At 52.5% G+C, this 57,671-nt stretch carries 51 protein-coding genes, 1 tRNA gene and 3 pseudogenes (2 of these 55 cut by a window edge); 27 read left to right on the top strand and 28 right to left on the bottom strand.

All coding sequences use genetic code 11. From position 1 onward, the window contains the following. The 4 genes from hppD to QT230_RS13255 form a co-directional block, all read left to right on the top strand. Window positions 1-663: the 3' portion of a 4-hydroxyphenylpyruvate dioxygenase gene (gene hppD, locus QT230_RS13270; protein ID WP_308322346.1), read on the top strand. It extends 444 nt beyond the left edge of the window; the window shows 663 of its 1,107 coding nt (coding positions 445-1,107); its start codon lies off the left edge, out of view; it ends in the stop codon at window positions 661-663. 14 nt (window positions 664-677) lie between these two features. Further along, window positions 678-1,070: a Rieske 2Fe-2S domain-containing protein gene (locus QT230_RS13265; protein WP_308322345.1), complete on the top strand. Its 393-nt coding sequence runs from the start codon at window positions 678-680 to the stop codon at window positions 1,068-1,070. Window positions 1,071-1,872: 802 nt separating this feature from the next. Further along, window positions 1,873-3,120 carry an acetyl-CoA carboxylase biotin carboxylase subunit family protein gene (locus QT230_RS13260; protein ID WP_374694466.1) on the top strand — a complete coding sequence of 416 codons (1,248 nt, stop codon included), beginning with the start codon at window positions 1,873-1,875 and terminating at the stop codon, window positions 3,118-3,120. Between the two features lie 208 nt (window positions 3,121-3,328). Further along, complete coding sequence (locus QT230_RS13255; protein WP_308322341.1) at window positions 3,329-3,901, top strand: exopolysaccharide biosynthesis protein; 573 nt, start codon at window positions 3,329-3,331, stop codon at window positions 3,899-3,901. Window positions 3,902-4,140: 239 nt separating this feature from the next. On the opposite strand, the gene QT230_RS13250 is transcribed toward QT230_RS13255, so the two are convergent. The 4 genes from QT230_RS13250 to QT230_RS13235 all read right to left on the bottom strand — a co-directional run bounded on the left by QT230_RS13250 (window position 4,141) and on the right by QT230_RS13235 (window position 8,781). Further along, complete coding sequence (locus QT230_RS13250; protein ID WP_308322340.1) at window positions 4,141-6,129, bottom strand: pyridoxamine 5'-phosphate oxidase family protein; 1,989 nt, start codon at window positions 6,127-6,129, stop codon at window positions 4,141-4,143. Window positions 6,130-6,186: 57 nt separating this feature from the next. Further along, window positions 6,187-6,822 (bottom strand): glutathione S-transferase, encoded by a 636-nt coding sequence (locus QT230_RS13245; protein ID WP_308322339.1) that lies wholly within the window; start codon window positions 6,820-6,822, stop codon window positions 6,187-6,189. A 136-nt stretch (window positions 6,823-6,958) separates the two neighbouring features. Next, complete coding sequence (locus tag QT230_RS13240; RefSeq protein WP_308322337.1) at window positions 6,959-7,867, bottom strand: LysR family transcriptional regulator; 909 nt, start codon at window positions 7,865-7,867, stop codon at window positions 6,959-6,961. 2 nt (window positions 7,868-7,869) lie between these two features. Next, the gene (locus QT230_RS13235) at window positions 7,870-8,781 is read right to left on the bottom strand and encodes a LysR substrate-binding domain-containing protein (RefSeq protein WP_308322336.1); all 912 of its coding nucleotides are present in this window, start codon (window positions 8,779-8,781) and stop codon (window positions 7,870-7,872) included. Between the two features lie 293 nt (window positions 8,782-9,074). On the opposite strand from QT230_RS13235, the gene QT230_RS13230 reads away from it, so the two are divergent. From QT230_RS13230 to QT230_RS13220, 3 genes are all read left to right on the top strand, one after another. After that, window positions 9,075-9,929 (top strand): sensor domain-containing diguanylate cyclase, encoded by an 855-nt coding sequence (locus tag QT230_RS13230; protein WP_308322335.1) that lies wholly within the window; start codon window positions 9,075-9,077, stop codon window positions 9,927-9,929. Between the two features lie 333 nt (window positions 9,930-10,262). Next, window positions 10,263-10,703 carry a GNAT family N-acetyltransferase gene (locus QT230_RS13225; protein WP_308322334.1) on the top strand — a complete coding sequence of 147 codons (441 nt, stop codon included), beginning with the start codon at window positions 10,263-10,265 and terminating at the stop codon, window positions 10,701-10,703. A gap of 90 nt (window positions 10,704-10,793) precedes the next feature. Beyond that, window positions 10,794-11,225 carry an acetyltransferase gene (locus QT230_RS13220; protein WP_308322333.1) on the top strand — a complete coding sequence of 144 codons (432 nt, stop codon included), beginning with the start codon at window positions 10,794-10,796 and terminating at the stop codon, window positions 11,223-11,225. A gap of 162 nt (window positions 11,226-11,387) precedes the next feature. Here QT230_RS13220 and QT230_RS13215 read toward each other — a convergent pair whose 3' ends face one another. From QT230_RS13215 to QT230_RS13200, 4 genes are read right to left on the bottom strand one after another with little or no spacing between them, the layout of a single operon-like run. After that, complete coding sequence (locus QT230_RS13215; protein WP_308322332.1) at window positions 11,388-12,878, bottom strand: tripartite tricarboxylate transporter permease; 1,491 nt, start codon at window positions 12,876-12,878, stop codon at window positions 11,388-11,390. A 15-nt stretch (window positions 12,879-12,893) separates the two neighbouring features. Beyond that, complete coding sequence (locus tag QT230_RS13210) at window positions 12,894-13,343, bottom strand: tripartite tricarboxylate transporter TctB family protein (protein WP_308322331.1); 450 nt, start codon at window positions 13,341-13,343, stop codon at window positions 12,894-12,896. A gap of 28 nt (window positions 13,344-13,371) precedes the next feature. Continuing rightward, window positions 13,372-14,334: a tripartite tricarboxylate transporter substrate binding protein gene (locus tag QT230_RS13205; RefSeq protein WP_308322330.1), complete on the bottom strand. Its 963-nt coding sequence runs from the start codon at window positions 14,332-14,334 to the stop codon at window positions 13,372-13,374. A gap of 56 nt (window positions 14,335-14,390) precedes the next feature. Further along, window positions 14,391-15,149 carry a GntR family transcriptional regulator gene (locus tag QT230_RS13200; protein ID WP_308322329.1) on the bottom strand — a complete coding sequence of 253 codons (759 nt, stop codon included), beginning with the start codon at window positions 15,147-15,149 and terminating at the stop codon, window positions 14,391-14,393. Between the two features lie 148 nt (window positions 15,150-15,297). Between QT230_RS13200 and QT230_RS13195 the strand changes: the two genes are divergently transcribed. Continuing rightward, complete coding sequence (locus QT230_RS13195) at window positions 15,298-16,113, top strand: amidohydrolase family protein (protein ID WP_308322328.1); 816 nt, start codon at window positions 15,298-15,300, stop codon at window positions 16,111-16,113. Between the two features lie 268 nt (window positions 16,114-16,381). Continuing rightward, complete coding sequence (locus QT230_RS13190) at window positions 16,382-18,004, top strand: BCCT family transporter (protein WP_308322327.1); 1,623 nt, start codon at window positions 16,382-16,384, stop codon at window positions 18,002-18,004. 121 nt (window positions 18,005-18,125) lie between these two features. Here the strand turns inward: QT230_RS13190 and gloA are convergent, their stop codons facing one another. The 3 genes from gloA to QT230_RS13175 form a co-directional block, all read right to left on the bottom strand. After that, window positions 18,126-18,659, bottom strand: coding sequence for a lactoylglutathione lyase (gene gloA / locus QT230_RS13185; protein ID WP_308322326.1), 534 nt, complete (start codon window positions 18,657-18,659; stop codon window positions 18,126-18,128). Window positions 18,660-18,779: 120 nt separating this feature from the next. Beyond that, window positions 18,780-20,363, bottom strand: a complete 1,584-nt coding sequence (locus tag QT230_RS13180; protein WP_308322324.1) for a GMC family oxidoreductase — start codon at window positions 20,361-20,363, stop codon at window positions 18,780-18,782. Between the two features lie 47 nt (window positions 20,364-20,410). After that, window positions 20,411-20,977: a twin-arginine translocation signal domain-containing protein gene (locus QT230_RS13175; RefSeq protein ID WP_308322323.1), complete on the bottom strand. Its 567-nt coding sequence runs from the start codon at window positions 20,975-20,977 to the stop codon at window positions 20,411-20,413. A gap of 250 nt (window positions 20,978-21,227) precedes the next feature. On the opposite strand from QT230_RS13175, the gene QT230_RS13170 reads away from it, so the two are divergent. After that, a complete protein-coding gene (locus QT230_RS13170) occupies window positions 21,228-21,512 on the top strand; it encodes a ribbon-helix-helix domain-containing protein (RefSeq protein WP_308322321.1) in 285 nt (94 codons plus the stop codon). Between the two features lie 107 nt (window positions 21,513-21,619). Beyond that, window positions 21,620-21,756, top strand: a pseudogene (locus tag QT230_RS13165) (IS30 family transposase); the annotation flags it as partial. 2 nt (window positions 21,757-21,758) lie between these two features. Here QT230_RS13165 and QT230_RS13160 read toward each other — a convergent pair. Continuing rightward, entirely contained in the window at window positions 21,759-22,823 is a 1,065-nt protein-coding gene (locus tag QT230_RS13160; protein ID WP_308322319.1) for a hypothetical protein, read from the bottom strand. On the opposite strand from QT230_RS13160, the gene uraD reads away from it, so the two are divergent. The 3 genes and pseudogenes from uraD to aceF form a co-directional block, all read left to right on the top strand. Continuing rightward, complete coding sequence (uraD, locus tag QT230_RS13155; RefSeq protein WP_308322317.1) at window positions 22,813-23,346, top strand: 2-oxo-4-hydroxy-4-carboxy-5-ureidoimidazoline decarboxylase; 534 nt, start codon at window positions 22,813-22,815, stop codon at window positions 23,344-23,346. The two genes, QT230_RS13160 and uraD, sit on opposite strands and share 11 nt — an antisense overlap. A 104-nt stretch (window positions 23,347-23,450) precedes the next feature. Beyond that, a complete protein-coding gene (gene aceE / locus QT230_RS13150) occupies window positions 23,451-26,123 on the top strand; it encodes a pyruvate dehydrogenase (acetyl-transferring), homodimeric type (protein WP_308322316.1) in 2,673 nt (890 codons plus the stop codon). Window positions 26,124-26,196: 73 nt separating this feature from the next. Then, a pseudogene (aceF, locus tag QT230_RS13145) lies at window positions 26,197-27,549 on the top strand (dihydrolipoyllysine-residue acetyltransferase); the annotation flags it as partial. A gap of 141 nt (window positions 27,550-27,690) precedes the next feature. Here the strand turns inward: aceF and QT230_RS13140 are convergent. The 9 genes from QT230_RS13140 to uraH (QT230_RS13100) all read right to left on the bottom strand — a co-directional run bounded on the left by QT230_RS13140 (window position 27,691) and on the right by uraH (QT230_RS13100) (window position 37,657). After that, window positions 27,691-28,407 (bottom strand): GntR family transcriptional regulator, encoded by a 717-nt coding sequence (locus QT230_RS13140; RefSeq protein ID WP_308322313.1) that lies wholly within the window; start codon window positions 28,405-28,407, stop codon window positions 27,691-27,693. 208 nt (window positions 28,408-28,615) lie between these two features. Next, window positions 28,616-29,938, bottom strand: coding sequence for a glycerate kinase (locus QT230_RS13135; protein WP_308322311.1), 1,323 nt, complete (start codon window positions 29,936-29,938; stop codon window positions 28,616-28,618). Between the two features lie 203 nt (window positions 29,939-30,141). After that, entirely contained in the window at window positions 30,142-31,026 is an 885-nt protein-coding gene (locus tag QT230_RS13130; RefSeq protein ID WP_308322309.1) for a 2-hydroxy-3-oxopropionate reductase, read from the bottom strand. Between the two features lie 103 nt (window positions 31,027-31,129). Next, window positions 31,130-31,906, bottom strand: coding sequence for a hydroxypyruvate isomerase (gene hyi / locus QT230_RS13125; protein WP_308322307.1), 777 nt, complete (start codon window positions 31,904-31,906; stop codon window positions 31,130-31,132). A gap of 74 nt (window positions 31,907-31,980) precedes the next feature. Then, window positions 31,981-33,768, bottom strand: a complete 1,788-nt coding sequence (gcl, locus tag QT230_RS13120) for a glyoxylate carboligase (RefSeq protein ID WP_308322306.1) — start codon at window positions 33,766-33,768, stop codon at window positions 31,981-31,983. Between the two features lie 294 nt (window positions 33,769-34,062). Further along, window positions 34,063-34,839 carry an IclR family transcriptional regulator gene (locus QT230_RS13115; RefSeq protein WP_308322305.1) on the bottom strand — a complete coding sequence of 259 codons (777 nt, stop codon included), beginning with the start codon at window positions 34,837-34,839 and terminating at the stop codon, window positions 34,063-34,065. Window positions 34,840-34,942: 103 nt separating this feature from the next. Beyond that, window positions 34,943-35,866, bottom strand: coding sequence for an allantoinase PuuE (gene puuE / locus QT230_RS13110; RefSeq protein ID WP_308322304.1), 924 nt, complete (start codon window positions 35,864-35,866; stop codon window positions 34,943-34,945). 155 nt (window positions 35,867-36,021) lie between these two features. Beyond that, the gene (locus QT230_RS13105) at window positions 36,022-37,230 is read right to left on the bottom strand and encodes a urate hydroxylase PuuD (protein ID WP_308322302.1); all 1,209 of its coding nucleotides are present in this window, start codon (window positions 37,228-37,230) and stop codon (window positions 36,022-36,024) included. 73 nt (window positions 37,231-37,303) lie between these two features. After that, the gene (uraH, locus tag QT230_RS13100; RefSeq protein ID WP_308322301.1) at window positions 37,304-37,657 is read right to left on the bottom strand and encodes a hydroxyisourate hydrolase; all 354 of its coding nucleotides are present in this window, start codon (window positions 37,655-37,657) and stop codon (window positions 37,304-37,306) included. A gap of 488 nt (window positions 37,658-38,145) precedes the next feature. Between uraH (QT230_RS13100) and QT230_RS13095 the strand changes: the two genes are divergently transcribed. Together QT230_RS13095 and QT230_RS13090 are read left to right on the top strand one after the other, a co-directional pair. Then, on the top strand, window positions 38,146-39,603 hold the full coding sequence (locus QT230_RS13095) for a nucleobase:cation symporter-2 family protein (protein ID WP_308322299.1): 1,458 nt from the start codon (window positions 38,146-38,148) through the stop codon (window positions 39,601-39,603). 196 nt (window positions 39,604-39,799) lie between these two features. Continuing rightward, on the top strand, window positions 39,800-40,318 hold the full coding sequence (locus QT230_RS13090) for an AmiS/UreI family transporter (RefSeq protein ID WP_308322298.1): 519 nt from the start codon (window positions 39,800-39,802) through the stop codon (window positions 40,316-40,318). A 129-nt stretch (window positions 40,319-40,447) separates the two neighbouring features. Here the strand turns inward: QT230_RS13090 and uraH (QT230_RS13085) are convergent, their stop codons facing one another. Next, entirely contained in the window at window positions 40,448-40,858 is a 411-nt protein-coding gene (gene uraH / locus QT230_RS13085; protein WP_308322296.1) for a hydroxyisourate hydrolase, read from the bottom strand. 82 nt (window positions 40,859-40,940) lie between these two features. Then, complete coding sequence (locus tag QT230_RS13080; RefSeq protein WP_308322295.1) at window positions 40,941-41,432, bottom strand: heme-binding protein; 492 nt, start codon at window positions 41,430-41,432, stop codon at window positions 40,941-40,943. Window positions 41,433-41,567: 135 nt separating this feature from the next. Between QT230_RS13080 and QT230_RS13075 the strand changes: the two genes are divergently transcribed. Continuing rightward, the gene (locus tag QT230_RS13075; protein ID WP_308322293.1) at window positions 41,568-42,239 is read left to right on the top strand and encodes a heavy metal response regulator transcription factor; all 672 of its coding nucleotides are present in this window, start codon (window positions 41,568-41,570) and stop codon (window positions 42,237-42,239) included. Then, on the top strand, window positions 42,239-43,603 hold the full coding sequence (locus QT230_RS13070) for a heavy metal sensor histidine kinase (protein WP_308322292.1): 1,365 nt from the start codon (window positions 42,239-42,241) through the stop codon (window positions 43,601-43,603). The genes QT230_RS13075 and QT230_RS13070 overlap by 1 nt, the downstream gene beginning before the upstream one ends. Before the next feature lie 39 nt (window positions 43,604-43,642). Here QT230_RS13070 and QT230_RS13065 read toward each other — a convergent pair. Next, window positions 43,643-43,973, bottom strand: a pseudogene (locus tag QT230_RS13065) (hypothetical protein); the annotation flags it as partial. A gap of 153 nt (window positions 43,974-44,126) precedes the next feature. On the opposite strand from QT230_RS13065, the gene QT230_RS13060 reads away from it, so the two are divergent. After that, window positions 44,127-46,292: a TonB-dependent siderophore receptor gene (locus tag QT230_RS13060; RefSeq protein ID WP_308322291.1), complete on the top strand. Its 2,166-nt coding sequence runs from the start codon at window positions 44,127-44,129 to the stop codon at window positions 46,290-46,292. Window positions 46,293-46,577: 285 nt separating this feature from the next. On the opposite strand, the gene QT230_RS13055 is transcribed toward QT230_RS13060, so the two are convergent. Then, window positions 46,578-47,006: a transcriptional regulator gene (locus QT230_RS13055; RefSeq protein WP_308322290.1), complete on the bottom strand. Its 429-nt coding sequence runs from the start codon at window positions 47,004-47,006 to the stop codon at window positions 46,578-46,580. A gap of 4 nt (window positions 47,007-47,010) precedes the next feature. Further along, the gene (locus tag QT230_RS13050) at window positions 47,011-47,298 is read right to left on the bottom strand and encodes a type II toxin-antitoxin system HigB family toxin (protein ID WP_308322289.1); all 288 of its coding nucleotides are present in this window, start codon (window positions 47,296-47,298) and stop codon (window positions 47,011-47,013) included. A gap of 271 nt (window positions 47,299-47,569) precedes the next feature. Here QT230_RS13050 and QT230_RS13045 point away from each other — a divergent pair, with 271 nt between their 5' ends. The 3 genes from QT230_RS13045 to QT230_RS13035 all read left to right on the top strand — a co-directional run bounded on the left by QT230_RS13045 (window position 47,570) and on the right by QT230_RS13035 (window position 51,068). Continuing rightward, window positions 47,570-47,890, top strand: a complete 321-nt coding sequence (locus QT230_RS13045) for a hypothetical protein (protein WP_308322288.1) — start codon at window positions 47,570-47,572, stop codon at window positions 47,888-47,890. Window positions 47,891-48,574: 684 nt separating this feature from the next. After that, window positions 48,575-49,261, top strand: coding sequence for a hypothetical protein (locus tag QT230_RS13040; protein ID WP_308322287.1), 687 nt, complete (start codon window positions 48,575-48,577; stop codon window positions 49,259-49,261). Between the two features lie 67 nt (window positions 49,262-49,328). Continuing rightward, a complete protein-coding gene (locus tag QT230_RS13035; protein WP_308322286.1) occupies window positions 49,329-51,068 on the top strand; it encodes an AIPR family protein in 1,740 nt (579 codons plus the stop codon). A 174-nt stretch (window positions 51,069-51,242) separates the two neighbouring features. On the opposite strand, the gene QT230_RS13030 is transcribed toward QT230_RS13035, so the two are convergent. Continuing rightward, window positions 51,243-51,319 (bottom strand) — tRNA-Arg (locus QT230_RS13030). 143 nt (window positions 51,320-51,462) lie between these two features. Between QT230_RS13030 and QT230_RS13025 the strand changes: the two genes are divergently transcribed. Together QT230_RS13025 and QT230_RS13020 are read left to right on the top strand one after the other, a co-directional pair. Then, on the top strand, window positions 51,463-52,458 hold the full coding sequence (locus QT230_RS13025) for a TRAP transporter substrate-binding protein (protein WP_308322285.1): 996 nt from the start codon (window positions 51,463-51,465) through the stop codon (window positions 52,456-52,458). A 28-nt stretch (window positions 52,459-52,486) separates the two neighbouring features. Continuing rightward, window positions 52,487-53,452 (top strand): LysR family transcriptional regulator, encoded by a 966-nt coding sequence (locus QT230_RS13020; RefSeq protein WP_308322284.1) that lies wholly within the window; start codon window positions 52,487-52,489, stop codon window positions 53,450-53,452. A 14-nt stretch (window positions 53,453-53,466) separates the two neighbouring features. Here the strand turns inward: QT230_RS13020 and QT230_RS13015 are convergent, their stop codons facing one another. Beyond that, window positions 53,467-54,858 carry an FAD-binding oxidoreductase gene (locus tag QT230_RS13015; protein ID WP_308322283.1) on the bottom strand — a complete coding sequence of 464 codons (1,392 nt, stop codon included), beginning with the start codon at window positions 54,856-54,858 and terminating at the stop codon, window positions 53,467-53,469. A gap of 290 nt (window positions 54,859-55,148) precedes the next feature. Between QT230_RS13015 and QT230_RS13010 the strand changes: the two genes are divergently transcribed. The 3 genes in view from QT230_RS13010 to QT230_RS13000 are tightly spaced (each overlapping or abutting the next) and all read left to right on the top strand, a layout consistent with a single transcriptional unit that may run on beyond the window. Beyond that, window positions 55,149-56,186 (top strand): TRAP transporter substrate-binding protein, encoded by a 1,038-nt coding sequence (locus QT230_RS13010; protein ID WP_308322282.1) that lies wholly within the window; start codon window positions 55,149-55,151, stop codon window positions 56,184-56,186. Continuing rightward, entirely contained in the window at window positions 56,187-56,711 is a 525-nt protein-coding gene (locus tag QT230_RS13005) for a TRAP transporter small permease (RefSeq protein ID WP_308322281.1), read from the top strand. Beyond that, window positions 56,708-57,671, top strand: the 5' portion of a protein-coding gene (locus QT230_RS13000) for a TRAP transporter large permease (RefSeq protein WP_308322279.1). 299 nt of this gene lie beyond the right edge of the window; only the first 964 of its 1,263 coding nucleotides appear in the window; its start codon is at window positions 56,708-56,710; its stop codon lies beyond the right edge, outside the window. The genes QT230_RS13005 and QT230_RS13000 overlap by 4 nt, the downstream gene beginning before the upstream one ends.

Here is a 57,671-nt window from a genome sequence, read left to right as displayed (position 1 = left end):
TTTGAGTGGTTCGATGAGGCAGACCCTAATCCTAAAGGGTCTGGTTTTTACTATCTTGACCACCTCACTCATAACGTTATTCGCGGCAATATGGACACGTGGTATAAGTTTTACCACGACACCTTTAACTTCCGCGAAATACGCTACTTTGATATCACCGGTAAAATGACAGGCCTTACCAGCCGTGCATTGACTTCTCCCGATGGTAAAATTCGCATACCCATTAACGAAAGTGCCGATGATCACAGCCAGATCGAAGAGTACTTGCGCGAATATAACGGCGAAGGCATTCAGCATATCGCCATTGCAACGAACGATATCTACTCCGGCACTGACTTAATCGCTGATACGGGGCTCGAATTTATGCCTGGCCCGCCGGGCATCTATTACGAAAAGTCGTTAGAGCGTGTTAAAGACCACCAGGAGCCTCTCGATAAACTGCGTAGCCGTGGCATTTTGATTGACGGCGAAGGTGTCGTGGGCGGCGGCGAAACCCGAATTTTGCTACAAATTTTCTCAAAAACGGTCATTGGGCCTATCTTCTTCGAGTTTATCCAGCGTAAAGGCGATGATGGTTTTGGAGAGGGCAATTTTAAAGCACTTTTCGAGTCCATCGAAGAGGATCAAATTAACCGCGGCGTGTTGCACAGTACCGCTGAATAGTAAAAGGGCACACCGTGCATGACGCTTGGCGTAACTATGAAAATGCCCCCCAAGAGGGGGCTATTATTTGCCCTTCCAGCGCTATACCAGAAGGCAAAGCACGCTGCATGGAAATAATGAGCAGCAATGGATCTTTCCCAGTCATTGCAGCACGTATAAATGGCACGATTTATTGCTACGTCAATGCCTGTCCTCACCAATATTTACCTTTAAACTATCGATCGGACAGTATCGTTTCATCAGATGGGCACCGTTTTCTATGCAGTGCGCATGGGGCAGCGTTTGACATTAAAACGGGAGACTGCTTAACAGGCGGCTGTGATAAACTTGACGCCATACCTGTATTTGAAGATCTAGCAGGCAACTTATGTGTCACCATAGAAAACCTTAAAAACATTCACCAATAAGTTATAACTTACCCTCATATCTCTAGCTAAACATCTGACAATCTTAATAGAGGCGAATAAAAAATCCACAACTATCTCAGCCGAATATCGAGCAGGGTGAAGCGTTACCGCCTCAGGATGCTGTCGAACCCCACCTTTTGGGGGATGGGTTTCAAAACTGCCACAAACGGCACACAGATTAGCTTGCCATTCATCATATGATGGTTTTGCAAAAGGGCTCATGGGTAGACACCTCTTGTTATAGCACTTTCGCCAACCGCTATATCAGTTTGTTGGGTTTAGCACCTGCTTACATCGAAACTCAAAGATGTCAACCCTGCAAACCAAACATAGCGACGTTAATGAGCAAGTGCAATAAATGAAGCCAGTGAGTTTATTGCGATAGATAAAAAGCTGTTAATGGATTCATTTAACCTAAATATATAAGTAAGCAGCTTAATGATAGTTCTTCTCCCGCTCTACGAATAAACTATATGAGGAAACACTGCTTTTACTTCCGATTAGTGGAGGCAATAATTAATCCACAAGCAATAGCAAAACTTCTACAGTTATTCAACAGTAATTCTACAGTTTAATTGCCATTTGTAACCGCATCGACTAGTTTAGTTACACGGGTGCGCAAAAACTTTTCTACTGGTGGTTGGCCCAAACGCTCCTGAACAAAATGACTACGACTTAGCTCACTTGGTGCGCTCCGACCTCTACGTAGTTAATTTGGGTCAACCGGCAAGGAGGACATTGAATGTCGATTACATCAGAAAAGCAATTACCCGAAGCAGTCGCGGCCTGGCGCGATCCGGAAATGGACTCGGTCAAAGGCACCGAGACCCCCAAAGATCCGAACAAAGGTTATATCGCCCTGCTCGGCTGGAGCGTCAACGCGATCAAGGCAGCGCAAAAATTTGACCGCCGCTACATCGTGGTTGCTCCGGAGTGGGCCGCTGATTTCTGTACGGCGAACAACATTCCTTTCATGCCATGGGACTTTATCCGCTTGAACGACCGATCCATTGAGATCGCCGTACAGCTGAAAGAAGAAGGCGTGGATGTCGCCATCCCGCTGTTCGAAGAAACCGTTGAGTGGTCCGGTGCGATCAACTCCGTTCTCCTCGACAGCCCGCGCATGTACGGACAGTCCATTCTTTTCCGCGACAAAGCCCTGATGAAGCGCCGCGCACAGCTTGGCGGCATTCGCGTCGGGATTTTTGAAGAAGCCCACGAAAAAGAAGACATCGTTCGCTTCATGAAGCGCGTCAACCAAACGCTGCTCAAACTTGATGGCGACCCGGACGACCCGATTCACGTCAAGGCATTCGACAAAGCCGGTTGCCTCGGTCACCGCATGATCCGCACGGTCGAAGAAATCGACCATATTCCGGACGAAGAATACCCACTGCTGATGGAAAGCCACCTGAGCGGCTGGGAGTTTGCCGTTGAAGCCTGGATCCATGATGGCAAAATTCAGTTCCTGAATATTTCGGAATACGTGACGCTGGGCTATTCGGTCTTCGTACCCGCCACGGCAGAACTTGAGAGCTGGCGCAACGCGATTACCAAGCAGATCGAACTGTTGGTCAAAACGTTCGATATCAAATTCGGTTTGATTCACCCCGAATACTTCGTCACGGCGGATGGTGAGATGTACTTTGGCGAGGTTGCCTACCGCCCACCCGGCTTTAAAGCGTTTGAGCTGATCGAAAAAGCCTATGGTTTTAACGCCTATCAAGCGTCAATGCTGGTGTTCGATCCGAAAAGCACGAAAGAGGAAGTCGCCGCCTTCTTCCCCCGCGAAGTGGTCGATGCGAAAGGCTACGCCGGTTGCTTTGGGGTTTATCCTCGCCGTCGTGTGGTTAGCAAGCTGGAAATGCCCAAAGAAACGATTGAGCACCCTTACTTCGAGTCGCATGAACTTGTGGCGCCAACGGAAGAGACGGTGCCTGACCGCTCGGCCTTCGGTACTCACTGGGGCTTACTCTTCTTCTTCGGTGACGACCCCATCGTTATGCGCGATCTGTTGAAAGCGCAAGAGGATCTGGATTTCTACGTCTAGAGGTTCATGAGCGTAATACGCTGCACTGTGGGCGCGTCTATCAGTATCTGGGGGCCTCAACCCCCTAAGCTAATAGACGCGCCCTTTTATTTGTCAGTACGTAATCTGCCAGCCTGATGGGCTTAGCGATCCTGGCGCAGACTGGGTTCGACCCGCCACAGAGCATAGCCCTGTGGCGCTAAATGGCAGCAGGGGATGGAGGAATCCGTTGCAAAAGCTTGAACAGCTCCTTGATCGAGTTGGCGATCTGGCACATCAAAACGAACGCGTCTCTATCGAGATGGTCATCGATTCTATCGGCAGCCGTTCTTTTGGGCCGCTATTGATGCTGATCGGTATCACGCTATTTTCACCGCTTAGCGGCATACCTGGCATGTCGTTCTTTATGGGGTCGTTCGTATTGTTAGTAGCCGTACAAATGCTGATCGGTCGCAAAAACTTATGGTTGCCCCACTTCATCCTCAACCGCTCGATTGAGCATAGTAAACTCCAAAAAGCACTCGCTTGGCTTAGTAAGCCTGCGCGGGGCATAGACCGAATTCTTAAACCAAGATTAACCTTCCTAGTGCATAGGGGCGGCAGCTATGCAATTGCCGCGCTGTGTGTCGTCGTCGGCTTTTTTATGCCGTTTATGGAACTGGTGCCTTTCTCTTCGTCAGCCGCCGGGCTGTCTTTACTGATACTAGGACTTTCGCTGATGGCCCATGACGGGTTACTCGCCCTATTGGCGATTATTATCTTCAGCGCCACCTTCTCGCTTATCGCCGTCAACTTACTGTGATGAGCAGGCCCTTATCTCTGTTTCTTACCCCTGTTTTTTACCTCTGTTTTTTACAGAAAGACTATCGTTAATCAGCTGCGTGATCGACGTTACGCCACGATATACGAAAAATCTGACGTCATTTCTCGCGTCTCCGCAAACTGCCTAGCCGAAACAGATCCGGCCAGAACATCCTGCTCGGTGGCGGTGCCTACCCAGGAACCGTCTAATCGAGAACCTTCTAATCGATTGAGGCGCAATTAACCGTTGGGCAGCGTAATGGCTATCCTCCCCGAGTGCGCCGCTGGGCGGGCGCTGCACAGCAGGATTTTACCCTCTGGCGCTGATATTCCATCTGGGTAGGAAACCTCCCCCTGCGCCAGCGTGCAGGCGCACTCGCCACAGCTGCCGCTGCGGCATCCATAGGCAGGCTGAAGCCCAGCTTTCTCGGCGGTTTCTAACAGGCTTTCGCCCGGCTGCCAGTGGGTGGCGACGTTTGAATTGGCAAAGCTAACTTCTACCGCCTGTTCTGCGGCGGGCACTGTAAACGCTTGTGCCAGCGCTGAAGGGCCAAACGCTTCCGTGTGTATCTGCGCGGCTGATAGCCCGAGCTCTAACGCCTCCTGATGGTAGCGCTGAACAAAAGCTGCGGGGCCACACAGGTAGAGCTGCACCTCGGCAAGCGCCTGCTCGCTGAAGACCTGTTCACTAAGAACACGTGCCAGCGACACCCGACCAGCCATCCACTCTTTTCGAGCAGTCGCAGCACCCGTTACGTGGCGCCGTAAACGCAGCCCCCTCCGCTCAAGGTCGAGCAGTTCCTCACCGAAAGGCGCCTCAGCCATAGCGCGAACGCTCTGAACTAACGTCACCGGGCCACGGCCTGCAGCGGTTAACTCATGGGCCAGGCTGACTAACGGCGTAATACCGATGCCGCCGCCCAGTAGCACCCAGTGGGCGCGCTCCCCCCCGCTGGCCGCCGCTGTAAACGAACCCGTTGGTTGGCTGACGGCTAGCTCTGAGCCCACCTTCAACGCCTTGTGCAAGTAACGCGAGCCTTCGCCGTCTGCCTTGATACTGATGCGGTAGCTCTTTTCGCGGCGACTGCCGGATAGCGTATAGCTGCGCACCAGCGACGTGCCATCCAGACGCGGCACACGCAGCGTGATGAACTGCCCAGCTTCAAAAGGAGCCAGCGCTATGCCCTGCTGACAACTCTGCAAGTAGAAAGAGCGAATCTCGGGTGTCTCCTCCACCACGGCGGTCACCTGAACACGCTGTAGAGCGGAAGGCGCAAGCGCCTGCCAGGGCCCATGGGGTTCAGCCTCAACGGCTACTGCACCTGCATGACTACGCCAGCGCAAGGCCCCCGGTCGCCACACGATATGCCGCGGCGTTAAACACCAGTAGCGTTCAGCGCCGGGATAACGCGCCCCAGCGCTCTCCTCGTCCACCAGCCGCGCTTCACCGGAGAGGTGCAGCACATCGCCGCTGACAAAATCAGGTATTACCAATGCAGCGCGACCGCTGGCCAGCACGTTGCCCAGGGTGTTGAAGAACTGATTGCCTGCAAAATCAGGCAGGATCAGATCAGCCCCCTGGCGGCGAATAAACCCAGCTTGCCCACCGCGATGGGAGGCGTCCACCTGCACACCCTGGTCGGTACGCGCATAACTGCCCACAAAAGCCGTTAACGCCCGATCAATATGCGCCAGCAACGGCTCTGGCAACTGATCGAGGGTCGCATCGCGCAGGGTTAGCACGGGGCCCGGCTGGGGCTGCACCGACCTCATTGCCGACCAGTCATGAATGTACTGCGGGCAGTTGCCGAAGGCGTGAACGACTTCTAGCTGCCATTGACCTGCTGAACCCCGCAACACGCCATTGACCCGATTACGCCGGCGCGTGGGTAGCTCGATACCCAGCAGCCCCAGGCTAGCACCGCTGGTAAGCAGCGGTATAAGGGGGTCATCTGCAGGCGGCGTTACGGCGAGATCAAGCCGTGTTTCGTCAGAAGCCTGAACGAACCCCGGCGCCCCCTCCAGCAGCGTGATCCACGGCCAGCCGTCACTGTCCTCCGCGGCCGCAGCCACAAACGGCAGTTGAGGAAAAAAGTGCTGCAGCTGAGGCGTTAGAAAGGGCCGCATCACCTTGCTGCCAATCTGCGCCATCTGTTGCTCCACCCCGACCACGCGCTGTAGGGCAAGCTCGCCCGCGTGCCACGGGCTGATAGTGACGGCGTTTTCCACTCTCGACTCCTGGCGGGCAGATCGCCCGCTCCGTGTTAAGGCGTTGTGTCAGTCAGCTCAGTTCACCAGGCCTACTTGGGTAACCGCCATAGGCACAAAGCCTGCCAGCGCTTCGATACGCTGCAGCCATGCACGGATATGCGGGTAGGGTTCCAGCGACACATTGCCTTCGGGGGCGTGAGCGATATAGCTGTAGAGCGAAACCTCCGCCAGCGTGGCCTGCTCTCCCGCCAGGAAGGGCTGATCAGCCAAGTGAGCATCGATAATTTCAAACAGCGCGTGAGCATCGGCAATCAGCGGTTCAGGTTCGAACGGAGCATTAAAGACCGTCACCAAGCGCGCCTTCATAGCGGAGTTCGCCAAAGGCCCTGCCGCCACGGAAAGCCAGCGCTGCACCTGGGCTTGAATCAGCGGATCGTCCGGCAGCCAGCGGCCAGCGCCCTGCCCAGAACCATAGCGGCGCTCCAGATAGACCAGAATGGCATTGGAATCCGCCAGGATTACCCCCTGATCATCGAGCACCGGCACCTGTGCGAAGGCGTTCAAATTCAGGAAAGGCGGCGCTTTGTGCTCGCCCGCAGCGAGATCGACTTCAATAAAAGTGGCGGGCAAGCCAAGCAGCGAAAGCATCAGCTCGATACGGTGGCAATGACCGGAAAGCGGGTGGCGATAAACCTTGATAGCGTTGGACATGGGTTGGCTCCCTGAATTAGCTGTTTAAGGACCGGCGAACGTCAAAGCCGTTTAGTGACGTTGCCTATCCTGAGCGAAAACAAGAAGCGCAAGAATAGTGATTTTGAACAACAGAAAATTGCGCTGAATGAAATAATCAGTCGGCTAACTGCTGCCGCAGCCAGGGGGTCGCGAGTTCCAAAAATGCCATAACGCTGGCAGGTGCCCGTATGCCAAGGGCGTAGGTCAACGCCAGGGAGTGCGCCGCTGGCCAGAGTGATTCAGCGACAGGTTCGAGCAGCCCCTGCTGGCAAGCCCGGCGCGCCTCTAGCTGATAGCAGCATACGATACCCGCCCCCTCAATGGCGGCCCGCAGCGCGGCACTAGATGTGCTAATGGTCAGCCTCGGTTCAAAGCGCAGGGATTGGCCTCCAGCCAACCGCCAAACGGGCGCCAGCCCCTCCTGTGAGCAGTGAATAAGCGCGTGGCGGGCCAGGCTACTCAGGCTATCCGGCCGCCCTGCCTTATTTAGATAGCGGGGGCTGGCAAATAAGCCAATGCGCAAATCGCCCAGCTGCCTGGCGTAAACGGCGGCAGGCAGTGGCCCGCGCATCAGGTGAAGGTGCGGCGGTGCTTGCGTTCCAACTCGATGGGGGTGCTCATCGGCCAGCAGGCAGACCTTCAATACGGGGTGCTGCGCTTGCAACCGCAGCAACAGCGGCAGCAGGAGGGGTTCTATCAACGTCTGGGGCGCCTGCAAGCGTAGCGTGCCGTTAAGCTCGCGGTGCTCCTGACGCGCGCTGGTTTCGGCGTCGGTTACCGCGTGGATCAGCGGGGCGGCGTGTTCGCGCAAACGCTCGCCCGCCGCCGTCAATGTACTCCCCCTGGCCGAGGTAGTGATCAATGCGACACCCAGGCGCTGCTCCTGAGCTCGCAGCAGGCGATGGAGCTTGGGCGCTGACACGCTACTCGCTTCAGCCGCAGCTTGCACGCTGCCGTGCCTGGCGACGGCAGATAGCGCCATTATGGCCTCAAAGTGCAGCGGCGATTCAGGGGAGAGCGCCATGGTCAGCTGCGGTAGGCGAGCGCCGGGTCGGCACGCAGCCGCTCGGCAAGAAAATCAACGAAGGTGCGCACGCTGGCAGCGCGCCCACGGCCTGCCGTTACCCAAATATTGATAGGAATGGCCACTGGCTCGAAGCGCGTTAACACTCGCTGTACCCTACCTTCAGCTTCACTGGCAGCCACCTGGTAAGACAATAGCCGCGTAAGCCCGGCACCCGCCTCGGCCGCCGTTAACGCCGCGTGAATAGCGCTGATGCGCAGCCGTGGCGAGGGCGTTACCTCAATGCGCTTGCCCTCCTCCTCAAACCACCAGTGGCCACTCAAGTTGCCGCCTTCAGCTACCACCGTGGGCAGCGTTTCCAGTTCAAGGGGATGTGTTGGTTCACCGTATTGGGCTAACCACTCGGGGCTGGCGCAAACCACTTGGCGCACTTCACCAACCGGCACGGTCAAGTGTTGGCAATCCTCAGGCACATGCCCGATGCGCACCGCCACATCGACGCCCTCCTCCTGCAGGTTAACCGGCCGATCGATCAATTCGGCGCGCACCTGCACCTCCGGGTATTGATCCAGATAAGCGACGATTTGCGGGGTAACGAAGTACTCACCAAACAGCACCGGCGCGGTCACGTTTAAAAGACCACGTGGGGTGAGATAGCTACCGGACGCGGCGGCCTCGGCCTCGGAAAGCTGCGCAAGCACCTGCTGAGCATCCTCCAGATAACGACGCCCCGCCTCCGTCACGTGTACCTGCCGCGTAGTGCGCTGTAACAACGCAACGCCCAGGCGTGCTTCAAGCGCCGCCACCGCCCGAGTCACCCGAGGAGGCGACAGTTCAAGCTGCCGCGCGGCAACCGAAAAACTCTCTAGCTGAGCCACCGCCGCAAACACACGCATCTCTTCGAATCTATCCAAGGCAGCTCCAGGAGTAGTTATAAAAATAGCTATAAGAATAGTTATGAGAATAGCTATAGGGAGCACTAACGATATTCTACACAGCCGCTAAGAGGTTACATATCGTAGAGCTTTATCATGCTTTAGTTTGAGCTAGAACGTTGAAAAGGAGCGCATACAGACATCAGCTCACTTAGGCCGCCTATGCTAGGCTAAACGAATCAACAAGATTGTTCAGCACGTCATCTCAGGTGCTTTTGGCTAACAGGGTTCCCAGCGTTTTCAGTGTGTTTATTACCGGATGACTCCCGCCTATGGCCGTTGACCTGCAAGCGCTCTACCCTAAGCTGATTCACCTGATGCTGGACACCGTCTTCGTGGTCGATGTAGACGACCAAATCCTCTTTGTGAGCGATGCCTGTGAGTCACTGCTCGGTTATGTATCCTGCGAGTTGATTGGCACCCAGATCACCCAGTACATGCATCCTGACGATTTAGCAGCCACTCGGGACTCCATTGTCCGCGTAATGGACGGCAAGCCCCACGTCGATTTCCGCAACCGCTACATCCGCAAGGACGGTGGTATCGTGCATATCCTGTGGTCTGCCCGCTGGTACGAGGACGAGGGCGTACGGATCGGTGTCGCGCGAAACGTCACGGCGCTTATGCAGGCCGAGGAGGAATTACGCTATCTCGCCCACCATGATCCACTGACAAAACTGCCCAACCGAGCGCTATTCTATAATCGGCTGATTTCTGGCCTGAGTGTGGCCCATCGCTACCAGAGCAACCTGGCGTTGCTGTTTCTGGACATTAATGACTTTAAAGACATCAATGATGTTCATGGGCATGCTGCAGGTGACCGAGTACTCTGCACGGTGGCACGACGGCTGGAAGGCTGTGTACGAGAAGCAGACACGGTGGCCCGGATGGGCGGAGATGAATTCACGGTTCTATTGACGGATATCAAGTCGGCAAATGCCGTTGCGGAAAAGGTAGCGCAAATAATGATGGTTATCAGCGCGCCGCTGGGCCCTGAATTTGGCGATGTGCACATGCCATCCTGCAGTATCGGTGTGGCCTGTTACCCCGCAGATGGAAAAGACGCCGATTCCCTGCTAAGCCACGCCGATAGCCATATGTATCAGATCAAAAGACACAGCCGTTAAGGTAGCCAGCTTGCGGAAAACCACTATTGATCCGCAGCCCACTTAAGCAGCCTGTGCTAGTCTAAATTAATGGGAAAATAATCAGGTATACGAACGAATATGACAAAGCATCGATGTTGGGTGTAAATGCCGCTAACGCCCCTTAGCTGAAGTGCCGAATAATGCAGCAGGCGCGCGAAATTTTGATATACAGCCTATTTTAAATTACAAACCATTAATATCAATGACTTAGATCATATTTCGCAGACTGCATTTGTCGGATGAACGTGCCGCCAAGTTCATCCAATCATAAGATGGGCAGTCTAATACCTGTTGGGCATGCAGAGATTCACTATGGATATTCGCCAGGTTGAGCAGAAAGAAATTGGAGGCGTTCTAGACCTGATCGATGAATATGATCGACCTCGTTCGCCAAGGCCATCGGATGAAGACATGCGCAGCATTTACAACGCTATACTGGAAAGCGGCGGGTGTGTAGTCGGTGCTTTTTCCACCAGGGATATGGTCGGCACTTGTACCGTAAACGTTTGCGCAAACCTGAGTTGGTGTGGCCGCCCATACGCGATCATAGAAAACGTAATTGTTTCCAAGAGTCACCGAAATCAGGGTATAGGAAAAGCTGTCCTTGAGTATGCAATGGAATTCGCACAGCAAGCTGGTTGCTATAAAGCGGCGCTCATGACTGGCTCCAAAGACCCTGCAACCCATAGTTTCTACGAGTCAGCAGGCTTTAGCGCGAGCAAGCAAGGATATCAGGTACGGTTCAATGCTTAACAAAGCCATCAAATATGCTCCCTGCGATCGCCGGACCTCGTTTCACTCGGCCGTTTATTCCGGGCGTTAAACTTTCAATTGGGTTTAGTGATGAATATTGAGATCGTAGAAAAAGCAGATCACCTTAAGCTGATAGAAATCTGGGAGGCATCGGTCAGAGCAACCCACGACTTCTTAGCTGAAGATTATCTACAAGAATTAAAGCCGTTAATTCTGAAGCAGTACTTTGACGCTGTTGATTTAAGGTGCGCTAAAAACAGCAATGGTGAAATACAGGGATTCTGCGGCGTGCATGACGGTAATATTGAAATGTTGTTTATTTCACCTGATGTTCGCGGAAAAGGCATTGGTGCAATGTTGGCGGCCCCTGCTCTCAAAGAGCAGGGGGCGACAAAAGTCGATGTAAACGAACAAAATGAGCAGGCGCTAGGTTTTTACCAGCATATTGGTTTTAAAGTGACGGGGCGCTCCCCAGTCGATGGGCAGGGTAAAGCCTATCCGCTGTTGCATATGGCGTTATAAAAATTTAACAAGGCCAGCCAAGGCAACGTCTTTTTCGCTGCGGCTTCACTACAAAGCCGCGCATTCTGGCGGCTTTAAAGCGCTATATCAGTGACACCTAAAAGACCGTTCTTGGCCGATACCGGCATTCACACCGGAATGCCGCCTGACTGCTATCCACCATTAACCCTGACGACCTTTCCTTAGCTTTTTCCAAACCTGTGAAAATACGACCAACAACAGTAGCGCGATAATTCCCTGCGAGATAGGTCGAACGAATAGGGAGCTCACGTCGTCTTGAGAGAGCAGCATTGCCAAGCGTAGATTTTGTTCCGCCATTGGCCCTAACAGCACTCCCAGCACTACGGGAGCAAGGGGGAAGGCGAGGCGATGGAGTAGATAGCCGAGCAGCCCAAAGCCTAACATGACATACAGATCCGTCATGTTGCCTTTGACGGTATACACCCCCACCGCCATTAGCACCAAGGTTGTGGGAACCAACAGGGCGGTCGGCATACGCAACACCTGGGCGAACAGGCGGGTAGCGACCATGCCGCCCAGTAGCAGAAGTAGCATCGCTGTTAGCAGCATCTGCCACATAAAGCCGAAGACCACATCAGGCGACTTCGTAAACAGTTGTGGTCCGGGCTGGAGTCCATGAATCATCAGCGCACCGAGTACCAGTGCAGCGACTAAATTACCCGGAATCCCTAGCGTTAAGGAAGGAATCATCGCCGAAGCATTGTCGGCACTGTTGCCTGATTCCGCTGCGGCAACCCCCACCGGGTTGCCAGTACCGAAAGAGTCAGGGTTAGCGGACTTGCGCTTCGCTTCGTTATAACTCAGCAAGGCTGCTAGGTTACCGCCAGCACCTGGCAAAATGCCCACACTGACGCCTATCAGCGATGAGCGCGTCCAAGTGCGCCAGTGCTGACGTATCAATGTCAGTGCATTCCCAGTCGCATCGACTTTGAAGCTACCTTCATCGTAGTAGGTGGCGTTGCGTTTCTCGGCCATTTCCAGCACTGGCGGAATCGCGTAGAGGCCAATCAGCACAATGATCAGGTCGAACCCACCGCTGAGGTAGAGCGATCCGAAAGTGTAACGCTCCATGCCGCTGATGGTGTCGACCCCCACCAGTCCGATGATAATGCCAAACAGAGCGCTGAGCATGCCCTTGCTGATATCACTGCCCACCAACACGGCGATGCTTACCAGACCAAACACGGCCACCCAAAAATACTCGGTGGGCCCAAAAGCGAGGGTGACCTGTGCCAACAGAGGAGCTAGCGTCATTAGCGCTATGGCGCTGACAATTCCCCCAACGGCTGACGACCAGCACGCCGTCTTGAGGGCCAGCCCGCCCTGCCCGTTGCGTGTCATGGGGTAACCATCGAAGGTCGTCGCGATGGCCGCTGGCGTTCCCGGGATTTTTAGTAAGATGGCCGGAATGGCGCCACCGTACATCGAGCCATTGTAGATACCTGCTACCAACCCTAAAGCGATCACAGGATCAAAGCCATAGGTCAGGGGAAGCATAAGAGCGATGGCCATCACCGGATTGAGCCCCGGTAGGGCGCCGATCAAAATGCCCACCAGCGTACCCACTAACAGACTGACCAGGGAGCCAAGCTGCAGGACTACGGGGAGAGCGTTGAACAGGGAATCAAACATAGCGTGTCACCCTATTTAGGAAACCAGGAAAAATTCGACGGGCAAGGGCCGTTTCAGCACGATCGCAAACAGCCCATATAACAGGATGATGAAGCCCACCGTAATACCTAGAACCACGCTGGGGCGCCTTTCACCGAGCACCAGCGCCAGTAGCATGATGAACAGCGTGCTAGTGGAGTAGAAACCCACCGTTGGCATGGCCAGGTAATAGATCAGGCAACAGGCGACTGTCGCCATAAACCGTCCAGGGTGATCAATTAAGGGGGTCGCGATACTGCTCGATTCACTTGCTCCCAGCGTCTGCCTAACGCCTTTAAAGATTAAAGGAAGTGAGAAAAGGCACATCAGCATGCCTACCCCCATAGGTACGTAAGCTGCGCCGGCATCAAAGCCATTCCCCACCCAGACCACCGTACAGCCGAGGATGAGGAAGGCGACGCCAGAGATAATATCTCTGAAGTTCATGAGCAAATTACCGTCCAGTCAGCATGGATTAGTTTTTCTTAAGACCAAGCTTGTCGAGTGTCTCGCCAATCGCTTCGGTTTCCAGTTGCAGACGCTCACGAAGCGTTTCACCACGGACAAGGTTGAGTGTTTCACCTTGAGCAGCCAGGAACGCTTGGAACTCGGGATGCTCTACAGCCCTTTCGACGGCGTCGGCGATGACATTAACGCGGTGCTCATCCATGCCCTCAGGTGCCAGCATCATGCGCCACAATACGGTTTCCAGCTCAGGATGGCCGAGTGCCGTAAGGCCTGATGCTTGAGGGAGGGCCTCGTTATCGTCGGCGGAGGTCACGAGCAGACACTTGGCCTTGCCGTCCTCTACATAGGGGAGCACCGGCGTGATAGAGCCACCGTAGATGTCCACATGCCCCCCAAGGAAGTTTTGCAGCGTCTCACCGGCGCCGCCGAACGGAATGGGGCGTGCTTCAATATCCGTGGCTTCGAAAATACGCTCTGCCGCCAAGCGCATGGTTCCTCCAACACCGTCGTTACCATAGGTGTACTGACCGGGGCTGCTCTGTAGCTCCGCAAGGAACTCCTCACCCGTTTCAGCTGGGAAGTCTGGGGCTACACACATGGTGTAGGCACTCTGAGAAGTGCTGGTGATGGGGGTCAATGTTTCGTACGAGTACTGAACACGCTGCATGTGCGGCACGGTGGTAATAGGGCTATTCCAGGTAGAGAGCAGTGTGTAGCCATCGGGCCTGGCACGGGCAATCTGGTTCACCCCAATAGCGCCACCTCCCCCGGCGACATTCAGCACAGCCAGTGACGCTCCCAACTCCTCCTGAAGGTACTGGTTAAGCATGCGTGCCACGTTGTCAGTGCCGCCGCCAGCGGGTGCCGGTACGATAATTTCAATGGGGCGATCCGGATAGTCGTCAGCCATGACAAGCATAGCGGTCAACGCTGACAGTGCAACAACAGACGTAAGCTGTAATGTTTTCATTGTTAGATACCTTTCTTTGGAAGTGCAGGGTGTTAAGGCGTGCATCAGGAGTGATCTCATGCGGGTTGATCGCCGAGGGTGACACGGTAGCGGAACCGCTCAGGCCGTCCGTGTACGCGGCGAAACTCGATGACTCTGCCTGCGGGATTGCGGGCAATGCGCTGGATGACAGCGACCGGTGCTTCTGGCGCTAGTTCCAATTGCTTGGCACTGATCTCGGTAGCAATCCCGAACGAAAGCTCGTCTGTGGCCGACGAGATTAAAATCCCGAATTTCTCCAGAAATACGGGATATAACAAAGGGCCCACCGCTTTTAGATTTAGCGACAAGAGCTCTTCGAAATCGGGCAGGCGTAGGTAAACCTCTTCAAACAGCATCGGTTCGCCTGACCAGAGGCGAACGCGCTCCAGTTTTATGCAATGTCTGGCCGAGTCTGCCCCAAAGGCTTTCTGTACCTCAGGAGGAAGGGGGACTTCCTGGCAGTTAAGAATTCGGCTTTCTGGAATGACGGGGATATCGGAGTCGTCCACGTCATGAACATGGAAGAAGCGAAACAGGTCGGCTCGGAAAGCAGGTTGCTTAACGAAAGTGCCAGTGCCGCGCCGACGATCCAACAGCCCCTCATCGACCAACTGCTTCAGAGCCATCCGCATGGTGGCCAAAGCAACGCCATACTCTTCGGCCAAACGGTTCTCCGAGGGAATCATGTCGCCTGGTTTCCACTCCCCATTGGCGATCCTTGACCCTAATTGATCGCGGAGTTTGGCATACAGAGGTAATCTTCCGTCCGTATCAGCAGTGAATCTGGATTGCATAGGGTCACCCAATGGTTATCTTTGATTTCTTGAGGTCATTGAAGACCCGTGTATACTTCTAGTCAACCAGTTCTCTAGAGAACTAGACTTATGTATAACAAGCTAGCCGATGCGAAATCTCCAGGTATAACGTTATGAGGTGCCAAAAGTGAAAGCAGGTTTTGATTGTCATGCTCATGTTTACGGGCCTGTTAACAACGTCCAAGGGTCAAACTACAGCCCCGCCCGTCCTGCGCCGCTTGTGGATTGGCAAGAACATCTCGTCAGCTGCCAATTAAGCGGTGGCGTATTGGTGCAACCGAGCTTTCTGGGCAATGACAATCGGCAACTGCTTGAAATTCTTTCCAAGCTGGATCACTCATATCGTGGCGTCGTTCAGCTAGCCAAGGAGACAACGCTTAAGGAAATAGCCGCGCTTGATGCTGCTGGTATTGTGGGGGTGAGGTGGAATCTCATCGAGGGGCGAAGCGAATTGCCCAACCTCAAGGATCCTCAATGGATAGACTTTCTGGATCATCTTAAAGCCATGGACTGGCATCTTGAGCTGCACCTGGAAGGCAACCGGCTGCCTGAAATTTTTCCAGCGTTACATGAGCATGGCGTGAAGTTAGTCATCGATCATATTGGCCTACCCGTTGAGGCCGTGCCAATGCAAGACCCAGGCTGTCGTCTGATACTTGAGGCCGGGCAGGCAGAACGAACCTGGGTGAAGCTCTCGGCCCCCTATCGCTCACCGGTGGCCGACCTAAAGCCGCATGTTCAAGCTCTATTACATCATCTTGGGCGCGATAAATTGGTGTGGGGCAGCGACTGGCCGTGGACGCGGCATGAGGATAAACATACTTACCGCGATACTTACGGTTGGCTCAATCACTGGATTAGCGATGCTGATGATCGCCAGCACATTCTTGATACGAGCCCTCGCTCCTTGTTTCGGCTAGGTTCTTTGTATAGCAAGCGCTAAAGAAAGCTGAAATAGCGCTATATTCGTAGCAGAAAACCGCAGCTGCCAACTGCTACTCTCCTTTTTCCATTACGTCCTCGCCCTACTCCATTCAGGGCTCAGTCAGGCATTGGCCGAGCTGCAGTGTATCCCTGCCCGCTAAGGCTGCCCCTAAAGATTTGCATTCAATTTGTCTGCGCCCAGCTTGGCGTAATCGGCCTATAACTCCTACGTTGTTATAGAAGCTGTTTAAAGACGGGACGTGAAAAAAACAACGGGAGACGTAACGATGGATGCACTTGCGCGCAAGCTGGGCCTCAAGACGGATCCCACCATATTTTTCACCTCTGCTGGGATTATGATCCTTTTTTTAGTGGCGCTGTTGATTGCGCCGGGCCCCATAGGCGAAGCCTTCGGGGCGGGGCGGCAATGGATCGTTACTAACCTTGGCTGGTTTTTTATTTTCGGGGTAACAAGCTGGGTAGCGTTTCTGCTGTGGGTGGCGATTAGCCGTTTTGGGTCGATTCGACTGGGGGGCAATGATGCCAAACCGGCGTATACCAACGCCTCCTGGTTCGCCATGCTATTCGCTGGCGGTATCGGCACGGTGTTGATGTTCTGGGGGGTCGCCGAGCCGATTTCCCACTTTGCAGCTCCCCCGCGGCCAGATGTGGAGCCCTTCTCTGTAGACGCCGCTGACGATGCTATGAGCTTTTCGATCTACCACCTGGGGCTGCATACCTGGGCGATTTTCGCTATGCCGGGGCTGGCGTTTGCGTACTTTATCTATCGTTACAAACTGCCGATGCGTTTTAGCTCGGTATTCTTCCCATTTTTAGGCGATCGCATTTACGGCCCCATCGGCAAAACCCTGGATATCTTTGCCATTCTCGGCACCCTGTTTGGCGTGGCGGTTTCTATCGGTTTGGGCACCCAACAAATCAATGCGGGTCTAACAGAGCTGTTTGGTGTTCCGGATGCCGTCATAACGAAGGTGCTGATCATCGCCGTACTGACCACCGTCGCCGTGGGATCTATCGTGGCGGGGCTGGATTCAGGCGTGAAACTGCTCTCCAATATCAATATCGGCATGGCTGTTGGCCTGCTGTTTTTCGTGCTGTTTACCGGCTCTACCGTTTTCCTTTTACGCGCCGTTGTCGAAACCTTTGGGCTGTATATTACCAATCTGCTGCCCATGGCTTTCTGGAATGACACCCTGGCACGCTACTCCAGCGAAGGAGGCGCCTGGGGGTGGCAAGGTAGTTGGACGGTGTTCTACTGGGCCTGGACCGTCACTTGGTCACCGTTCATCGGCATCTTTGTAGCGCGGATTTCTCGCGGTCGCACCATTCGCGAGTTTGTGCTGGGCGTGCTGTTCGCCCCTTCCATTTTTACCCTGATCTGGTTTGCGATCTTCGGCTGGTCGGCGATGGAAATTGACGGCATTGGAGCCGGTGCCCGGGCAGCCATGGGCGAGCAAGCCGGTACCATATCCGCAGCCGTCGCCGAAAGCATTCCGCTCGCCATGTTTGCGTTTTTTGAGAACTTCCCCGCCGCTACCTTGATTCAGGGCCTGGCGGTGGTGATCGTCGCCATCTTCTTTGCCACCTCATCAGACTCCGCCTCGCTGGTCGTCGATATGCTGTGTACCGGAAGCGAAGACCCCGGCCCATGGCACCAGCGGGTATTCTGGGGTGTCTCTGAGGGCATGTTGGCCGCCATGCTGATCGTGCTAGCAGGCGAGGCCGGGCTTACCGCACTACAGGAGGTCATCACCGTTATCGGCCTGCCGATGTTTATTTTGGTGTTTATCATGATGTTCGCACTGTACCGCGGCCTCTCCCAAGAGGAGCTCGGTGAAGTGCAGGTAGGCCGCCCACCCAAACAGGAAGAGCTAAGGCCGGGAGACTAGATGAAAAAAAACAGGGGCCTGCGAGAAATCGCAGGCCCCTGTTTTCATTTTCAGCTGGAGCATTAGGCAGTTTGAGCCTGTGACAAGCTGGACAAACGGGGTCGTATGGTATGGCTATCTATTAATCACCAAGCTCTGCTAATAGATCTGCCTGGATCACTTCAATCCAGTAACCATCCGCGTCTTTCACAAAAATAACGTTTTTCATTTTTCCTTGGTCTGAGCGCTTAATAAAGGTGACGTTGTTTGTATCAAACCATTTTTCTGCAACCTCCAGGTTCGGCACACTGAAGCAGATATGGCCGAAACCTTGAGGCTCAGCGTTACCATCATGGTAGTTAAAATCTTCCTGCTGCTCGGTTCCCCAGTTATGGGTTAGCTCAAGTAGCCCACGCTGTTGAAAGGTCCATACGGTGCGCTCGCCCTTGTCCTCAGGGACTGCCTCATCACCTTGTAGATTGGCCAGAAAATAAAGCGAAAACTGCATCTCTTCAAAATCGAGCCGCCTCAGCAATTGCATGCCAAATACCCGCGAATAAAACGCAAGTGCTATGTCAGGATTTCTTGTGCGTAGCATCGTATGGTTAAGACAAAAGCCTGCTGAGTCGGCAGTTGGAGACTCTACACTGGGATGTTTTTCGCCCTTCAAATCCATAAATCACTCCTTTTAATCATAAATATAACGGCAGTGCTAAGTAGCTATACGCAGCAACCAAGTACTACAACCAAGCACTACAACCAAGTACTACAACCAAGTACTACAACTACAAACCAATCAAATCACGCCGTCTTTCATCAGTTGCCCAATATGCTCCGCCTGACGGATGGCCAGCGAGACGATAGTTAATGTTGGGTTCTCTGCTGCTGAGGTCGTGAACTGGCTGCCGTCAGAAATAAATAAGTTCGGAATTTCATGCGCGCGACCATAACCATCGCAGACACCGTCATCAGGGTTTTTACTCATTCGACAGGTGCCAAGATTGTGAGTCGAGGGGTAGGGCGGCACCTCATAAATGTCTTTTGCCCCTACTGAGCGGTAGAGCTCAGCACCTTGGCGATAGCCATGGTCACGCATAGCGATATCATTGAGGTGATCGTCATAGTGCACATTGGCGACGGGAAGACCAAAGTGATCCTTAACGTCATCATTTAGCGTTATTCTATTCGTTGCTTGGGGCAAGTCTTCACCTACTATCCACATACCAGCCATATGATCATACTGATCTAACGCGCCTGCAAATCGCGGCCCCCAGGCGCCCGGATCAAGAAAAGCGGCCATAAAGGGCAGACCCAGCGAAACAGTTTCCATTTCGTAGCCGCCGACAAATCCCCTAGAAGGGTCGTGACGCGCTTCGTCAGCGATGATGCCCGCCATGGTAGTCCCCTTGTACATATGCACAGGCTCTTCGAACGTGGCATATACTGATCCGGTGGTGTGACGCATATAGTTTCGCCCCACTTGATCGGAGCCGTTAGCCAGTCCATTTGGGAACATATTGCTTGCCGAGTTAAGCAGTAGTCGAGGGGTTTCAATTGAATTCCCTGCAACGGCTACCATGCGTGCTTTTTGGCGTTGTTCATTACCGTCAGCATCAAAGTACACGACTTCAGTTACTTTGCCCGTGTCGTCGTGCTCTATACGCGTAACGTGACTTTCAGGGCGTAATTCAAGGTGCCCGGTTGCGATTCCTTCAGGTAACTCGGTATACAGCGTTGACCATTTAGCACCCATTTTACAGCCTTGGAAACAAAACCCTCGTTGCTGACATGCCGCCCGCCCATCACGATTTTCACTATTAATCGCCATATGGCCTGTATTACAGGAGTACCCCAAATTCTTAGCGCCAGCGTTCATAACCTTAAAGTTATTGTTGCCAGGAAGACCTTTATTATCGTTCGTACGAGTGACCCCCATGCGTCGCTCGGCCTTATCATAGTATGGGGCAAGTTCATCATAGCTTACCGGCCAGTCGAGTAAGTTCGCCCCTGGTATCTCTCCATAGGTGCTTAACGCGGCAAATTCATGCGGCTGAATACGTAAGCTGGCACCCGCCCAATGTACGGTGGTACCGCCTACTGATTTTACGATCCAAGCGGGCAGGTTTGGAAAATCACGGGCTATACGCCAACTCCCTGAGGTTGTGCGATTATCTAGCCAGGAAAGCTGTGAAAAAGCAGCCCACTCATCGGCTAAAAAATCGGCGCGGGTATGCAGAGCACCTGCTTCCAAAACCACTACATCAATACCTTGTTGAGCTAACTCATTGGCCAGAGTGCCTCCGCCAGCTCCCGAACCAATGACCACAGCCACGCTGTTGTCGTCATAAGAAAACGTTTGTTGCTTGTCTGTCATGGTCATCTGGGTGTCTCCGAAAAATTATTATTGTTGTGCTGCTTTGGCATTTTCTAGCCGGCCGCCTCATTCGGTAAGTAGCCACCTTCAGGCTTTTGAGGCTCGGGTAGCCAGGTCAGGTTGCTGAAACCATTGTGGAGGTAGCCGACATCACCTTCGGTTCCGCCATAACCGAAATGGGCATATGCCAAAGGGTTGTCGTAAAGTGATACGACGGCATCAGACCGGATTGCCTGGAAAAAGGGGGTGTTGGACATCAACGTTAGCTGTTCTAGCTGCTTAGCTTTGTCGAGAGCTAACCAGTCACCTTCGGAGCCATCGTTTAGAGCGTTGATTCCATCATGCAATAGCTTGTGAAACTCGCTATTTGCGGATTTTTTATCCAAGCTTTCTACAACATGGGCATAGACAGCATCTTCCAGATCAGGGTGAGGAAAAATGTGTTTCACTGCCGCAAGCAAGACGTCACCCTGCCGAGTGCTTAAAGAATCAAGCGGCATTGCCCAACTGGTTGACGGTGCAAGTAGAGCGATAGGCCCACTGGTGAAAGCCAGGGTGCCTGCCAGTACGCCACCGCTTCCTTTAAGGAAAACGCGACGCGAGATAGCGGTTGAACTCATCGCTAGTTTCTCCTGTGTGCCTGGCAGTTAATTAACCTCCAGGCATTAATTATTGTTGTGGTTTGGATGCTTAATGTGCGCGAGCATCTGACTTTGATACTAAACTCATTCTAAGAACGGTGGGTAACAGTGGATTACTACGTCGACTATGGTCTAGTGTGAATGGAAAGCGTATGCACACAACGAAGGGTATTCTTGTTAGTACTTTAATAGGTCAGCATGGCTTCGCCTAAGCTAATGGAGATTTGATATGTGTCATATTTACGCTTCAACCAATCCAGAGCGCTATGAATGCGTAACAAAATCTGTGCGCTTAGAGGGCAAAGTCACCAGCGTCAGATTAGAAAATGAGTTTTGGGAAGTGCTAGACCAGCTCGCTTATGATCAGCATCTCTCGACAGGACAGTTTATTTCCAAGCTCTATAACGAAGTTTTGTTATCAAAAGGAGAGGTGACTAATCTGACATCACTATTAAGAGTGGCTTGTATTGTGCATCTTCAGCTCTGCGCTAAACCTGCCGCGCGATTTGCTTAATTCAGCCTCATCGTGAAAGCAACTAGCGCCCAACGGCTCCTTTCCGTCCATTAAATCGATGGGGAGTGGTGAATTCTCGCCCCTAGCCCCCTGACCGAGCGAAATGAACGGATCTCTTCGCTCATAGCCAGGAAGAGCTAGATGCTATTGCCTTCGAGCGGAGCATCCTCCCTCAAAACGCTTTGTCTTTAAATGTCCGATAGAAGTGATAAGCGAACTGATGGCTAAGCATTTAGATTGTTAAAATTAGAAATGCCATTCGATATTCAGCGTCATAGCGTCGGTATCAACTCCTGGCTTATTGTGATTGCCAAATTTATTGCGCCAATACTCGTAGCCAACACCTGCCCATAGTGAGTTTTCCGTCCCCCACGCAACCTGCCCTACATCCAGCATAAGCGAGGTGCGCATTAACTGCTCAGGCTTGGTCGACACACCAAAGTAATCATCTCCTTTGGCACCGTTATAGTTATAGAAGCCTTGGAATTTTAGCGGTAATGCGGCAGCTTCAAAGGGTAATCCCCAGGCCAAGTTAATTTGGTAATAGGGATCAAACGAAATGCTGTTCTGATTTTCTGGCAGCCCACAAGGGGGCAGGCCACAGTGGTTCCACTCGCGGCTATAAAGCAGGCTGAGATCGACAAAGCCACGTGGCACATCAAATTTAAACGTTGGCCCCACCAAAAGTTGACGCTTGCGCGGCGCAAAGCCAGTGTTTTTAGTATTGAGGTCAAACCCAAACGTCAGCGCCATATCACGAACGGGCCCGAAAGCGACCGGCGCATCAAATACGCCCCCGGCATGCAGCTGATGACGGTATGCCAAATACGCTTCTGTTGCCCCCGTATCGCTGTTATTGGCAGGATCCGCACTGCTGGACTGCAACACATCCAGATTGAAAAAATTCTGGCCCCGGGAGTAACCGCTGACATGGGCGAACTGGAGAATATGCTTTTCCACATTTTCGGGGTTATTAGGCTCTGTAAACTGTGTTCCGTAGCGATAACCTACGAACGTATCACTCCATGTCGCCGCATGGGCTCCTGTCGACATACAGCCAATAAACGTAGCCGCTGACAAATACTTAGCCACTGACAAATTCTGAGCCACTACTCGGTTTCTCTTCCACATGCGAAAACCCCTTTCGTTAGATTTTGTTTTTGTGCACATTTTTGAGCGCTTGCATACTTTTTCTGGTATGAAAAAACGTTTTTTTGCGATAACAGCATTTCTCAGAGTACATTTAGCACTATTTTTTGTATACAATAAAAAAGATAATAATATACACAAGGAGATGTTAATGTCGTACATTCTAAACGCCGCCCGTCCTAGCACTCTTGGCTTAGAAGACTTTCTAATCCATTACGGCGATATATTTGAACACTCGCCATGGGTAGCAGAAACAGCTTGGAAACAAGGTCTTACTGCCCAGCATGATGATGCCGATGTATTGGCAGACTGCATGGGAGCAGTGCTTTGGAACGCAGATATCAATGAGCAAATTGCCGTTATCCGCGCTCACCCCGATCTAGCAGGAAAAGCCGCCTTGGCAGGCGATTTAACCCATGACTCTAGCCGTGAACAGGCGGGTGCAGGACTAGATCAGTGCACCGCTGCTGAGTTTGAGCGCTTCCAACAAATGAATCTGGCTTATCAAAATAAGTTCGGCTTTCCCTTCGTTATTGCCGTTAAAGGGCTCGATCGGCACGCCATCCTTTATGCGTTCGAAAAGCGTCTTGAAAACGACGCCGCTACCGAGCGTCAAACCGCTATCGAACAAATCATCCAGATAGCGCGCTTTCGCCTGCACATGCGTGCGGCCGAGTCCGCGTAAATCCTCACGCGCTTAGCGCTTGTATTTCCCTTTCAGCCTGACCTGTGGTGCTCGGCCCTTCAGGCTGCAAGGCTTACTCTTTTTCGTCATTCGGAGAGACCTCTATGAGTCTGGAGACAAGAGAAGATCTCGATCCGCTCGAAACCACGGAGTGGCTGGAATCCCTGGAATCAGTGCTGGATCGTGAGGGCGAAGATCGTGCACGCTACCTGATGACCCGCCTGGCGGATCGCCTGCGTCGGGACGGTATGAAGGTGCCCTTCTCGGTGACAACCCCGCACCGAAACACAATTCCGGTGCATCGGGAAGCACCGATGCCCGGCGATCTGTTTATGGAGCGCCGGATTCGGTCGTTGATCCGTTACAACGCGATTGCCCAGGTGATTCGTAACAACCGCGCCAACCCAGGGCTGGGCGGCCACATCGCCAGCTTTATGTCATCCGCTACGTTATACGATGTGGGCTTTAACCACTTCTTCCGCGCCCCCAAAGGTGACTTTGAAGGCGATCTGATTTATATCCAGGGCCACGTCGCTCCAGGTATTTACGCGCGCTCCTACTTGGAAGGCCGTCTGTCAGAAGAGCAGATGGACAGGTTCCGTCGTGAAGTCGACGGCGATGGGCTATCTTCTTATCCGCATCCGTGGCTGATGCCGGACTACTGGCAGTTCCCCACGGTATCCATGGGGCTTGGCCCGATTCAGGCCATTTATCAAGCCCACGTGATGAAGTACCTGCATCACCGTGAGCTGAAGGATATGTACGACCGCAAAATCTGGTGCTTCATGGGTGACGGCGAGTGTGATGAGCCGGAATCCCTGGGTGCCATTTCGCTGGCCGGTCGCGAGAACCTCGACAACCTGATCTTCGTTATCAACTGTAATCTGCAGCGCCTTGATGGCCCTGTGCGCGGCAACTCGCGCGTTATGGACGAGTTCGAAGGCGTCTTCCGCGGCGCTGGCTGGAACGTGATTAAGGTCGTTTGGGGCCGTCACTGGGATCCGCTGTTCGAAAAGGACAAGAAAGGCATCCTGCAAAACCGCATGGACGAAGCGGTTGACGGCGAGTACCAGAACTACAAGGCCAACGGCGGTTCGTACACCCGTGAGCACTTCTTCGGTAAGTACCCCGAAACCGAAGCGATGGTCAACGACCTGTCTGATGAAGATATCTGGAAGCTCAACCGCGGTGGCCACGACCCGTTCAAGGTCTACGCCGCCTACCATGAAGCAGTCAACCAAACCAACGGCAAGCCCACGGTGATTCTGGCGCATACCGTCAAAGGCTACGGCATGGGCAGCGGCGATGGCGAAGCGGCCAACGAGTCCCACCAGGTCAAGAGTATGGAGTACGAAGCGCTGCGTAAATTCCGCGACCGCTTTGGCATTCCGCTCACCGACGAGCAGCTCAAAGACGTGCCCTACTACAAGCCGGAAGAAGACTCTCCCGAGCTGAAATACATGCACCTGCAGCGCGAACGCTTAAACGGCTACCTGCCGAGCCGTCGCAGTGACTTTGAGGCGCTGGAAATCCCCAGCCTTGAGGACAAAACCTTTGCCTCGCAAATGGTCGGCTCCAAAGGCCGTGAGGTCTCCACCACTATGGCCTTTGTGCGCGTACTCAACGGCCTGGTAAAGGATAAGAAGCTCGGTAAGCACGTGGTGCCGATTATTCCCGACGAAGCGCGTACCTTCGGCATGGAAGGCATGTTCCGCCAGCTCGGCATCTACACCTCAGAAGGTCAGAAGTACGAGCCGGTCGATAAAGGCCAGATCATGTTCTATCGCGAGGATCAGAAAGGCCAGATTCTCGAAGAAGGGATTTCCGAAGCGGGCGCCATGTCCGCGTGGATTGCCGCCGCGACCTCCTACAGCAACAACAACGTCACCCTGCTGCCATTCTACGTTTACTACTCGATGTTCGGCTTCCAGCGCATTGGTGACTTGGCCTGGGCGGCTGGCGACCTGCAAGCCCGCGGCTTTATGGTCGGCGGCACCGCCGGGCGCACCACGCTCAACGGTGAAGGCCTGCAGCACCAAGATGGTCACAGCTTGATTCAAGCTTCCACCATTCCCAACTGCCGTAGCTACGACCCCACCTATGCCCACGAAGTGGCGGTCATCCTCCAGGATGGTTTGAAGCGCATGTTCTCCGACAAAGAGAACTGCTTCTACTACCTGACGGTGATGAACGAAAACTACGAGCACCCGGCAATCGACAACGTGCCCACCGACGATATTGTCAAAGGCATGTACTTGCTCAACGAAACGCAAGGCGACAAAGGCCGCGTGCAACTGATGGGCTCAGGCACCATCCTGCGCGAAGTTGAAGCGGCTGCGGAGCTGCTGGCCAACGACTGGGGCATTGGCGCAGATATCTGGAGCGTGACCAGCTTTAACGAACTGCGCCGCGAAGCGCTGCTGTTGGAGCGTGAAGGCTTCTTGAACCCAGATGCCAAGGGCAACAAGCCCCACGTCACGAAATGCCTGGAAGGACGTGACGGCCCGGTGATTGCCTCTACCGACTACATGAAGCTCTACGCCGACCAGGTGCGTGCCTGGGTGCCGAGTGACTACACCGTGCTGGGCACGGACGGCTTTGGCCGTTCCGACACCCGCGAGAAGCTGCGCTACTTCTTTGAAGTAGACCGCTACTTCGTCACCGTGGCGGCGCTGAAGGCGCTTGCTGACCGCGGTGAGCTTGATCGCAAGCATGTCGGCGAAGCGCTGCAGAAGTACGGCATCGACGCCAACAAGCCGAACCCGCTGACCAGTTGACCCGCTGCCCGGCGGGCAGATGCCCGCCGGCTCGACCCGATCTTAAAGGAGCGCAACCTTGAGTAGCGAAATCATCAAAGTTCCCGATATCGGTGGCGATACCGATGTCGAAATTATCGAGATTGCGGTGTCAGAAGGCGACGTCATTGAAGCGGAAGACACCCTAATCACCCTGGAATCCGACAAAGCCAGCATGGATGTACCGGCCCCGAAAGGCGGCAAGGTGCTTAAAGTGTTGGTCAAAGAAGGCGATACGGTCTCGGAAGGCGATGGCATCGTTGAGCTGGACGTCGAAGGCAGCGAAGACAGCGGCGATACATCGGCTGAAGCAGACACACCGCAAGAGCAAGCCGCTAGCCAGACCAGCGGTGAGCCGGAAGAAGCGCCCGCTGAAGAGTCCGTCGTTAAAGAACCCGTCGTTGAAGAACCGGAAAAACAAGCTCCTTCTCCTGTAGGCACGCCAAGTCCGGAAGCGCAAATGGCTGCCCATAAGCCCCGCGATGGCAAGCTGATACATGCAGGCCCTGCCGTACGTATGTTGGCCCGTGAGCTTGGCGTAGACCTGGATCTTATTAAGCCGAGCGGTCCGAAAGAGCGGGTGCTGAAAGAAGATGTGCAAGCCTACGTGAAGCAGGCGATTGCCAACCAAGGTAGCACCCAGGCAGCAGTACCGGCGGCGAGCAGTGATGTAGGTATTCCCGCCATCCCAGAGGTCGACTTCAGCCAGTTTGGCGACGTGGAAGAGAAACCGATGGGCCGCCTGCTTAAAGCAGGGGCTACTAACCTGCACCGCAGCTGGCTCAACGTACCCCACGTGACGCAGTTCGATGAGGCCGATATCACCGAGCTTGAGAGCTTCCGCAAAGCGATGAAGGCCGAGGCCGAAGCCCAAGGTGCCAAGCTGACCCCGCTGCCGTTCATGGTTAAAGCCTGTGCCTTTGCGCTGCGTAAACTCCCCCAGTTCAACGTCAGCTTGAAGGGCGACGGTGAGACCTTGGTATGGAAGAACTATGTTCATATCGGGATTGCCGTGGATACGCCCGATGGCCTGATGGTGCCGGTGGTACGCAACGCCGATAAAAAATCCTTGATCGAGATTGCCAAGGAGATGGCCGAGCTAGGCAAGAAAGCGCAGACCAAAAAGCTCAAGCGCGACGAGATGACCGGCGGCTGCTTCACTATCTCGAGCCTTGGCTCAATTGGTGGCACGGCGTTTACACCGATCGTCAACGCCCCGGAAGTGGCAATTTTGGGGGTCTCTAAAGCGCAGATGAAGCCGGTATGGGACGGTAGCGCCTTCCAGCCGCGTCTGATGATGCCGCTGTCGCTCTCCTACGATCACCGTGCGATCAACGGCGCCGACGCGGCACGCTTTACCGCCTTCCTGGCCGATGCATTGACCGATATTCGTCGCTTACTGCTGTAATGAGTCGCGATAAAAATGCGACGTACAAACGGCGCCTTTAATAGGCGCCGTTTATTTATTTAAATAAAGCATGAGCAAAATAAGTGATTTAAACTCTAATAGCATTAATAAAGAATAAAATCCGCTTGATTAACCAATAGATTAACTCCCCCCCAAAATGGCCATAAGATCCGTATCGGGCTCCCTCGAGGTGAGCACAAGTAAAGATTCTAAGCTATTCAGATGGGTATGTACGGCATTTCGAGCTGCTTCCGCATCGCCATTTACAAGATGCAGAAGTAGTTGCGCATGATCACCCTCTAAGTAACAAGACAATAAACTTGGAGGTTTATAAAGTGCAATAACGATAGACGTACGCAATACTAGATCGGTAAGCATCGCACCCAAGATACTGTTAGGGGCACGTTCCGCAAAGAGGTGATGAATATTCAGTGAGTGTTCAATGCGTGAAGGTTCGTTATTATTTTCATAAGCCTGCTTTTCAAGCTCGACTTGCTGTTGCAGTGCCTTCTTAGTGCCAGTATCAAGTTTGCCTGCAAGTAGTGCAACAATTTCACCTTCGACTAACCTGCGTGCAGAAAAGGTCTCTCGAGTTTCTTCGATTGAAGGCGCACGCACGCGAGCGACCTGATTGGGACGTTGATCAATAACATGCTCGGCATCAAGTCGAGTTAGTGCCTTACGCACCACCGAGCGACTGACGCCAAATACTTCACCTAGCGTTACTTCAGGTAATTTAGTATTGGGCGTCAAGCGTTGCATCAGTACAGCCGAGCGGATGTGGTCAACGATATCCTGGTCGCCAACGCGACCTTCTGTTGGTTTATTAAAGCGATCTTTATGCCAGCCGAGGTTCATATTATTTATCTCTAACGATTCTCGCTGGAACTTAACATGTATTCCCCAACACAACCAACATAAGATCAATGCTTTATCGTTGAAGCAAGTGATTTTTCAAGAGCTAACTCAGCCATTTCTTATAGCGTCCCATTTCATCTTACATGCTGGTTTACAGCATGAATTTGCAGGGTATTAGTGCGACGGATGGGAGTATGAGCGGTTGGTTTCATGCTGGCCTAGGGAGAACGAGAATGGCTCTAAAATCATTGACATTAGTTCTGGTTGGACCGGTCACAACCAGATCGTTAATAGCAGCGAAAAAGCTGTAAGCATCATTGCGGTTCAGATAGTCCTTTGCTGATAACTGCAAGGCTTTTGCACGTTCCCAGCTCTCGGGGCCGAATACGGCACCGGCGTTGTCCTCAGAACCATCAATACCATCGGTATCGACTGCCAGGGCGTAAATGCCTTCTGCACCCTGAAGGGTGTCGAAAAGCCCCAACAGATATTCGACATTGCGCCCACCGCGTCCATTGCCTCGTACAGTGACACTGGTCTCGCCACCGGAAAGCACCAGCAGTGGACGTGTAATTTCACCCTGCAGCTTATGCACCATACGCGCTTGAGCTGTACCAAGGTCACGAGCTTCACCTTCCAAATTGTCGCCCAGTATTCTGACGTCAACCGTACTTTCTTCGGCCCTGAGCCGGGCTGCCTGAAGGGCATCACTAGCTCGCGCCAGGATCATAGTCTGGTCGCGTGCAAACTCAGAACTACTGGCTTGAGGCGCATCGTGATTACCCATTAGATGTTGACGCACGTTATCAGGAACCTCGATGGTGTGGCGTTCGAGAACCTCCAATGCATCAAGCGGTTTTGAGTTATCGGGTAGGGTCGGACCTGAGGCAATGAGCGTCGGATCATCACCCGGCACATCAGAAATAAGATATGTCACCACCCGAGCCGGGTGAGCGTGAGCAGCCAAACGGCCGCCCTTGATTGCCGACAAATGGCGACGCACCAAATTGATTTCGCTTATTGGAGCACCACACTGCAACATCGCTTTGTTAAGAGCCTGTTTGTCTTTCAGACTGATACCCACAGCGGGGAGTGTCATCAACGCAGAGCCACCCCCCGAGATCAAAGCGATCACTTGATCGTCTTCGCCGAGGCTTTCCACCGCTTCAAGCATACGCTTGGCGGCTTGCTCACCAAGCGCATCGGGCATGGGGTGGGATGCTTCTAACACCTCAATGTATTGACAGGCAGCGCCGTGTTTATAGCGGGTCACCACCACGCCTTCCAAGTCAATTGATTCACCGGTGTTACTGGCACGCTCAATCCATGCTGACTCTAATGCACTCGCCATAGCAGCAGAGGCCTTCCCAGCACCGACGACGAGGGTTCGACCAGCGGTTTTTTCTGGCAATTGATCGGGTAATAAATTGCAAGGATGCACCGCAGCGATAGCCGTTTCCGCCAAGTGTACTAACCACTGGCGTGAGGCCTCTTCACTAGTAAAGGGTGCTAAGCGAAAAAGGGCATTCATCGGTAGACTCCACAGACAAGGGCCGGAGGTAATTGAAGAAAGGGGGACAAAAAAACCGGTGAAAGACACATAGCAGGACAGCGGTCTTGCACCGGGAAATGGCAACGAGTCACATGCAATAACGAGGGCGGGCACTAGAACGATGCCCGCCGTAAAACCCTACTGAAACCTACGCCAATCCGTCAGCTGCGCCATGAAAGGAATCACTGGCCGATTTCATGATTCGCCAGTTTTTCCAGGGCACGCAGAATTCCCGCATGATCCCAATCGGCACCGTCATTAGCGACACATGCCTGGAACAGCTGCTGGGCATTGGCGGTACCCGGTAATGAGAGGTTAAGGCTACGAGCGCCTTCCAATGCCAGGTTGAGATCTTTCTGATGCAGACGAATGCGAAAGCCAGGGTCAAAGGTACGATTAATCATGCGCTCGCCATGCACATCCAGAATTTTCGACTGAGCGAGGCCACCCAAAAGAGATTCACGCACCTTGGCAACATCAGCACCTGCCTTAGAAGCAAACAGCAGCCCTTCCGCAACGGCTTCGATCGTCAGTGCAACGACGATCTGGTTGGCAACCTTGCAGGTCTGGCCCGCACCGTGGCCACCAATGTGTGTAATGGTCTTGCCGACGATTTCAAGCAACGGCTTGGCGCTTTCAAAGCCTTTATCCGTCGCTCCTACCATAATGGTCAGCGCGGCATTGATCGCACCGCCTTCACCACCGGAAACCGGGGCATCGACAAACTCACCACCGGCCTCGGTAATGCGCTTGGCGAATGCCTGGGTCTGCATTGGGGCGATGGAACTCATGTCGATGACAAGTGTGCCGGGCTTGAGACCTTCGATCACACCGTTTTCACCAAACAGTACACTCTCTACATCTGGCGTATCTGGCACCATGGTGATAATGATATCGGACGCTTGGGCAACCGCTTTTGGATTGGCCGCCTCTTGCATGCCTTTTTCGGCAAGCGTTGCATCCAAGGCGCCGCGTTTGACGGTCACCAACGAGTGGCCCGCGTCGAGCAGGTGACCTGCCATTGGGCGTCCCATTATGCCTAAACCGATAAAACCAATCTTGCTCATGCTCTTTCTCCTTCAAGATAACGCAATTCGCACTTATTCATAGTTCGTACTTGTTCATAATTCGCACTTATTCATAACTCGTACTTATTCATACTTGGGATGTTCAGCGCACCGCCTCTAGCCAAACCAGCCCTTCCGACGTCGACGTTTTGGGCTTGTATTCGCAGCCGATCCAACCGTCGTAACCTAGGCGCTCAAGATGTGCGAACAGAAAAGAGTAGTTGATCTCACCGGTACCCGGCTCATGACGACCCGGGTTATCCGCCAGTTGCACATGCGCGATACACCCCAGATGCTTTTCTATCGTAGGTGCTAGATCCCCCTCCATGATTTGCATGTGGTAGATGTCGTATTGCAGCTTTAGATTGCCACTACCGACCTCGTCGAACAGTGCCAGAGCCTGCTCGGTGCGGTTGAGGAAAAAGCCTGGGATATCGCGAGTGTTGATCGGCTCCGCCAATAGTAAAATGCCAGCCGACTTGAGTTTTTCAGCGGCATAACGCAGATTTTCAATCAGCGTGCTGCGTGCCTCGTCATCACTTACCCCTTGAGGCTGAATACCCGCTAGGCAGTTCACCTGTTTGCACCCCAACGCAGTGGCATATTCGATGGCACGATCAACACCGACCCGGAACTCTTCCACCCGATCCGGGTGGCAAGCGATGCCGCGCTCACCCGCAGCCCAATCGCCAGCAGGCAAATTGTGCAATACCTGGGTAAGGCCGTTGGCTACTAAACGCTCTTTGATTTCCGCAGCCGTATAATCGTAGGGAAATAGGTATTCAACCCCCTCGAACCCAGCCCCGGCGGCGGCCTGAAAACGATCGAGAAAGTCTACTTCGGTGAACATCATGCTGAGATTCGCGGCAAATTTAGGCATGCAAGTCTCCTTGTTTTTATCCTAGTGATAATAATTGCCCTGGTACCGAACCTCTGTGGTCACCAGGGCTAGGCTTAGGTCAAACTGGCGATGGAACTAGGTGCATCCGTCAAGTTTTCAGCCAGCTCTTCGAATTCATTGACGCCATCAAGGTCAGTACCCATTGAGATATTGGTGATGCGCTCAAGAATGATCTCAACGACTACAGGTACGCGATGTTCACGCATCAGTTCGCGAGCCTTTTCAAATGCCGGAGCGATATCCTCAGGCTTTATGACGCGCAGCGCTTTACAACCCAAGCCTTCGGCAACAGATACATGGTCTACACCGTACTCAGCTAATTCAGCCTCTTCGTCGGTGTAGTTAATGTTTTTGAAAGAGAGTTGCACGCAGTAATCCATGTCAAAACCGCGCTGGGCCTGACGAATCAACCCGAGATAGGAGTTGTTCACCAGCACATGGATATAGGGCAGGTTGAATTGCGCCCCGACCGCCAGTTCTTCGACCATAAACTGAAAATCGTAGTCACCGGAGAGTGCCACCACTTCGGCTTCAGGATCAGCACGGCACACGCCCAACGCCGCTGGAATGGTCCAGCCTAACGGTCCTGCCTGGCCACAGTTGATCCAGTGACGCGGCTTGTAAACGTGCAGGAACTGAGCGCCCGCAATCTGTGACAGACCGATAGTGCTGATATAACGGGCATTCTTGCCGAACACCTTGTTCATTTCTTCGTAAACACGCTGGGGTTTGACCGGCACGTTATCGAAGTGCGTTTTACGCAGCATAGTGCGTTTACGCTCTTGGCAGTCGCCCACCCAGTCACTACGGTCTTTCAGTTTGCCGTCCGCTTTCATTTCACGAGCAACTTCAAGGAAAAGCTCCAGCGCTAACTTGGCATCAGAAACGATGCCGTAATCGGGACCGAAGATGCGCCCGATCTGTGTCGGCTCGATGTCGACGTGAACAAATTTACGGTCTTTGGTATATGTTTCGACGTTACCGGTGTGGCGATTAGCCCAGCGGTTGCCGATACCCATCACGAAATCCGAGGCAAGCATGGTTGCATTGCCGTACCGGTGGGATGTCTGCAAGCCCACCATGCCAGCCATCAGCGGGTGGTCGTCGGGAATCGTACCCCAGCCCATCAGCGTCGGAATTACCGGCACGCCGGTAAGTTCAGCAAACTCGACAAGCTGCTCTGCGGCATCTGCGTTGATGATCCCGCCCCCCGCGACCAACAGCGGCTTTTCGGATTCGTTGAGCATGGTCAACGCTTTTTCAATCTGGGCACGCGAAGCAGACGGCTTATAGGCCGGAAGTGATTCGTAGGTATCCGAATCAAATTCGATTTCGCTCATCTGGACGTCGATCGGCAGATCAATCAACACCGGGCCAGGGCGGCTCGAGCGCATTAGTTGAAAGGCTTTCTGGAAGGCTCGCGGCACTTGGGCCGGCTCCATCACTGTAATCGCCCATTTTGTGACCGGCCCGGCAATGGTCTGAATATCCACTGCCTGGAAGTCTTCTTTGTGCAACTTGGCCCGTGGCGCTTGACCGGTGATGCACAGAATCGGGATGGAGTCGGCGCTGGCGGAATACAGCCCGGTGATCATGTCGGTGCCGGCGGGACCAGAAGTACCGATACATACGCCGATGTTCCCCGCTTTTGTCCGGGTATAACCCTCGGCCATGTGCGATGCCCCTTCAACATGGCGTGCCAGAATGTGATCAACCCCCCCCACCTTGCGCATGGCAGCGTAAAAAGGATTGATTGCGGCTCCCGGCAACCCAAAGGCTACGTCGATACCTTCTTTCTTCAGAACGTGAATGGCGGCTTCCGCAGCGGTCATTTTAGCCATGACAATTTCTCCTCAACAATTGAATACAATTAATGTATTCACTTTAGATTTGTTCTTGTATTCAAAATAGGCGTCCACTCAACTAGTGTCAATATTTTATGGAAATATTTTCCATAAAATATTCTATTAAAATATATTCCTATATTTAACAATGCCTTAAAGGTGATATTTCAGAAATTAGCAGACTAGAATATAGCGCTAATGAGTCAAAAATCAGGCAGGGCTAATGGACTGACAGTCTCGACTGTCAGCCTATTAATTAGCTAATTTAAATTAAATAATGGTCTAAGAAATTCACCCGTAACCTAACATGGCGGAAATAGTGGCAGCAGCTTCCGCTACTTGGCTCTGTAATCGGTCACGACTTTCGGCAGGGACTTCATGTACTGGCACCATAATGCTGATAACGCCTTCCATAGAGCCGTCATGGTTATAGAGAGGATAGACAACCGAAGAGATACCAAAGTGATAATAGGAGTCCGCAATAACATATCCACGCTGCCGATCTTCCTGCACTAAACGCCAGAGATCATCGCTGTTGGCAGGAGAGCCCGGCTCCTTATCTAAACGGCAATCTGATGGATAAAGTGTTTCGAATTCCTCCCGTGACAGATCGGCAAGCAGCATTCGCCCCAAAGAAGTGCAGTGCAACGGTAAACGGGTTCCCACACTGACACGGCGAATAGTCGCGTTCGATGCTCCGACCCTTGCCACGTAGACGGCATCACGCCCATCTCGAATAGCGATATGGCTTGAACAACCGGTCTGCTCACACAACGACTCAATAACGGGCTGCCCAACCTGCACGACGTCCAGCGAAGCGACGTATTCAAAACCTAGACGTAATACATTGACGCCCAGTGAATATAAACCAGTGACGGGATGGTGACGCAAAAAACCCATGTGTTCTAAGGTCTGTACCGCTCGGTGTGAAGTTGCTTGCGGATAACCAACTCGCTTAACAAGCTCAGAAAAACTCATCTCTCGATGATGACGATTGAGCTCCATTAAGATCATTAGTCCTCGTTCAAGCGCGGGTACAAGATGTTTTTTGTTATCCTTATCACTCATAGCTCGTTCACTCGCTTCAGGGTTATCGTTTTAGGCGAACAAAAAAGAGACCTTGTAAGTAAGCAGCTGCTAATAATTTTCCTTCAGAACTGCATTAACGGTCTCAGTTGGCGGGGTTGTGCTCTACCCAATGTCGGGCAATATCAACTCGTCGAGTCACCCAGACACGGTCATGCGCTTCAATATGATCAAGAAAACGCTGGAGCGCCATAAAGCGACCAGGGCGCCCTATCAATCGGCAATGCAAACCGATAGAGAGCATTTTGGGTATTTCATCTCCCTCCGCATATAACACGTCAAAAGCATCGCGCAGATAGCTAAAGAAGTGATCAGCGGTATTGAAACCCTGTGGCGAAGCAAAGCGCATATCATTAGTGTCCAGCGTATAAGGCACCACTAGATGGGAGTGCGTATGGCCCTGGCTGTCCTGCTCGCGTGTCCAGAACGGTAAGTCATCGCCGTAGTAGTCGCTGTCGTATAAAAAATCGCCTTGATCCAATAACAAACGACGGGTATTAGGGCTATCGCGGCCGGTATACCAACCCAACGGCTTCGCGCCGTAAAGGTTCTGGAACACCTCAATAGCATGCTCCATGTGCCGGCGTTCCAGTGCTTCTGGCACTTCCTGATAGTTGATCCAACGATAGCCGTGACACGCAATCTCATGACCCAACTCCTGAAAGGCATGAGCCACCTCGGGGTTCCGCTCCAGCGCCATGGCCACACCGAAAATGGTCAACGGCAAGCCGCGTCGTTCAAATTCACGCAAGATGCGCCATACCCCGGCTCGCGAGCCATACTCATAAATGGATTCCATGCTCAGGTGGCGATTGGGGAACGCCGGTGCACCCAAAATTTCGGAAAGGAATTGCTCAGAGCCGATATCACCGTGTAGTACCGAGTTCTCCGCACCCTCTTCATAGTTCAGCACGAATTGCACAGCAATTTTGGCCTTGCCAGGCCAATTGGCCTGAGGAGGATTACAGCCATAGCCGACCAGGTCACGAGGATAATTGGGCGAATGCATGATGTAAGTTCCTTGTTATAAAACAGCGTTCTAATGAGTGTTTAAAAATAATAAAAATGTATATAGCAAACGGTACAGCCCACCATAAGGCAGGCTTTAAATTGCACTGACTTTGAATTGCACTGACTTTGAATGCGTATAAATTATTGAGACGATTACTCTTCCCATTCCTCAATCAATGCACGTTCTTCGTCCGTCATATTCGTCATATTGCCAAGCGGCATATAGCTACTCGCGACGACTTTCTTAATGCTCTCTTGCTGTTTGATGATTTGATCGATTTCGTCATATGCAAAACCAGCAGGAGGAGCAGAAAAGCCTGGCTGAGTCGGCGATTGCGAGTGGCAAGCGACACAACGCTGCTCTATTACGGCACCGATCTCGGTGATATCAGGCCCCTTTTCTGCTGCCTGAGCGCCAGATTGATTCGAGATTTGCGCAGGCATAGCCATCCAGAAAGCGATTAAGATAAGAACAACACCAGCAATGGGATAGATTGGCTGAATTTTACCCGCATGCATTAAAACAAAGTATTGACGAATCAATGCACCTGCAAAGATAAAGAGTGTCATCAGCACCCATGCATGCTCATGAGTGTAAGCAAAAGAGTAGTGATTGCTGATCATCAGCAATACAACGGGCAGGGTGAAATAGGTGTTATGAACCGAGCGCTGTTTACCACGCTTACCATCAAGGGGATTGGGCGCTTCGCCAGCCTTCATCGCTTTTACCATGCGACGTTGACCCGGGATAATCCAAAAAAACACGTTCGCCGACATCGCAGTCGCCATCACCGCCCCGGTGAGGAGGAAAGCGGCGCGACCCGAAAACATGTGAGTACTCAAGTAGGCAACGACGATCATCATGATGGCCACGCCGATACTCAAGAGACCATCACGCTCCATGTTCGGACTAATGCGCTTACACATTTCGTTATAAACGACCCAACCGAACAGCAAGAAGGCTAGAGCTAATATGTTTGCCTGCCACCCTGTCATATTGGCAGCCCACTCCCATGAACTATTAGCATTCACTAGATAGAAACCCGGGTTCACCATGTACAAAATAATGAACAGTGCAAAACCGGATAACCATGTCGTGTAGGATTTCCAAAATGACCAATGCAGATCATCAGGGAGCTTTTCTGGGCTAGTTGCATATTTTTGATTGTGATAGAACCCCCCACCATGGACGGCCCACATTTCACCAAACACGCCCTTCTTGCGGCAGTTCTCATCTTTGGGGGTTTTGAGTCCATTATCTAGCATCACAAAATAAATGGACTCTCCAATCCAGGCGATTGCCGCAATAACGTGCAGCCATCGAAAAATCAAATTAAGAAATTCAATAATATAAGAAAGCATGAGGATAAACCTCGTTTGGTTAGATTGTTGTTAAATAAAGGGATTACGTGTTGTTTTCGGTAGACGCGGGCCTCTAGCTACCCCGATAGGTTGAATAACCGTACGGTGATAGCAATAAAGGCACATGGTAATGCTGCGAGGCATCATTGACCCCGAAGCGAAGGGGTATAACGTTCAGAAAAAGTGGCTCATCCGTTTTCACCCCTTGGCGCACCAAGTACTCGCCCGCATAAAACACCAGTTCGTATTCACCCGTTACTAACTCTTCCCCTGCAAGTATTGGGGCATCGCAACGCCCGTCGTCATTGGTCTTCACTACCTTTAGACGTTGGCGCAGACCTTCCTCTATACGGTAAACCTCGATTTTTATTGCCTCGCCAGGGCACCCCAGGGCTGTATCCAGTACGTGAGTGGTAAGTTTTCCCATCACCTTTCTCCTATGCATCTCTCAAGAAGCCACCAGTGGACGGCTCATCATTAGTAAATCAGCATGAGCAAATGCCAAAAATAGCAAACCATCACATGTCATCATTTTTAACTCTTAACAGAGTACATTTCAAAGATTTTTTGTATACATTTTTCTCAAATCGCACGACAAGTGGCAGTGCCTACGACTTTAGTAGCCACTGACTGATGGGTGAAATTTTCTAATTCCTCATTTTTCAATCAATATAACTAAAAACTTATTTCTATATAAGTTACTGTAAAATATATATTTTATTCTATTTTTTAGTCGCCTACTTTCAAAACGCCACTCTTACTTTAATTAGATAGATATCCAAGATATTTTTTACGTGATTAGCCTTAAGCATAAAGGGGTACTGCAAATTCATTTATTTTCTGATAATTTTTTGTGTACAGTAAATGAAATCAATATCAATAAATTTTGAATACAATAAAAATGGAGCGCCGTTCATGAATGATCCTCTAGCCTCTTCCGAGCATCGGAAACGCCTGAACGAGAAAAACACCTCGCTTTTTGATTTCTATGGAAAACCGCGGTTTTCAAAGGCTTTGCCACTTTCTCTTCAGCATTTACTGGCCATGATCGCTGGCGTGATTACTCCCCCTATCATCGTTGCCGGCGTTGTGGGTGCGAGCATAGAAGAGAAACTCCTGCTTATTCAGATTGCCGTGTTGGCATCAGGGATATGTACCGTTTTTCACCTGTACGGCGTTTGGAAATTTGGCGCCCGCCTGCCTGCCATCTTTGGTGTAGGCTTTGCCTATGTACCTACGTTGGTCGCAGTAGGAGCCCAATATGGTATTGAAGGGATTCTTGGTGCCCAGTTGATCGGGGGTATCACCATGATGGTAGTGGGCTATTTCATTCAGTATATCCGCCACCTCTTTCCGCCTGTTGTTGCCGGCACAGTGGTGTTGGTCATTGGTTTATCACTCTACGATATTGCTATCCGCTACATGGCGGGCAGTGGCAATGTAAACGCTGCCAATTTTGGCGATCCAATTAATTGGATCATAGCAATGGTAACGCTACTCACGGTATTGATCGCCGCTCAGTTCGGTAAAGGTGTGGTTAAGCTGTCCGCAATCATAGTGGGCATCGTCGTCGGCTACTTGCTTTCACTCTCCCTTGGTATGATCAGCTTCGATAGCGTAACGAATGCTTCTTGGGTAGCCATCCCCAAAGTAATGCCTTTCGAAATGGAATTTCACGCAGCCGCTATCGCTTCTATGGTCATTATCTGCGTCATCAATTCGGTACAAACGATTGGCGATTTATCCGCAACCACCGTAGGCGGCATGAACCGTGAGCTAAAAACTAAGGAGCTTACGGGAGGCTTATTAGGCAATGGCTTGTCCACCACTATTAGCGCTTTCTTTGGCGCATTGCCTACATCCACTTTCAGCCAGAATGTTGGCATTGTTGCTATGACGAAAGTCATTAGCCGTTATGTTCTGGCGCTGGCAGGGATCTTGATGGTTCTGGCAGGCCTAAGTCCGAAGTTCGGGGCCATAATGACGACCATCCCCTACCCTGTATTGGGTGGTGCAACCATCACCGTATTCGGCATGATCACCATGACAGGCATTCAGCTGTTGGTAAAAGATGAAATGTCCGCCCGAAACATGACGATCGTGGGGCTCTCTTTAGCGCTGAGTCTAGGCATCGCTTCTGTTCCCTCTGCCATTGAGCAGTTTCCGGCCGTGGTGAGAGATTTAATTGGAGGCGCGCCTATTGTGGTCGCTGCGATCACGGCTTTTACACTTAATATTGTACTCCCTAAAAAGTCGCTCTCTGATGAGGCAAAAGAGCGAGAGGCGATTGCCAAAGCAGATGCCGAGGCGGCCAAGGCCGACAGCGACAAAGTAAGTCAGAACATCTCACAAAATAGCACCCACTCTAATTAAGAAAATTTTTATGTGCACCTAATTAGAAGCCATTTAGCCACAAGCATCTGCAAGTAACTGCAAGTAGTTGCAAGTAACTGCATTGCCCCAAGGCGATGCATATTAACAACGAGCTAAAAGCACAACACCACTAAAACCAAAGCTGCGTGACCGAGCACGAGGCTTTATTAAAACTAAATGTCTGGAGCAAGTTAGCATGATCCTGGGTCTTACATTGCTATATGTGGGCGCTGCTTTGTTTATAAATGGTATCTGGCTCCTGGGAAAAATCAGCAACCAAGAAGTCTCAATCATCAACGTCCTGGTTGGGTTGCTCAGCTTCATTATAGCCATGCACTTAATTTTCAAAGATCCTAGTAACTCGATTGAAATTAGCGCAGGGGCTTTCACACTTTTATTTTCAATAACGTATCTCTGGGTAGGTGCCAATCAGTGGCTAAAATCGGATGGCAAAGGATTAGGCTGGTTCTGTCTTTTTGTAAGCATCACCGCCGCGGTTATTGGGGTGCACTCAATTTCCAGCTACGCGGAAAGTTTCAAACTATGGAATACGGCTAACTGGTTTGCATGGTCTCTTTTATGGCTTTGCTTCTTTTATCTGTTAGCGCTGGTAAAACCCATTCAGCGACTTGTAGCAACCTATACCATTTTTTGCGCGATCTTTACCGGTTGGATTCCCGGGGTAATGATACTGTTAGGCGTGATTAGCGCTTGAGGCGACGAATTAGAAAACCTGGATTCATAGAACAGCTGCATTTCTTTGAAAAACGTCTAACTAGTAATAAAAACAGGGCGGGCCATTAATGGCTCGCCCTATTTTATTTAACAATGCTAAAAAGCGTGATCAGTTGCCACGGTAAGTGGAGTAGCCATAAGGGCTTAATAACAGCGGAATGTGGTAGTGCTGCTCGGTGTCTTCCACTTGGAAAGGCACGGGAACATCCGGAAAGAACGTGGCGATATCACGCTCTTCAAACCAGTCGCCGGTTTCGAAGGTCACACGGTAGACTCCCGGCTGAAAGTCTTCATTGGTCGGATAAAGGGCAGAAACACGACCTGCCTCATCCGTTATGCCCGTCGCTAAGGACTCCCAGCCAGCATCGGTACGGCGCTCAAGCTCGACTTCAACGCCAGGCGATGGCAAACCGTTCTGAATGTTGAGTACATGAACGCTGAGCGGGTTATCGCCTGCCTGTGCAATAGCCGCAACGCTGCTGAAGACAATACCGGTAACCAGTGCAGATAAGGTTTTCATAAAAAACACCTGTGATAGTGGTGCCATAAAGGCGAATGTATGTTTGCTAGCGTCAACAATCGGTGGCTTAACAGCCGGTGTTTTATTGCGGTAAGACGCGTTCGATGGCAGTAATGGCACAGCCCTCATCGATGGCAGAGCCACCCGCCCCGGCCACGCCAAGTGCGCCAATAACGTCGCTGCCAGACCTTAGCGGAACGCCTCCACCTAACAGCAGTAATTCATCTAGCGTATTTAGGTTTGCCGACTCAGGGTCTTGGCGGGCACGCTCGGCCAGCTCACGACTGGCGGTGCCCGTCGACAGTGAAGTAAAAGCCTTGCGCTGCGCTGCTACAGTGTTATGAGGACCAATGTTGTCATCGCGCTGCAGAGCAACCAAGTTGCCGCCACGATCGACGGCCGCCACAACGGCCGTTCGTCCGTCGGTATGACACGCCTCAAGGGTGGCGCTTACTAGACGATTCGCCAGTTCCAGCGACAGCTTCTGCTGTTGAACAGGGCCAATATCGGCGAGTGCGCTACCGGCGAGTAAAACAGCGCCGAGCATCGGCAGGCGAGCGAGTCGTAATGTCATGGAAACCTCCTTATGAATTGATGGGGCCATCCTGACATGCCGACCTCGTCAATCACCTGACGGCAACATTACAGATTTGTAATGTGAAAGACCGGCAGATCCGGCTACTCTGTTCCGATTTAGCGGGGTGACGGCATGCGTATCCTGGTAGTAGAAGATGAGCACAAAACCGCCGACTACCTATGCAAAGGGCTGGGGGAGTCGGGATACAGTGTCGAGGTAGCCCGCGATGGGTTTGATGCCCAGCATCTGATCAACGAAAGCGAGTTCGACTTGGTTATTCTCGATGTCATGCTCCCGGGCCTAAATGGTTGGCAGTTGCTAGAGTTGATCCGCCGTCGCAGCCAAGTGCCGGTACTCTTTCTCACCGCCAAGGACGCAGTAGAAGACCGTGTGAAGGGGCTGGAACTCGGTGCCGACGACTATCTCGTTAAACCGTTCTCTTTTGTGGAGCTTCTGGCCAGGGTACGAACGTTATTGCGCCGCAGCCCGCCCCGCGAGAGAGAGCACTTTCGCGTAGCGGATTTGGAAATGGACGTGTTGCGCCGGCGGGTAACGCGTAAAGGCGAGCGTATCGCGCTCACCAATAAAGAGTTTGCCCTTTTAGAACTATTGCTTGATCGGGAAAGCGAAGTCCTGTCGCGCACCTATATTGCCTCCCGGGTATGGCAGATGAATTTCGACAGCGACACCAACGTGGTAGAAGTCGCCGTGCGGCGGCTTCGTGCCAAGGTAGACGACCCCTTCACTCAGAAGCTAATACACACCGAACGCGGCATGGGCTACGTGCTTGAGGATCGCTCCTAATGCTGGCCATCAACTCCCTAGCGACTCGTCTTTCGTTACTGTTTGCCCTGGTCAGCATGCTGCTTTTAGGCAGTATCGGCACCTACCTCTACCACTCATTAACGCGCGAAATAGCCTGGCGTGATGACCAGATGCTGCAAGGTCGACTGGAGCGCTTAGAAGCAATACTCAGCAATGGCGAGAGCGTTGATATGCTTCAGCATCGTTCCCATCTCTATGCCAACATGATGGGAAACCGCGACAACCTGCTGTGGATACTAGATAACACCGGCCAAACACTGATTGAAGTCAACCCTAGCGATTTGCCAGTACCTAACCTCCCGACGACTAACACCGTCCGTTTGATGGAGACGGCTGGGCCCGTTCAGGCGAGATTGGCATGGCATACATTTGAGCAAGAGGGTCGACCTTTAACGCTGATCGCCGGAAAGCTACTTGATGAACGCAACCAGATGCTGAGGGCGTATCGATTAAGGCTGTGGTTTGCGCTGGCTATCGGTGCCCTTCTCGCCTTTTTGCTCGGATGGGGCGTAAGTCGGCATGGGCTTCAACCTTTACGTCGCTTGATTGAGCAAGCTAATCGCATCAATATCCGCCAGTTAGACCGACGCTTAGATGTCACAGGCGAAGCCCAAGAGATCAGCAACCTCAGCCATGGGCTGAATCGGATGTTAGATCGTCTAGAGGACGGGTTTTCACAGCTCTCCCGCTACTCCGCCGACATGGCCCATGAGCTGCGGACGCCATTAACCAACCTGCTTGGACAAACGCAGCATGCCCTGCGGCGGGAAAGGAGCGACGCGGAGTATCGGCAGGTGCTTGAATCAAATATCGAAGAGTATGAACGCCTATCGAGAATGATTGATAGCATGCTATTTCTAGCACGAACTGAGAGCCCTTCAAGAAAACTTATCTGTGACAGCGTCGACCTCGGTGAAATGGTTTTACAGTTATGCGAATATTTCGAAGGCATGGCAGAAGATGGCGCGCGTGCGCTCATTAATGAAGCGAGTGGAACCGTCGTCGCTAACCACGACCTGATACGCACGGCGCTGGCCAATCTGATCGCTAATGCACTACGTCACGGCAGCCCTGGAACACCGATCCATATCAGCACGATGGACCTTGGGGAACGCATCAAGCTGTGCGTTCATAATCATGGCCCCATCATTTCACCTGACGACCTGACTAAGGTTTTTGAACGGTTTTATCGCGGCGACCCCGCTCGGAGCGGTGTCGTAGATTCAGGCGGGCTAGGGCTGGCTATAGTCCACTCAATTGCCCAATGGCACGATGGCGAAGTTCAGGTAGAAAGTAATGCCGAAGACGGCACCACATTTTCGCTGACGCTACTACGCGCTTAAGCGTCAGCAACACTTCCACGCCTTCTGGAGCAACCAGGATCAAGCCTCTTCCGTTATGGTGCGCGGCTGGGCCGGCATCGATGCCTCTGGTCCCCCGCCAAAAGCCTTCCAGGCCACGATGGCAGCTCTGATCTGATTCACCGAGGCGAAATCCGCGACGGTGGAGACGACCAGACAAGAAGGCAGCGCGCCAAAACTCCATATCGGCGGTAAGCGCAATAGATTGGCGTTTTTAACACTGGGTAAATGTTGCCATAAACCACTTTTCGCCAGCGTGTCTTCGACCCCAGGCGGGCACCGGCTCGACAACGACCAGCGTGACCTCAGGATAGTCGTAGAGCGCTTCGATACCCACGAGTGAAAACCCCCATTCGCAGATGTCAATACATCTCATTTTGTTTATCATATACATCCATACTGGAAAGGTAATCATGGCACGATAGCCAAACCCTCCACTTCCTTACATCGGCTTCATAAAAACGCAGCGGCTGTGTGCTGCTGTAAAAACGATAGGATCGACACTATGCCTCTTGGGAACACCTCCAACACAGCGCACAAAGCACGGCTCCTGCGCGCGCTGGCGCTGATCGCGATGGGCATCACACCCGCGACCGCCTGGGCGCAGACAAGTGCTGCCAATCAGTCCCTGGACACCGTCACCGTAACGGGCTCCATACCGACCTATGGAGATACGCCACCTCCAGCCTTCGCCGGTGGCCAAATCGCAGCGGGTGGCCGCGTAGGACTGATCGGTGAAAAAGACGCGATGGATGTGCCCTTCAACGTCATCAGTTATACCAGTGAGCTGATGGAGAATCAGCAATCTCAGACACTGGGCGATACCCTGCAAAACGATGCCTCGGTATCGGTAGGGCTGGGCTTTGGCATCTATGGCGAAGCGTACAAGGTACGCGGCTTTAGCCTGACCGGTGACGACGTGGCTTATGGCGGCCTCTACGGTGTATTGCCGCGACAAATCATCAACAGCGACCTTGCCGAGCGCGTCGAAGTCTTCAAAGGCGCCAGCGCCTTTACGTCGGGCATTCCCATCGGCGGGAGCGGCGGAATTGGTGGCACCATCAACATCGAGCCCAAGCATGCGGGGGATGACCCGATGCTCAATCTATCCAGCGGTTATCGCTCCGATGGCTACGGCGAAGTGGGCGTCGATGCTAGCCAGCGTTATGGGGATCAGCAGCAATGGGGAGCACGCGTAAGTGCCACCCGCGGCCGGGGTGATACCGCCATTGATGACGAAACCCAGCGCGATACCTCCTTCGTCGTTGGGCTCGACTACCGTGGGGATCAAGGCCGAATATTGTTCGATGTCGGTCATCAAAAGTTCACCCTGGATGGTGGCCGTTCAAGCGTCAACACCGGCGCGGCCACTCGGGTGCCCGCTGCGCCGGATTCCTCGTTGAACTACACCCCCTCTTTCGGTGGAACCGAGCTAGAAACCAATTTCGGCATGGTCAGGGGCGAATATGACCTCACCAACTCCTGGACCGCATTCGCAGCCTTGGGGGGTAACCGCACGCTTGAAGGCATCGTGTCGGCGACGCCGCGCCTTACCGATGACGCGGGTAACGCCAGGGTCAACGACTTCGAGACCGACAACCATATCGACAACGTCGCCAGCCAAGCGGGGCTGCGTGGCTACGTGCTGACCGGCCCGGTTAGCCATGACATCACCTTTGGCTACTCTAGCGCCTATCGCAAGTTCGACACGGACTGGAGTTTCCTCGCGGCTGGCACGACCAACATCTATGATCCCGTCGATTTATCTCGCCCAGATGGCACGCCTTTCGTGGGGGGTAGCGTGACGCGCACACGCTCCCAAGGGGTCACGCTGAGCGACACACTTGGATTCATCGATGACCGACTGTTGCTGACGCTGGGCGCACGCTATCAGGAACTCGAGATCGACGAACGTCCTAACGACGGCAGTGGCAATCGCTATGCTGATCGTCGGGTAACCCCCGCCGTCGGCGCGGTGTTCAAGACCACGGATAATATCTCGCTCTACGCCAACTACGTCGAAGCATTGCAGGATGGCGGCACGGTCACCGATACCACAGCGCTGAACTTTGGGCAGCACTTGGGCATTGCCCATGCCGAGCAGCACGAGGTGGGCGCTAAGTTCGACTACGGCAATCTAGGCGGTGGCATTAGCCTGTTTCAGATTGAGCTACCCTCTGCTGCGGTCGTCGATGGCACCGGCAACCTGGATAACGAGCAGCGTAATCGCGGCCTGGAGCTAAGCCTTTACGGTGAGCCTACGACAGGAGTGCGCCTGTTCAGCAGCGCGACCTGGATAGATGCCGAACTCACCAAAGCACAGGATGGCAACGAAGGAAATGACGCCACGGGCGTTCCTGAGTATCGTTTTGTGCTCGGTGGCGAATGGGACACGCCCTTCATCGAGCGTTTCACTGCCACTGGTCGCGTCCTGCACACGGGCTCGCAGTACGCCGATGTAGCCAACGACTTGGAGCTGGATTCCTGGACACGCCTCGATCTTGGCCTGCGCTACACCACACCGGTCGGTGGCGCTGATTGGATCTGGCGCGCAGGCATCGACAACGTTACCGACGAAGATTACTGGTCAGGCGCCTCGACGTCCTTTGCAAATTATTTGATTCAAGGCGAACCGCGCACCTTCAAGCTTTCGGCGACCGTCGAGTTTTAAGTAACGTATCCTCTTTACCGTTACCATGAGGGCGCTTTCTATGAAGCGCCCTCACTGTTTGCGGCACGCTTACTGTTGTTTTAATAGCTGCCTAAAAGCAGTGGGCCGCATATTGACCACTACAGGTGCAGGATGAACCGGACTGTGCCTTCTAGATAATTTTAGTTAGCAATTCGATTAATTAACTAACACTCTTTTGACCTATAAGAAAACCACCAACATTCATAATTGAGCTTTTAGGTGAAGGGAGCTTCAGGCTCCTCACCTGATAAAGCTCTAACCAAGTTAACTAATATCGCTAAGTGTTTTACGCTTTTTAAAAACATCCGTTGGAATACCAAAGCGGTCGGAAAGCCCACAAATTTGGCGCCAGTTAAGATTACGTTTGCCTGACAAAATGGACGAAACAACAGACTGAGCGCCGATTTCCGGCAAATCATTTTGGGTAATGCCGTGTTCTTCCATAAGATAACGAAGCACATCAGTATCCCCCGCGACAGGCATGGGGCGTACATGCTCATCATATGCCTCAAGAAGATCACCAAGGCGCGCCGCAAGGCTGGATAAGTAATGATTTTCATCATCGCCAACCAAATTTAGAATTTCATCAAGCGCTTCTACTTTCTCGTCATACTCATCCTCTGATTCTGGCGCAGAGAGAAGAGGTGCAATGTACTGCCAGTGAGTAGCGGCTTGATCAAGAACGGCATTCATATCTTCACTCCTTCCACTTACCCTTGTCATATTCGGGATGATCGAGAATATGGCGGATAAAAACGCGCTTAGCGCGATAATGCACAGTTGCTATCAGTCGAATCTTATTGCCACCAATGTCAAAAACATGGTGGCTTCCTACCTTATCCGTTGCCGGAAAAATTTCTTTCATCTCAGCAAAGCTCTGGGGCTCGCTACCCTTCATGATGCGAAACCATGCATCTAAGGAAGTGGCCGACTGCGGCCATTTCTCCTTTGCTTCCCAAATACGTTTTTGTGTGACCACATGCATATGTAACCCCTTTCGCTGGCTACACTATAATAGCAGTTTGCTATATATAGCAAACTGCTATTATAACTTTCGTAACAATCAAGCTGAACTTCGTGTGGCCCGCCAATGCGATTCAACCCATTCAGGTGGATCGCATTAAACACTGGGATATGATCAATGACCTGCCCAAGACAGGAAAATTAACGCCCCACGCGCCCCTGGGAGCAGGCAGTAACCCGGTCGATCTTCTCTATATGGCTGTTACGGCTCTCGCCCAAGCGGGCATATCACCATGCTCCCGGTTAGCCACAATGTGGACAGCTTCGGTTATCGCATGGACATGCTCCCTAAAGGGCTGGATATCAACCAAGAGAGCTGGAGCTGGTTGTTGGACAAGCGCTGGAAAGGCACCCTAGATGCGGCCTATAACTACCTCAACTGGTGGATTTCTGGATGGCCCAGCTCCGTCATGACCCGCCAAGGCTATTACATTTCCACCCCAGAACTGACCCGCCCTCACCTATCCGCTGCGGAGCGGGACTTTTGGTATGGCGGCAAACCTGCCGCCAAAAGCCTTCAAGGCCCTGATGACACTTCTGACCTGTTTCATTGAGGCGAAATCCGCGACGGCGGAGACTACCAGACAAGAATGAGCCGCATCGCGGTGTGAAATACCGTTATGGATAAGCACAACTATTGGGTAAGGCGCTGGAACGACTTTATGTCGGCTTAAGCCTTGTGCTTGATCTAGGATTTAGCCTCTTCTCATCCTCCACCCTCGCACTGGCAGCTAACAGTGTGATGACCATTAGCGCATACCCCCCACCTATTGGCTTCCACAAGCTTATGCGGGGTTCTTGTTTGCTACCCATTTTGGCTCACCCCATCAGCTCTCATCTCATTAAGACTCCGCCTGCTACACACCCGCCATCACTGGAAAATATTATGGGGCCTAGCCAGCAGGTCACGAAGAAGCGTTGAAAAGAAAAGCCTACTAGCCTCAGCCTACTTAACCAGCTTATGCTAGTCTCATTTCAGGGGAAAATTGAGCAAGTGCCCAAAAGCTGAAAGCTGGCGTATGGCTATTTAGCATGAGGCCGAGAAGGTGCCATAGCGGCCATTTCGGGAAATGCAGCAGACGCGCGAAATCTGGATATTCAGCCCAATTATAAATTATTAAAATCAACAGATTATAGATAATTATGCAGACTACATTTGTCGAATAAACGTGAAGGCAAACTCATCCAATTATAGGATGGGTGGCTTAATACCTGTTGATTGGCTAGGGAGGTTATGCGTGGAAGTAGATAACATAAAGCTATACATAGATGGCCGCTGGGAATTAACAGACCTTAATACACTCACCCGCGTGTATATCCAGCTTTATGGGTTGCTTTATTCTTTAGATGTTGCGGAAGATTATATAGATGCCGAAATTCAGTACATCTATGGTAAATATCCATGGCGTGGTGGCTTTAGTGCAGTAAATTTCTACCAAAACTTGTTCTCTAAAATGCCAAAGAATTATAAGCCAAATATTAAGTCGATTCAGTATGCATCCCCAGGATACATAGAGCTCTCGCAGATTGTTGAGGTTGCGAAAGACGTTGCTCAAATCGTGGGCTACGTTTCTGCAGCACTACTAGCAGGAAACAAAACTTACAGTATTATTCACAAAGGAATGAGTGAGCGTAAACTCATGAGGCTAAATCTTAGAGGTGAAGAGTTGAGCCTTTTAGAGAAAGAAAAACATTTCATCCATAACTCGGTTGTAGAAATATCCCAGCTAATGGGCGTAAATAAAGAGACGCTAGCTAAGTTGTATTTCCGCAACGAAAACAATGAGCTTGCAGTGTTAAAAATATTGGCTTCGGTTTATCGTCGAGCAAGAGATTTGGCTAAGTTGCAAAACAGTCAGAAACTAGACCTACAGCGTGCGCATCGTGAGCGGTCGTCAACTAACAATCAAAATCCGCAGGACTAGTGGACTCGCCGCTGCTTTGGGCATTAAAGCGACCCGTACCGCACAAGATAATATGAAAGGAGATAATATGAGTAGTTGGAAAGAGGCTTATGTAGCTAGAGATGATTTAGTTGAATATGGAGATAATGGTTTAGCTCTATTTTCGCTAGCTTTGCGGTTCGGCATTGACGATCTTGATACTGTTGCCGCAGACGCTATTACAGATGGTAGCGATGATAAGAAATGCGATATGGTGTATTTGAATATCGAAGAAGAACATGCAGTTATTGCACAGTGTTACTTTTCGACTAAAGAAAAAGCGTGCGCTCCAGCTAATAAGGCCAGCGACTTGAACACTGGTGTTGGGTGGTTACTACAACGAAACATAGAAGAAGTTCCCGAGCGAATAAAGTCAGCAGCATCCGAAATCAGGAGTTCAATAAAGTCAGGTCAAATAAAAACATTATATATTTGGTATGTGCATAATTTACCTGAATCTCAGAATGTAGAAACTGAGCTAGTTACGGTTCAGGAAACGGCCAAGACTGCGATTTCAAATCAATTCCCCGAAGCGAAAGTCGATGTTCATTTTGTTGAGGTGGGTGATGGAACATTAACAAGTTGGTATGAAGAGTCATTGTCTCCGATTCTCGTAAATGATGAGTTTGAAGTTAAAATTGAGGGGGGCTATTCTATTGATGGCCCGGCTTGGAAATCGTACTCAACGGCAATACCTGCCCAGTTTCTATATAGGCAGTATAAAAAACATAAAACTAAAATATTTTCTGCAAACATAAGGGATTACTTGGGTTCTAGATCTGCTGATTCAAATATTAACAATGGAATTAGGCGAACTATTGAGAGTGATCCGAGAAATTTCTGGGTATTTAATAATGGACTCACTATATTGACTCATTCGTTCAATGTGGACGATGGTAACAAGCTGCTTTTCAATGGTTTGTCTATAGTAAATGGTGCTCAAACAACTGGTGCAATTGGTTCTTTAAATAAACTCCCCGATAAAGACGCAAAAGTTCAGGCTCGCTTTGTCGCAATGACTAACGGTGATCAAGAATTAATACATAAAGTAATTCAGTTTAACAATAGTCAGAATAAGGTAGAGGCATCTGATTTTCGCAGCACTGACAAGTTCCAGAAGCGGTTAAAGGAAGAATTTTCCTTAATTCCTGAAGCAGAGTATGAAGGTGGTCGAAGAGGCGGTTCTGGCGATGCCATAAGGCGTAGACCAAACATGTTGCCATCTTACACAGTTGGTCAGGCTTTAGCTTGCTTTCAGCAAGATCCAATCATTGCTTACAATCAAAAAACAGCCATTTGGGTAAGCGATAGATTGTATTCGAAATACTTCAATGAAAATACTAAGGCAGCCCACATAGTGTGTGCATATGCATTGGTTAGAGCTGTAGAATCGAGGAAAAAACAACTACTGGACAAGTCGAAAAAAAGCACACTTCCATCACATGAAGAAGAGTACCTTGACTACTTTAGGCAGCGTGGGTCAATATTTTTACTTGCTACTGCAATTGTAAGTTGCTTGGAAATTATGTTGGGAAGAAAAGTGCCAAATATCTATAGAATTTCCTTTGGGAATACCACTTCTCCTAAGCAGGCGGAAGAAAACTGGGATAACATCCTCGATGCAACTCTACCATTTTGTACGCAGCTCAATAAAGGTTTAGTAGGGGGATTGAAGAATACTAATACAGTGAAAGAGGTTGTAAATACTTTTCGTTCCTTAGTTCAAGCAACCACAGCGTCTAATAAGTCAATATACGACGAATTCGCTACAAAGATTACTGCTCCGTAGGCCTTAACACGGCCAGTCACAGCGACGGTTTTTTCATTGCGGCTAAGCCTTAACTACAGAACCGCGCGTGATGCAATCGTTACATCAGAATCACCTAAAATACCATTCTTGGCCGATAGCAGCAAAACCAAAAAAGGGAACCTGCGATTTCTCGCAGGCCCCCTTTTTACAATTTGGCGCGCCCGGCAGGATTTGAACCTGCGACCCTCGGCTTCGGAGGCCGATACTCTATCCAACTGAGCTACGGGCGCTTGTGGGTGCGTATCGTAACTGTGCGGGGGCGCTGTGTCCAGCCGTATGGCGCTTGAGTCCTTTGGTCAATTGACCGTTTTCCCCGCGGTGGTGCATGCTTTGGGAGCACTTCTGCACCTTCATCGATTGGGAACATAATAATATGAAAACATTTGCACGTAGCACGCTCGCACTGGGTGTCTCACTGGCGCTGGTGAGCGCCGCGAACGCCGCTGATTTTGCGGATATGGACCCCGTCACCCTGCGCTTGGCCCACGTGGTCAATGAGCAGGATGGCTTCCACATCGCCGCCACCAAGTTTGAAGAGCTGGTGGAAGAACGTACCGACGGCAAGGTGGATATCGAGATCTACCCCAACGCCTCACTAGGTGACGAACGCACGCTGCTGGAAGGCATGCAGATCGGCACGGTGGATATGGGCGTGATTACCAACGGCCCGGTGGCCAACTTTGTGGAAGAGATGGCGGTATTTGAACTGCCGTTCCTGTTCCCCTCCCCGGAAGCCGCTTACGCAGTGCTCGATGGCCCGATTGGCCAGGAGCTGCTCGATAAGCTTTCCGAGGTGAACCTGAAAGGCATGGCCTACGCCGAGCGCGGTTTTCGCAACCTGACCAACAGCGAGCGGGCGGTGAACTCGCCGGAAGACCTGGACGGCCTGCGTATCCGCGTGATGGAGAACCCGGTTTACACCGATACCTTCCGCGAGCTGGGCGCCAACGCGGTTCCCATGGCGTGGACAGAAGCGCTTACCGCCATGCAGCAGGGCACCATCGACGGCCAGGAAAACCCGGTGAACGTGATCCACTCGTTCAACCTGGATGAAACCCAGAACTACATGACCCTCTCCCGCCACACTTACGCCCCGGCGATTTTTGTTATGGGCATGCCCGCCTGGAACCAACTGCCTGAAAACGCCCAGGAAGTATTACTGGCAGCAGCCCAGGAAGCGGCCGAGCATGAGCGCCAGATGAACGCAGAGATGGAGAGCGAACAGCTACAAGCGCTGCGCGATGCGGGCATGGAGATCAACGATACCCCGGATATGGAAGCCTTCCAGGCCGCCGTGGCGCCGGTGTATGAGAAGTACGGCGAGCAGTTTGGTGATTACCTGCCGCGCATTCAGGAAGCGCTTAAGTAACTCGCCTGCTGATTAAGAGACACGCCTGATGGCTGACACCCCCCATATGAAGCTGGCGAGCAGACTCAATAAGATAAATCTCAATTTACTATTGGTCTTTCACACGCTTTATGGGAAACGGAGTTTGACGCTGACCGCAGAGGCGCTCTGCCTGACGCAACCGGCGGTCAGCCACTCGCTGAAAAAGCTGCGCCTGTTAATGGACGACCCGCTGTTCATCAAGACGCTGGACGGCATGCAGCCCACCCCGCTTGCCCGGCAGATGGACGCCGCGGTGGCCAAAGGGCTGTTCTACCTTGATCAGGCGGTTCACAGCAACAGCGAGTTTTCTCCCGCGACATCGAAGCGGGAGTTTCGTGTCAGCCTGGTGGACTATGTCAGCCAGCAGCTGCAACCCAAGCTGATTCAGCACTGTTTGGAGCACGCCCCAGAGGTGTGCTTCAACATGCTCTCCACGCGCATCGCCAGCGCGGAAGGCGCCCAGCACGTTCTGCAAGAGCACGATATTGACCTGGCAGTGGTGCAGCTCGAAACCTTGCCGCTCACCTCGCACCACGAGTACTTGTTTGATGATGTGATTGGCTGTGTGGGCGATGCCACCTTTCATGGCGAGGGCAGCGCCATCACCCTTGAGGCGTTTTTAAACTCCCCGCAGGTGGCTTTATCCCATCGCGAGGACAGCCCGCTATTAATCAATGAAAAACTGCGGGAGCTGGGGTTGGAGCGCAAAATCGTCGCAAAGACGCCCTACATCAACCCGTTACAGGAAATATTGGTATCCACAACGCTGCTCTGCGTGGTGACGGAGAGCGCCGCCAGGGTCATTTGCCGCCACAATAGCCTGAAGTTCTACGCCCTGCCCCTGGATGTCCCCGCGTTCAAGGTCTGCCTGTGTTGGGATGAACGCAAGGATCACGATTCGGGCATCCACTGGTTGCGGCAACTCACCAGGGAGCTGATAACACCAGGCCCCTCCGCCCTGGGCGGCCGATAGTCAAACCGCCAAACTCACTCCACTGCCACGACTTTGCCGCGGTTCAACAGCAGCTTGGGATCCAGGGCGATTTTCATGCGCTTCATTAACGCGATCTCTTCGCTGGAGCGGGAAATACTCAAGTAGTCGCGCTTTTCGAGCCCGATGCCGTGTTCGGCAGAGATCGAGCCGCCGTACTCTTGTAGGGGGAAGTACACCAACTGCTCAACCTGGCGGCGGCTTTGCGGGCTGTCATCGCGCACCGTGATCATAATGTGCAGATTGCCATCGCCGAGATGGCCGAACACGATCATTTTACCTGTTTGGGGAAACTGCGCTTTGAGGCTTTGCTCCAGGGTATCGACGTAGGCGTCCATATGCGGAATCGGCAGGCTGATATCGTAGGAGAACATCGGCTTCAGCTCTTTCACCAGCACTTCGATATCTTCCCGAATCGCCCAAATGCTCTGGCGCTGGGCACCGGAATTGGCTAGCACGGCGTCGCTGACCAAGCCGTCTTCCATGGCCTGTTGCAGTATCTCGGTGAAGTGCTCCGCATCCTGGGTGTCATCCAGGCCCAGGGTTTCGATGATGGCGTAGAAAGGCGAGTCGTCGGCCATCGGGGGCGCGTGCTTGCCGCTTTCGGTGGTGACCAGCTTGTAGTGGCTATTCCACAGCGCCTCGAAGGCGCTAAGGCTGTTGGCGAGTTGTTGGGAGACCCTGCGTAACAGCTGGGTCAAAGCATCGAAGGAGGGCACCGCGACCAGCGCGGTTTGCTCGCTGGGCATATGCGGCTGCAGCCGCAGCACGGCGCGGGTGACGATGCCCAGAGTGCCTTCGCTTCCGATAAATAGCTGTTTGAGGTCGTAGCCCGCGTTGTTCTTGAGCATTTTGTTGAGCGAGCTGACCACGGTGCCGTCGCTGAGCACGGCTTCTAGCCCCAGCACTTGCTGGCGCATCATGCCGTAGCGAATGACCCGTATTCCGCCCGCATTGGTGGCGATATTGCCGCCGATGGTGCACGAACCCCGGGCGCCGAGATCGAGGGGGAACTGCATATCGACCTCCGCCGCGGCTTCCTGTACCCGCTGGAGCGTCACCCCGGCCTGAACCTGAATCGTAGAGCCAACCAGGTCGACCTCTTCGATCTGGTTCATCAGTTCCAGAGACACCACCAGTTCCTCCGGGCTGGCTTCACCGCCGTGCACGATGCCGGTCATGCCGCCATGGGTCACCACCAGTTGGTCGGCCTGGTAGCACAGGGCCATCACTTGGCTGAGCTGTTCGGTGTTGCGGGGCCTGACAATGGCCTTGGCACGACAGGGCGCTCCGGTAAACCAGTCGACGCTACGCTGGGAGACATCGTCACCGAGCAACACGTTTTCTGGGCCGACTACCGCCACTAGGTCGTTAAGCAACTTATCCATTGGTTATTCCTGTTTTAGCTGGCGTCGCCATGGTTATTGGTTAGTAAGAACATGGTTAGCAAGACTCACCACCGGCCAAGCCTTACCATCGCTTTCCAAGGCAGTTAATCAATCGTTAATGCTTGCAGGCTAGCGCTAACCTTCAAACCACTCAAGCCCAAGATCTATAAAGATTTTTTGGATTATTATCGCGAATAGTGGAATAAAAATAAGTAATTTGCCCTGTTAGTTCGATGTGGTATAGATGAAACCCACCAAGATAATAAGAACAGCCACCACTAGGAGATAATGTGAATAATCGCGCCCGTTTTACCGCTCACGCCGCATCCTGTTATACAAGTAAATTCAAACAGTTAAACCTAACCTTGCTGTGCGCTGGCCTGTTGGGTTTGCCGCTAATGGCCCAGGCCGAGGAAATTACCCCTATTAACCTGCGCTTAGCAACCGTGGTAAATACAGAAGATACTTACCATATCGCCGCCGAACGCTTTCAGCAGTTGGTCAGCGAACAGACCGACGGCGCGGTCTCGGTAGAGATATTCCCCAACGCCTCACTGGGCGACGAGCGCACCCTTCTGGAAGGCATGCAGATCGGCACCGTCGATATGGGCGTGATCACCAACGGGCCGGTGGCCAACTTCGTTGATGAGTTCTCGGTGTTTGAACTGCCGTTCCTGTTTCCAAGCGCTGAATCCGCTTACGCCGTGCTGGATGGCGAGATCGGCCAGGAAATACTGGCCAAGTTAGAGAATGTGAACCTTAAGGGGCTGGCCTTTGCTGAACGTGGCTTTCGCAATATCACCAATAGTCAGAACGCCATCAATGCGCCCGAAGATCTCGACGGCCTGACACTGCGCGTGATCCAGAACGAGGTCTACGTGGATACGTTCCGCGAGCTCGGTGCCAATGCCGTGCCCATGGCCTGGACAGAAGCGCTGACCGCGCTGCAACAGGGCACGATTGATGGTCAGGAGAACCCGGTTAACGCCATCCATGCCTTTAACCTGGCGGAAACTCAGGACTACCTCACCATGACGCGGCATATCTATGCGCCCGCAATTTTCATTATGAGCTTACCCGCCTGGAACGGCCTGCAAGAGGAAGTTCAGGAGATTGTGCTTGATGCCGCCAGCGAAGCCTCTGCCTATGCCAGGGAACAGAACGCCATCATGGAAGCCGAGCAGTTAGCCGAATTGGCCGAGGCGGGCATGGAAATTAACGAGTCACCGGATATCGCCGCCTTCCAGGAAGCCGTTGCCCCGGTGTATGAGCAGTACGGTGATCAGTTCGGCGACTACCTGCAACGCATCCAGGAGGCAGTGAAGTAAGTGCCCACTCACACGCACCCATTGGTAACCTTGCTACAGCGTACTGAACGTTTTCTGGACGCCATCCTGCAGCCCGTGGTCTTTGCGGGCATGGCGGCGCTGATTGGGGTGATTACCCTGCAGATTGTCTCACGGGTGCTGTTCACCGCGGTGGGCTGGACGGAAGAAGTCGCCCGCTTTCTGCTGGTTTGGATCACCTTTTTAGCGGGCACTTTGGCATTCCAGCGCGGGCGGCACATCGCCGTAACCTTTGTGGTCGATGCCCTGCCCGGCCGCCTGCGCCAGATCGCGCGGATTGCCGCTCTGCTGATTGTGCTGGCGTTTATGATCACGCTGATCGTGATTGGCTACCGCTATATGCAGGTGCAGAGCTTTCAGAAATCCGCCTCGCTGCGGCTGTCGATGACCTACGTCTACGCGGTGATGCCGATCTGCGCGGCGATGATGGCCTGGTATGCGCTGGTCGATATTGTTGAGCTGCTGATGAACGGCGAGACGTCCCAGCCCCAGGAGGAGTCGCTATGACCCTGCTGCTGTTTGGGCTGTTCTTGCTGTTTATGCTGCTGGGCGTGCCGATCGCCTTTGCGATTGGCGCCAGCACACTCTACGCGCTGTATCAGTCCGGCGTGCCGCTGATGGTGGTCACCCAGCAGATGTTCCAGGGCATTAACTCCTTTGCTTTGGTGGCGATCCCAATGTTTATCCTCGCCGGGGATTTAATGGCCCAGGGCAAGGTCAGCGAAAAGCTGGTTAGCTTTGCCGATTCGCTGGTCGGCTTTATGCGCGGCGGGCTTTCGGTAGTCTCGGTGATGGCGGGCATGTTCTTTGCGGCGATCTCCGGCTCCGGTGCGGCGACGACCGCGGCGGTGGGTTCAAGCCTGGTGCCGGAGCTTAAGCGTAAAGGCTACGACCCGGCTTCAGCGGCCAGCTTAATCGCTGCCAGCGGAACGATAGGAGTGGTGATTCCGCCCTCGGTGCCGATGATTATTTACGCGGTGATCGCCCAGCAGTCCGTCTCCAAGCTGTTTCTCAACGGCTTTTTGCCGGGGCTGGCGATGGGGCTGGGGTTAATGGCTATTGCGATTGCTCAGGCCTATAAGCGCCAGTACCCCAAGGGTACGCCGCTGTCGCTTGCGACCATCTGGACGACCTTTAAAGACGCCAGTTGGGGCCTGATGACGCCGGTGATTATCCTCGGCGGCATCTTCTCGGGGATTTTCACACCTTCAGAGGCGGCGGTGGTGGCGGTGAACTACGCCATGCTGGTGTCGCTGTTTGTTTATCGTGACCTGAACCTGGCCCAGATTTACAAGCTACTGATCCGCTCGGCGATGACCACGGCGGTGATCATGCTGGTAATTGCCATGTCGGCGGTGCTGAGTTGGACGCTGTCGAGCTGGCAGGTGCCGGGGGCAATTGCCCAGGCGGTGCTGTCGCTCTCCACCAATCCTTACGTGATTATGCTGCTGATTGTGGGGATTATTC

This window comes from Halomonas sp. SpR8, assembly GCF_031010195.1.
Taxonomy (GTDB): domain Bacteria; phylum Pseudomonadota; class Gammaproteobacteria; order Pseudomonadales; family Halomonadaceae; genus Vreelandella.
Note: the sequence above shows the minus strand (reverse complement) of the source record. Positions and strands in the feature narration are given on the sequence as shown.

Bases quoted from the DNA above. Each gene is read 5' to 3' on its own strand.
- QT230_RS13260 (WP_374694466.1), top strand. From the start codon at position 1,873: ATGGACTCGGTCAAAGGCACCGAGACCCCCAAAGATCCGAACAAAGGT.
- QT230_RS13245 (WP_308322339.1), bottom strand. From the start codon at position 6,822: ATGTCCAACGCTATCAAGGTTTATCGCCACCCGCTTTCCGGTCATTGC.
- QT230_RS13240 (WP_308322337.1), bottom strand. From the start codon at position 7,867: ATGGCGCTCTCCCCTGAATCGCCGCTGCACTTTGAGGCCATAATGGCG.
- QT230_RS13230 (WP_308322335.1), top strand. From the start codon at position 9,075: ATGGCCGTTGACCTGCAAGCGCTCTACCCTAAGCTGATTCACCTGATG.
- QT230_RS13225 (WP_308322334.1), top strand. From the start codon at position 10,263: ATGGATATTCGCCAGGTTGAGCAGAAAGAAATTGGAGGCGTTCTAGAC.
- QT230_RS13220 (WP_308322333.1), top strand. From the start codon at position 10,794: ATGAATATTGAGATCGTAGAAAAAGCAGATCACCTTAAGCTGATAGAA.
- QT230_RS13215 (WP_308322332.1), bottom strand. From the start codon at position 12,878: ATGTTTGATTCCCTGTTCAACGCTCTCCCCGTAGTCCTGCAGCTTGGC.
- QT230_RS13210 (WP_308322331.1), bottom strand. From the start codon at position 13,343: ATGAACTTCAGAGATATTATCTCTGGCGTCGCCTTCCTCATCCTCGGC.
- QT230_RS13205 (WP_308322330.1), bottom strand. From the start codon at position 14,334: ATGAAAACATTACAGCTTACGTCTGTTGTTGCACTGTCAGCGTTGACC.
- QT230_RS13200 (WP_308322329.1), bottom strand. From the start codon at position 15,149: ATGCAATCCAGATTCACTGCTGATACGGACGGAAGATTACCTCTGTAT.
- QT230_RS13190 (WP_308322327.1), top strand. From the start codon at position 16,382: ATGGATGCACTTGCGCGCAAGCTGGGCCTCAAGACGGATCCCACCATA.
- gloA (WP_308322326.1), bottom strand. From the start codon at position 18,659: ATGGATTTGAAGGGCGAAAAACATCCCAGTGTAGAGTCTCCAACTGCC.
- QT230_RS13180 (WP_308322324.1), bottom strand. From the start codon at position 20,363: ATGACCATGACAGACAAGCAACAAACGTTTTCTTATGACGACAACAGC.
- QT230_RS13175 (WP_308322323.1), bottom strand. From the start codon at position 20,977: ATGAGTTCAACCGCTATCTCGCGTCGCGTTTTCCTTAAAGGAAGCGGT.
- QT230_RS13170 (WP_308322321.1), top strand. From the start codon at position 21,228: ATGTGTCATATTTACGCTTCAACCAATCCAGAGCGCTATGAATGCGTA.
- uraD (WP_308322317.1), top strand. From the start codon at position 22,813: ATGTCGTACATTCTAAACGCCGCCCGTCCTAGCACTCTTGGCTTAGAA.
- QT230_RS13160 (WP_308322319.1), bottom strand. From the start codon at position 22,823: ATGTACGACATTAACATCTCCTTGTGTATATTATTATCTTTTTTATTG.
- aceE (WP_308322316.1), top strand. From the start codon at position 23,451: ATGAGTCTGGAGACAAGAGAAGATCTCGATCCGCTCGAAACCACGGAG.
- QT230_RS13140 (WP_308322313.1), bottom strand. From the start codon at position 28,407: ATGAACCTCGGCTGGCATAAAGATCGCTTTAATAAACCAACAGAAGGT.
- QT230_RS13135 (WP_308322311.1), bottom strand. From the start codon at position 29,938: ATGAATGCCCTTTTTCGCTTAGCACCCTTTACTAGTGAAGAGGCCTCA.
- QT230_RS13130 (WP_308322309.1), bottom strand. From the start codon at position 31,026: ATGAGCAAGATTGGTTTTATCGGTTTAGGCATAATGGGACGCCCAATG.
- hyi (WP_308322307.1), bottom strand. From the start codon at position 31,906: ATGCCTAAATTTGCCGCGAATCTCAGCATGATGTTCACCGAAGTAGAC.
- gcl (WP_308322306.1), bottom strand. From the start codon at position 33,768: ATGGCTAAAATGACCGCTGCGGAAGCCGCCATTCACGTTCTGAAGAAA.
- QT230_RS13115 (WP_308322305.1), bottom strand. From the start codon at position 34,839: ATGAGTGATAAGGATAACAAAAAACATCTTGTACCCGCGCTTGAACGA.
- puuE (WP_308322304.1), bottom strand. From the start codon at position 35,866: ATGCATTCGCCCAATTATCCTCGTGACCTGGTCGGCTATGGCTGTAAT.
- QT230_RS13105 (WP_308322302.1), bottom strand. From the start codon at position 37,230: ATGCTTTCTTATATTATTGAATTTCTTAATTTGATTTTTCGATGGCTG.
- uraH (WP_308322301.1), bottom strand. From the start codon at position 37,657: ATGGGAAAACTTACCACTCACGTACTGGATACAGCCCTGGGGTGCCCT.
- QT230_RS13095 (WP_308322299.1), top strand. From the start codon at position 38,146: ATGAATGATCCTCTAGCCTCTTCCGAGCATCGGAAACGCCTGAACGAG.
- QT230_RS13090 (WP_308322298.1), top strand. From the start codon at position 39,800: ATGATCCTGGGTCTTACATTGCTATATGTGGGCGCTGCTTTGTTTATA.
- uraH (WP_308322296.1), bottom strand. From the start codon at position 40,858: ATGAAAACCTTATCTGCACTGGTTACCGGTATTGTCTTCAGCAGCGTT.
- QT230_RS13080 (WP_308322295.1), bottom strand. From the start codon at position 41,432: ATGACATTACGACTCGCTCGCCTGCCGATGCTCGGCGCTGTTTTACTC.
- QT230_RS13075 (WP_308322293.1), top strand. From the start codon at position 41,568: ATGCGTATCCTGGTAGTAGAAGATGAGCACAAAACCGCCGACTACCTA.
- QT230_RS13070 (WP_308322292.1), top strand. From the start codon at position 42,239: ATGCTGGCCATCAACTCCCTAGCGACTCGTCTTTCGTTACTGTTTGCC.
- QT230_RS13060 (WP_308322291.1), top strand. From the start codon at position 44,127: ATGCCTCTTGGGAACACCTCCAACACAGCGCACAAAGCACGGCTCCTG.
- QT230_RS13055 (WP_308322290.1), bottom strand. From the start codon at position 47,006: ATGAATGCCGTTCTTGATCAAGCCGCTACTCACTGGCAGTACATTGCA.
- QT230_RS13050 (WP_308322289.1), bottom strand. From the start codon at position 47,298: ATGCATGTGGTCACACAAAAACGTATTTGGGAAGCAAAGGAGAAATGG.
- QT230_RS13045 (WP_308322288.1), top strand. From the start codon at position 47,570: ATGCTCCCGGTTAGCCACAATGTGGACAGCTTCGGTTATCGCATGGAC.
- QT230_RS13035 (WP_308322286.1), top strand. From the start codon at position 49,329: ATGAGTAGTTGGAAAGAGGCTTATGTAGCTAGAGATGATTTAGTTGAA.
- QT230_RS13025 (WP_308322285.1), top strand. From the start codon at position 51,463: ATGAAAACATTTGCACGTAGCACGCTCGCACTGGGTGTCTCACTGGCG.
- QT230_RS13020 (WP_308322284.1), top strand. From the start codon at position 52,487: ATGGCTGACACCCCCCATATGAAGCTGGCGAGCAGACTCAATAAGATA.
- QT230_RS13015 (WP_308322283.1), bottom strand. From the start codon at position 54,858: ATGGATAAGTTGCTTAACGACCTAGTGGCGGTAGTCGGCCCAGAAAAC.